This is a genomic window from Aquamicrobium sp. YD-1-mutant5 (assembly GCF_059509755.1).
The window spans coordinates 110,614-155,402 of the sequence record NZ_JCAKKP010000007.1 but is presented as its reverse complement, the minus strand read 5'-3'; the positions used below and the strand labels follow the sequence as shown (position 1 = coordinate 155,402).

At 61.6% G+C, this 44,789-nt stretch carries 42 protein-coding genes and 1 CRISPR repeat array (1 of these 43 running past the window's edge); of the genes, 24 read left to right on the top strand and 18 right to left on the bottom strand.

The genetic code is table 11. The annotated features are described in order from the left end of the window. Positions 1–134 precede the first annotated feature (134 nt). Positions 135–1,019, bottom strand: coding sequence for a formyltetrahydrofolate deformylase (gene purU / locus AC5XE7_RS12670; protein ID WP_495366295.1), 885 nt, complete (start codon positions 1,017–1,019; stop codon positions 135–137). Here purU and AC5XE7_RS12665 point away from each other — a divergent pair. Beyond that, on the top strand, positions 1,018–1,254 hold the full coding sequence (locus tag AC5XE7_RS12665) for a hypothetical protein (RefSeq protein ID WP_495366294.1): 237 nt from the start codon (positions 1,018–1,020) through the stop codon (positions 1,252–1,254). The two genes, purU and AC5XE7_RS12665, sit on opposite strands and share 2 nt — an antisense overlap. An 11-nt stretch (positions 1,255–1,265) precedes the next feature. Then, positions 1,266–6,613: a CRISPR direct-repeat array (repeat unit 32 nt; unit sequence GTTTCGATCCACGCTCCCGCGAAGGGAGCGAC). Between the two features lie 198 nt (positions 6,614–6,811). On the opposite strand, the gene cas2 is transcribed toward AC5XE7_RS12665, so the two are convergent. From cas2 to cas3, 7 genes are all read right to left on the bottom strand, one after another. Beyond that, the gene (cas2, locus tag AC5XE7_RS12660) at positions 6,812–7,102 is read right to left on the bottom strand and encodes a CRISPR-associated endonuclease Cas2 (protein WP_495366293.1); all 291 of its coding nucleotides are present in this window, start codon (positions 7,100–7,102) and stop codon (positions 6,812–6,814) included. A gap of 1 nt (position 7,103) precedes the next feature. Further along, entirely contained in the window at positions 7,104–8,138 is a 1,035-nt protein-coding gene (cas1c, locus tag AC5XE7_RS12655) for a type I-C CRISPR-associated endonuclease Cas1c (protein WP_239798377.1), read from the bottom strand. After that, positions 8,135–8,785, bottom strand: a complete 651-nt coding sequence (gene cas4 / locus AC5XE7_RS12650; protein ID WP_495366292.1) for a CRISPR-associated protein Cas4 — start codon at positions 8,783–8,785, stop codon at positions 8,135–8,137. Before cas4 ends, cas1c begins: the two co-directional genes overlap by 4 nt. Before the next feature lie 2 nt (positions 8,786–8,787). Continuing rightward, positions 8,788–9,741 carry a type I-C CRISPR-associated protein Cas7/Csd2 gene (cas7c, locus tag AC5XE7_RS12645; RefSeq protein WP_495366291.1) on the bottom strand — a complete coding sequence of 318 codons (954 nt, stop codon included), beginning with the start codon at positions 9,739–9,741 and terminating at the stop codon, positions 8,788–8,790. Continuing rightward, positions 9,738–11,501 carry a type I-C CRISPR-associated protein Cas8c/Csd1 gene (gene cas8c, locus AC5XE7_RS12640; protein WP_495366290.1) on the bottom strand — a complete coding sequence of 588 codons (1,764 nt, stop codon included), beginning with the start codon at positions 11,499–11,501 and terminating at the stop codon, positions 9,738–9,740. The genes cas7c and cas8c overlap by 4 nt, the downstream gene beginning before the upstream one ends. Next, positions 11,498–12,199 carry a type I-C CRISPR-associated protein Cas5c gene (cas5c, locus tag AC5XE7_RS12635; RefSeq protein WP_495366289.1) on the bottom strand — a complete coding sequence of 234 codons (702 nt, stop codon included), beginning with the start codon at positions 12,197–12,199 and terminating at the stop codon, positions 11,498–11,500. Before cas5c ends, cas8c begins: the two co-directional genes overlap by 4 nt. A 129-nt stretch (positions 12,200–12,328) precedes the next feature. Further along, positions 12,329–14,557 (bottom strand): CRISPR-associated helicase Cas3', encoded by a 2,229-nt coding sequence (cas3, locus tag AC5XE7_RS12630; RefSeq protein WP_495366288.1) that lies wholly within the window; start codon positions 14,555–14,557, stop codon positions 12,329–12,331. A 203-nt stretch (positions 14,558–14,760) separates the two neighbouring features. On the opposite strand from cas3, the gene dapA reads away from it, so the two are divergent. Together dapA and smpB are read left to right on the top strand one after the other, a co-directional pair. Further along, entirely contained in the window at positions 14,761–15,642 is an 882-nt protein-coding gene (dapA, locus tag AC5XE7_RS12625; RefSeq protein ID WP_239798383.1) for a 4-hydroxy-tetrahydrodipicolinate synthase, read from the top strand. 25 nt (positions 15,643–15,667) lie between these two features. Continuing rightward, positions 15,668–16,147, top strand: coding sequence for an SsrA-binding protein SmpB (smpB, locus tag AC5XE7_RS12620; protein WP_239798384.1), 480 nt, complete (start codon positions 15,668–15,670; stop codon positions 16,145–16,147). A 49-nt stretch (positions 16,148–16,196) separates the two neighbouring features. Here smpB and AC5XE7_RS12615 read toward each other — a convergent pair whose 3' ends face one another. Next, on the bottom strand, positions 16,197–16,847 hold the full coding sequence (locus tag AC5XE7_RS12615) for a uracil-DNA glycosylase (RefSeq protein ID WP_495366287.1): 651 nt from the start codon (positions 16,845–16,847) through the stop codon (positions 16,197–16,199). An 11-nt stretch (positions 16,848–16,858) separates the two neighbouring features. After that, a complete protein-coding gene (locus tag AC5XE7_RS12610; protein ID WP_239798386.1) occupies positions 16,859–17,440 on the bottom strand; it encodes a LabA-like NYN domain-containing protein in 582 nt (193 codons plus the stop codon). 273 nt (positions 17,441–17,713) lie between these two features. Here AC5XE7_RS12610 and rpoZ point away from each other — a divergent pair, with 273 nt between their 5' ends. From rpoZ to AC5XE7_RS12560, 10 genes are all read left to right on the top strand, one after another. Further along, complete coding sequence (gene rpoZ, locus AC5XE7_RS12605) at positions 17,714–18,106, top strand: DNA-directed RNA polymerase subunit omega (RefSeq protein ID WP_239798387.1); 393 nt, start codon at positions 17,714–17,716, stop codon at positions 18,104–18,106. A 109-nt stretch (positions 18,107–18,215) separates the two neighbouring features. After that, positions 18,216–20,441, top strand: coding sequence for a RelA/SpoT family protein (locus AC5XE7_RS12600; RefSeq protein WP_239798388.1), 2,226 nt, complete (start codon positions 18,216–18,218; stop codon positions 20,439–20,441). Between the two features lie 39 nt (positions 20,442–20,480). Then, positions 20,481–21,059 (top strand): orotate phosphoribosyltransferase, encoded by a 579-nt coding sequence (gene pyrE / locus AC5XE7_RS12595; RefSeq protein WP_239798389.1) that lies wholly within the window; start codon positions 20,481–20,483, stop codon positions 21,057–21,059. Between the two features lie 6 nt (positions 21,060–21,065). Beyond that, positions 21,066–21,503, top strand: a complete 438-nt coding sequence (acpS, locus tag AC5XE7_RS12590; RefSeq protein ID WP_495366286.1) for a holo-ACP synthase — start codon at positions 21,066–21,068, stop codon at positions 21,501–21,503. 100 nt (positions 21,504–21,603) lie between these two features. After that, the gene (gene lepB, locus AC5XE7_RS12585) at positions 21,604–22,353 is read left to right on the top strand and encodes a signal peptidase I (protein ID WP_239800982.1); all 750 of its coding nucleotides are present in this window, start codon (positions 21,604–21,606) and stop codon (positions 22,351–22,353) included. Positions 22,354–22,357: 4 nt separating this feature from the next. Next, complete coding sequence (gene rnc, locus AC5XE7_RS12580; RefSeq protein WP_495366285.1) at positions 22,358–23,083, top strand: ribonuclease III; 726 nt, start codon at positions 22,358–22,360, stop codon at positions 23,081–23,083. Beyond that, positions 23,080–23,994, top strand: a complete 915-nt coding sequence (gene era, locus AC5XE7_RS12575; RefSeq protein ID WP_495366284.1) for a GTPase Era — start codon at positions 23,080–23,082, stop codon at positions 23,992–23,994. The genes rnc and era overlap by 4 nt, the downstream gene beginning before the upstream one ends. A 46-nt stretch (positions 23,995–24,040) precedes the next feature. Beyond that, positions 24,041–24,802, top strand: coding sequence for a DNA repair protein RecO (gene recO, locus AC5XE7_RS12570; RefSeq protein ID WP_495366283.1), 762 nt, complete (start codon positions 24,041–24,043; stop codon positions 24,800–24,802). Positions 24,803–24,855: 53 nt separating this feature from the next. Next, positions 24,856–27,555, top strand: a complete 2,700-nt coding sequence (locus tag AC5XE7_RS12565; RefSeq protein WP_495366282.1) for a DUF2339 domain-containing protein — start codon at positions 24,856–24,858, stop codon at positions 27,553–27,555. Positions 27,556–27,559: 4 nt separating this feature from the next. Then, complete coding sequence (locus AC5XE7_RS12560; protein WP_495366281.1) at positions 27,560–28,219, top strand: glutathione S-transferase family protein; 660 nt, start codon at positions 27,560–27,562, stop codon at positions 28,217–28,219. Here the strand turns inward: AC5XE7_RS12560 and AC5XE7_RS12555 are convergent. From AC5XE7_RS12555 to AC5XE7_RS12530, 6 genes are all read right to left on the bottom strand, one after another. Beyond that, on the bottom strand, positions 28,196–28,834 hold the full coding sequence (locus AC5XE7_RS12555; protein WP_495366301.1) for an HD domain-containing protein: 639 nt from the start codon (positions 28,832–28,834) through the stop codon (positions 28,196–28,198). The two genes, AC5XE7_RS12560 and AC5XE7_RS12555, sit on opposite strands and share 24 nt — an antisense overlap. Next, on the bottom strand, positions 28,831–29,700 hold the full coding sequence (gene ygfZ, locus AC5XE7_RS12550) for a CAF17-like 4Fe-4S cluster assembly/insertion protein YgfZ (RefSeq protein ID WP_495366280.1): 870 nt from the start codon (positions 29,698–29,700) through the stop codon (positions 28,831–28,833). The genes AC5XE7_RS12555 and ygfZ overlap by 4 nt, the downstream gene beginning before the upstream one ends. A 121-nt stretch (positions 29,701–29,821) precedes the next feature. Then, positions 29,822–30,613 (bottom strand): hypothetical protein, encoded by a 792-nt coding sequence (locus AC5XE7_RS12545; RefSeq protein WP_495366279.1) that lies wholly within the window; start codon positions 30,611–30,613, stop codon positions 29,822–29,824. 148 nt (positions 30,614–30,761) lie between these two features. Then, complete coding sequence (locus tag AC5XE7_RS12540) at positions 30,762–31,019, bottom strand: hypothetical protein (protein WP_183828878.1); 258 nt, start codon at positions 31,017–31,019, stop codon at positions 30,762–30,764. Between the two features lie 138 nt (positions 31,020–31,157). Next, positions 31,158–31,535, bottom strand: coding sequence for a TIGR02301 family protein (locus AC5XE7_RS12535; protein ID WP_495366278.1), 378 nt, complete (start codon positions 31,533–31,535; stop codon positions 31,158–31,160). Beyond that, on the bottom strand, positions 31,532–31,981 hold the full coding sequence (locus AC5XE7_RS12530; RefSeq protein ID WP_495366277.1) for an NUDIX hydrolase: 450 nt from the start codon (positions 31,979–31,981) through the stop codon (positions 31,532–31,534). Before AC5XE7_RS12530 ends, AC5XE7_RS12535 begins: the two co-directional genes overlap by 4 nt. A 130-nt stretch (positions 31,982–32,111) precedes the next feature. Here AC5XE7_RS12530 and AC5XE7_RS12525 point away from each other — a divergent pair, with 130 nt between their 5' ends. Continuing rightward, positions 32,112–32,906: an SOS response-associated peptidase gene (locus tag AC5XE7_RS12525; protein ID WP_495366276.1), complete on the top strand. Its 795-nt coding sequence runs from the start codon at positions 32,112–32,114 to the stop codon at positions 32,904–32,906. Between the two features lie 90 nt (positions 32,907–32,996). Here AC5XE7_RS12525 and AC5XE7_RS12520 read toward each other — a convergent pair whose 3' ends face one another. Continuing rightward, positions 32,997–33,149: a hypothetical protein gene (locus tag AC5XE7_RS12520; protein WP_239798398.1), complete on the bottom strand. Its 153-nt coding sequence runs from the start codon at positions 33,147–33,149 to the stop codon at positions 32,997–32,999. Between the two features lie 382 nt (positions 33,150–33,531). On the opposite strand from AC5XE7_RS12520, the gene cysS reads away from it, so the two are divergent. The 6 genes from cysS to rarD all read left to right on the top strand — a co-directional run bounded on the left by cysS (position 33,532) and on the right by rarD (position 39,548). Next, positions 33,532–35,007, top strand: a complete 1,476-nt coding sequence (cysS, locus tag AC5XE7_RS12515; RefSeq protein ID WP_495366275.1) for a cysteine--tRNA ligase — start codon at positions 33,532–33,534, stop codon at positions 35,005–35,007. Beyond that, positions 35,004–35,387, top strand: coding sequence for a VOC family protein (locus AC5XE7_RS12510; protein ID WP_183828896.1), 384 nt, complete (start codon positions 35,004–35,006; stop codon positions 35,385–35,387). Before cysS ends, AC5XE7_RS12510 begins: the two co-directional genes overlap by 4 nt. A gap of 6 nt (positions 35,388–35,393) precedes the next feature. Further along, complete coding sequence (locus AC5XE7_RS12505) at positions 35,394–35,888, top strand: GFA family protein (protein ID WP_495366274.1); 495 nt, start codon at positions 35,394–35,396, stop codon at positions 35,886–35,888. Then, positions 35,885–36,844 carry a prolyl aminopeptidase gene (pip, locus tag AC5XE7_RS12500; protein WP_495366273.1) on the top strand — a complete coding sequence of 320 codons (960 nt, stop codon included), beginning with the start codon at positions 35,885–35,887 and terminating at the stop codon, positions 36,842–36,844. Before AC5XE7_RS12505 ends, pip begins: the two co-directional genes overlap by 4 nt. A 63-nt stretch (positions 36,845–36,907) precedes the next feature. Next, a complete protein-coding gene (cimA, locus tag AC5XE7_RS12495; RefSeq protein ID WP_495366272.1) occupies positions 36,908–38,521 on the top strand; it encodes a citramalate synthase in 1,614 nt (537 codons plus the stop codon). Between the two features lie 100 nt (positions 38,522–38,621). After that, the gene (rarD, locus tag AC5XE7_RS12490) at positions 38,622–39,548 is read left to right on the top strand and encodes an EamA family transporter RarD (RefSeq protein ID WP_495366300.1); all 927 of its coding nucleotides are present in this window, start codon (positions 38,622–38,624) and stop codon (positions 39,546–39,548) included. Here the strand turns inward: rarD and AC5XE7_RS12485 are convergent. After that, positions 39,532–40,143 carry an LOG family protein gene (locus AC5XE7_RS12485; protein ID WP_239798404.1) on the bottom strand — a complete coding sequence of 204 codons (612 nt, stop codon included), beginning with the start codon at positions 40,141–40,143 and terminating at the stop codon, positions 39,532–39,534. The two genes, rarD and AC5XE7_RS12485, sit on opposite strands and share 17 nt — an antisense overlap. Before the next feature lie 193 nt (positions 40,144–40,336). Here AC5XE7_RS12485 and AC5XE7_RS12480 point away from each other — a divergent pair, with 193 nt between their 5' ends. The 4 genes from AC5XE7_RS12480 to AC5XE7_RS12465 all read left to right on the top strand — a co-directional run. After that, positions 40,337–41,713, top strand: a complete 1,377-nt coding sequence (locus tag AC5XE7_RS12480) for an Ig-like domain-containing protein (RefSeq protein WP_495366271.1) — start codon at positions 40,337–40,339, stop codon at positions 41,711–41,713. 87 nt (positions 41,714–41,800) lie between these two features. After that, on the top strand, positions 41,801–42,133 hold the full coding sequence (locus AC5XE7_RS12475) for an ArsR/SmtB family transcription factor (RefSeq protein ID WP_495366270.1): 333 nt from the start codon (positions 41,801–41,803) through the stop codon (positions 42,131–42,133). Positions 42,134–42,189: 56 nt separating this feature from the next. After that, on the top strand, positions 42,190–44,076 hold the full coding sequence (locus AC5XE7_RS12470; protein ID WP_495366269.1) for an ABCB family ABC transporter ATP-binding protein/permease: 1,887 nt from the start codon (positions 42,190–42,192) through the stop codon (positions 44,074–44,076). A 100-nt stretch (positions 44,077–44,176) separates the two neighbouring features. Then, positions 44,177–44,789, top strand: the 5' portion of a protein-coding gene (locus tag AC5XE7_RS12465) for a phosphatidylserine decarboxylase (protein ID WP_280200160.1). The gene runs 86 nt beyond the window's last position; 613 of the gene's 699 nt are visible here — the first part of the coding sequence; it begins with the start codon at positions 44,177–44,179; the stop codon falls past the right edge of the window.

The window sequence follows — 44,789 nt, the reverse complement described above, 5'->3', positions numbered from 1 at the left end:
CCCCGTGCCACAACGGGAAGTACGGCGATATGCGCGCCATCTGGCACTCGCTCAGCAGAAACAAATCACCCATCACGGCCTCCTTCAGCAAAGACCGTGAATCACAGATCAAACCAAATTAATAGGTCCTGAGCCTAGCCCATGCGTTCCGAGGCATAGGAGCCCGGTGATGCCGGGAACACGACGGTCTTGCCGTCGTTGAGGAACACCCGTCCGTGGATATGCGCGTGAATGGCGCGCGCAAGCACCGAAGCTTCCACATCGCGCCCCAGCGCAACGTAGTCTTCCGACGACTGTGCGTGGGTGATGCGCACGATGTCCTGTTCAATGATCGGGCCTTCATCGAGATCCGCCGTGACATAGTGCGAGGTGGCACCGATCAGCTTCACCCCGCGCTCATAGGCTTGTTTATAGGGATTGGCTCCCTTGAAGCTGGGCAGGAACGAGTGATGGATGTTGATGATCCGGCCCGACATCTCCCGGCACATATCATCGGATAGAACCTGCATGTAGCGGGCAAGAACGATAAGCTCGGCGCCGGTCTCGCGCACGATGCGCATTTGTGCGGCTTCGGCTTCCGCCTTGTTTTCCCTGGTCACGCGTATGCAATAGAAGGGAATGTCATGGTTCACGACAACCTTCTGATAATCCATGTGGTTGGAAATCACGGCCACTATGTCGATGGGCAGGGCGCCTATGCGCCAGCGATAGAGCAGGTCGTTCAGGCAGTGGCCGAACCGGGACACCATGAGGACGACCTTGCGCTTGATGCTTTCGTCGAAAAATTCGGCTTCCATCCCGAACCTGTCCGCGATCGATGCAAACCCGGAACGCAACTCATCGAGAGTGCGTCCGTCTTCGCTTTGAAAGCTGACGCGCATGAAAAAGCGGCCTGTGTGATTGTCATCGAACTGGGCGCTGTCGGTGATGTTGCAACCTTCTTCGGCCAGAAAAGACGAAATCGCGGCAACGATTCCACGGGCCGAAACACAGGTGACTCGCAGGCAGAATTTGGTCATGAATATTCGTCTTGCCGATGATGCCAACCACCGCGAATTTCCGGGTGACCTGCAGGATGAAATGTCACGGTCGCGGTATCATGCGCCAGCACTGATGACCAGCGGACAAAACACCCTGTCCGAAAAATCAGTCAAGGCAATTTACGTCTTTGAAACCCGGCTCAACCTCTGCATGCCGGCCAACATCGACCGCTCCCGTGGAGAGCGGAGCGATGGCATCAAAGTTTCAATGTAAGACATTTCGAGGGTTCGATTCACACTCCCGCCAAGGGAGCGACGTGAGCCGGCGCTCCGCGATAGTTGATTGGGGCAAGTTTCGATCCACGCTCCCGCGAAGGGAGCGACCACACCGGGGTTGGGTGTACGCCGTCTATCCACAGTTTCGATCCACGCTCCCGCGAAGGGAGCGACACACGGTCAACGAAGTGCTCGCCAATTATCGCAGTTTCGATCCACGCTCCCGTGAAGGGAGCGACCCATTCGGTTCCGAGTGTCTGCATCGCGTGGCGAGTTTCGATCCACGCTCCCGCGAAGGGAGCGACATGTCCATGCCGCAGAACAGGTCGCCGTTTACCCTGTTTCGATCCACGCTCCCGCGAAGGGAGCGACCTCCTTTTTTGGGGTGGTGTAATCTGCGAACACAGGTTTCGATCCACGCTCCCGCGAAGGGAGCGACCAGACCGGCCCAGACGACGCGATTGAGTGTAGAGGTTTCGATCCACGCTCCCGCGAAGGGAGCGACTTGAGTTTTGCTTGTCATTTGGTCCTCCATTCGCTGTTTCGATCCACGCTCCCGCGAAGGGAGCGACGTTGATCTGGTCAATTATCCTGATCAGATCACAACGTTGTTTCGATCCACGCTCCCGCGAAGGGAGCGACAAGCGGTTCGGGCGGGTCGCCTCGTACATGCCCTTGTTTCGATCCACGCTCCCGCGAAGGGAGCGACATGTGTTTTCGCTGGGCCTCGTCCATATCAATAAGTTTCGATCCACGCTCCCGCGAAGGGAGCGACCCATCGAGTGGCGAGATAAATACAAGGGGGACTGCGTTTCGATCCACGCTCCCGCGAAGGGAGCGACATCATCCACGAGACACAAACCCCGTTGTGTCTCACGTTTCGATCCACGCTCCCGCGAAGGGAGCGACTCCTTCATTTCCGGCTTTGAAGACGATGACCTGCAGGTTTCGATCCACGCTCCCGCGAAGGGAGCGACGATCCATACCATGTAAGCCGGCCCGTCAACCGGGTTTCGATCCACGCTCCCGCGAAGGGAGCGACCACGCGTGCAAAGCACAGTAGAGCCGGGCAGCGGTTTCGATCCCCGCTCCCGCGAAGGGAGCGACTAGTCTTGGGTTGACGCTCCTCAACGCGCGTCAGGTTCCGATCCACGCTCCCGCGAAGGGAGCGACTGCGTGCGAACGCTACCGATTTTAAGGTGCTGATGTTTCGATCCACGCTCCCGCGAAGGGAGCGACGTAATCAACCCAGCCTTTCATGATCGCAAGTTTGTTTCGATCCACGCTCCCGCGAAGGGAGCGACGCCAACGCGGGAGGATCGAAATGGTTCGGAAAAGTTTCGATCCACGCTCCCGCGAAGGGAGCGACTCACGATCCTGCGCGCGGCGCTGTAGTCGCTCTTGGTTTCGATCCACGCTCCCGCGAAGGGAGCGACAAAGTAACGCTCTGTATCCCTCCAAGACACCGGGGTTTCGATCCACGCTCCCGCGAAGGGAGCGACTTCCGTCATAGTCAGTCTTTGCCCGTTCCGTGAGCGTTTCGATCCACGCTCCCGCGAAGGGAGCGACGTCCCGCTGAACGCGACGACATGCCCGCCCGGTTTCAGTTTCGATCCACGCTCCCGCGAAGGGAGCGACGATCCGGCCCATGTCTGGTCGCGACAGCGTGAAGGTTTCGATCCACGCTCCCGCGAAGGGAGCGACCATTCCGACGTCTTGCCGATGAGATTTTCCGCATCGTTTCGATCCACGCTCCCGCGAAGGGAGCGACATTCGGCATGATGGCAGTCGAAGCGATCATTATCGTTTCGATCCACGCTCCCGCGAAGGGAGCGACGAGGCCCAGTGTGCTCTTGCCCCCAGCTCGCGCTGTTTCGATCCACGCTCCCGCGAAGGGAGCGACTGGATGGCATGGTCGAGGATTTCTCGGCCAAATGGTTTCGATCCACGCTCCCGCGAAGGGAGCGACGACATGGACATGGATCAACGCGTGGCTATGCGAGTTTCGATCCACGCTCCCGCGAAGGGAGCGACCCGCGCCGTTCCAGTACGTCGAACCCGTGATACAGAGTTTCGATCCACGCTCCCGCGAAGGGAGCGACCCGGGTCCATCGGGGCAGGTAGCGGGGAGCGCTGTTTCGATCCACGCTCCCGCGAAGGGAGCGACCGGCCGCTGTTCCGCCTGTTCTGCTCGGATCGGTGGTTTCGATCCACGCTCCCGCGAAGGGAGCGACGAGTTCGACAGGATCGACCTCGGCGCCCTCCGCAGTTTCGATCCACGCTCCCGCGAAGGGAGCGACGATACGGAGACGGTGGGGAGCGCGTGAGAGGCGGTTTCGATCCACGCTCCCGCGAAGGGAGCGACTTGGCGGCATCTGCATGCTTGTTCAGGACGTAAAGTTTCGATCCACGCTCCCGCGAAGGGAGCGACGGCGGCGTCGAGCGAGGCGGTGTAAGGGGGCAACCGTTTCGATCCACGCTCCCGCGAAGGGAGCGACTCCGTCGCCTTGGTCATATGCGACGTAGTAGACACCGTTTCGATCCACGCTCCCGCGAAGGGAGCGACCCGCGTCATAGATCGCAAATCCGCCGACCACCACAGTTTCGATCCACGCTCCCGCGAAGGGAGCGACGCCGGTCATGTCGCGGCCGACTGACATGTCAGTCGTTTCGATCCACGCTCCCGCGAAGGGAGCGACCGCCTGCCCCATGGTCGCCAGTTCCTCATTGTTTCGATCCACGCTCCCGCGAAGGGAGCGACGACCCGCCCGGCCCGCCTGATCCAAATACCGGCGTTTCGATCCACGCTCCCGCGAAGGGAGCGACCTATCGTCAACCGGTTCGGCTTTCCACAGCGGGGTTTCGATCCACGCTCCCGCGAAGGGAGCGACGCTCTGCAACTGACCGCCGAACACAGCGAACCCCGGTTTCGATCCACGCTCCCGCGAAGGGAGCGACGATTATGGTGGGGAGTCACGGGCAAGTCGGCTGATGTTTCGATCCACGCTCCCGCGAAGGGAGCGACCGGCGTGATCGGTATCGAGCACCCGACAGTTTATGTTTCGATCCACGCTCCCGCGAAGGGAGCGACACGAAGGTTCCACGGGTGCCGCAACCCCCATGTGGTTTCGATCCACGCTCCCGCGAAGGGAGCGACAATCGCCGCGGATATCAGCAGCGTTAGCCATACGTTTCGATCCACGCTCCCGCGAAGGGAGCGACATTCCGACTCGGTCGCCGCTTCTCCAATTCGTCCAGTTTCGATCCACGCTCCCGCGAAGGGAGCGACAACCACGCGAGCTTGAACATTCCACCCTCGCGAGGTTTCGATCCACGCTCCCGCGAAGGGAGCGACGTATGTGTTGCGCGACCCTGATCATTGCTGGATCGTTTCGATCCACGCTCCCGCGAAGGGAGCGACCCGCCATCGAGGGCGAGCCAGACACCGAGGTGGAAACCGTTTCGATCCACGCTCCCGCGAAGGGAGCGACTTCTCAAGGGCTCTTGCCTGCGCTTTACTGAGCCGTTTCGATCCACGCTCCCGCGAAGGGAGCGACCGCCAGTCATAGAGCCGCGCGCCGCGGAACTCGAAGTTTCGATCCACGCTCCCGCGAAGGGAGCGACGCCCATAGGCGCGGCGTCATGACAGTTCCTCGCGGTTTCGATCCACGCTCCCGCGAAGGGAGCGACTAGATCCTCGCCAGATCATCATGCGTCCATCTGGGTTTCGATCCACGCTCCCGCGAAGGGAGCGACCGCGCGCGGCTGATAAATGCCAAGCACAACGTGTGTTTCGATCCACGCTCCCGCGAAGGGAGCGACCCCGTCATCCGAAAGCCATCTGCCTCAGTGATCACGTTTCGATCCACGCTCCCGCGAAGGGAGCGACATGTCCATTGGGCCTTTCGGCAAGCTCACGGTTGAGGTTTCGATCCACGCTCCCGCGAAGGGAGCGACTATACAGGGCGCAAACCGCGACCAAGCTGTTGACGTTTCGATCCACGCTCCCGCGAAGGGAGCGACTGGCGACGGCCAAACCCTTTCGACGCGAGTGCCGTTTCGATCCACGCTCCCGCGAAGGGAGCGACAGGGTAATTCCGGGTGCCGCGATGTCGGTTTCGAGAGGTTTCGATCCACGCTCCCGCGAAGGGAGCGACCGTTGTCAGCCGTCCCCGATCCGCTGTTAACGGCGTGTTTCGATCCACGCTCCCGCGAAGGGAGCGACGTTGTCAGCCGTCCCCGATCCGCTGTTAACGGCGTGTTTCGATCCACGCTCCCGCGAAGGGAGCGACAAGAATAATCCAGGTCGCTCGCCTTGATGTTCGGGTTTCGATCCACGCTCCCGCGAAGGGAGCGACATGGTCAGTAGCCCCCGATGCCGCAACCTCGTAGCGTTTCGATCCACGCTCCCGCGAAGGGAGCGACTCCATTTGCCGCTGGACGGCACCTTGTCGGTGACGTTTCGATCCACGCTCCCGCGAAGGGAGCGACCAACTCGAGTTATGTTCCGACAGGTGCCGCAGAAGTTTCGATCCACGCTCCCGCGAAGGGAGCGACCTGCTGCCGCTTCCCACACGACTATTGGCTGAGTGTTTCGATCCACGCTCCCGCGAAGGGAGCGACACATTCCTTCCGGGGCTTCGCCCATATCGTCAAGGTTTCGATCCACGCTCCCGCGAAGGGAGCGACCGATGCGATCATCGATATGGCCGCGTCAGCACTGGTTTCGATCCACGCTCCCGCGAAGGGAGCGACAACGCCTCAATCGGCCGAAGTCCGGTAAAAAACAGGTTTCGATCCACGCTCCCGCGAAGGGAGCGACTTGACCGACATTATCGGCGTGAACCAATTCCGACTGTTTCGATCCACGCTCCCGCGAAGGGAGCGACACGGACAGAGCCCTATTGCTCGTCTACGACGTTGAGTTTCGATCCACGCTCCCGCGAAGGGAGCGACTTCAGCAACTCGGATCGCGATATCAGCAATAACGTTTCGATCCACGCTCCCGCGAAGGGAGCGACGACAGAGAGTGGTCATTGTCAGGGTCCATAAAAAGGTTTCGATCCACGCTCCCGCGAAGGGAGCGACAAAGGCAGCAAGAATTTTCACAACATAGTCAGGGTGTTTCGATCCACGCTCCCGCGAAGGGAGCGACTTCCGCGAACACGATGCGCCGACGTCCATAGACCCGGGTTTCGATCCACGCTCCCGCGAAGGGAGCGACATGCGCGCCTCCCGTCCTTGAAAGCACCAGAGTGCGTTTCGATCCACGCTCCCGCGAAGGGAGCGACAACCCTCGCATAAAAAGCCTCCTGGCCGCCTATCGTTTCGATCCACGCTCCCGCGAAGGGAGCGACCGTAATCTATGTAATTATTTGTTTTCAAATTGAAAAGCGGTTTGGAAATGCGAGCCTTCCTGTAATGCGGCAGGCAACTGGCAACTCTGGTGAGATGTCGTTCGGATGTTTAACGATTTCAAAGAGCTGGCCCGTTTGCGAACCTTGCGGGCGGAACCGGCACGCTTGGGGTTCGCAAAAGCGTTTTCAGATCACCTGTCAGATGATCAGAGGCCCGTTGAGGTCGGCAGCCGGTTTGGCGCCGACATGCTCTACCTTCCGTGCCCAGTTCGAGCCAAGATAATAGTAGCGCAAGGAATCCAGTTCCGGACGGATAATGAGTTCAAGGCGGGCTTTCAATTTCGTCCACTGCGCAGGATCCACTTCGATCTCGAAGACGGAAAACTGCACCCGTTGCCCGAAATCCTTGCAGGCGCGGGCCACCTGGCGCAGGCGCTTCCTGCCGCCATCTTCCGTCGTGTTCACATCGTAGGTAACCAGAACAAGCATGTCAGGTCCAGAACCATGGCGGGTAGGCGTCAATGTCGCCGCGCAGGTGGCGTGCCAGCATTTGTGCCTGAAGCCATGGCACGAGGCCGAAAGGTGCTTTCTCCTGCAGAAAGGGATGCTGGCGCTCTTCCTTCTTTCGCTCCTGCCACGCGGTCAGAACTGTCCTGCGTCCTTCGTCGGAAAGCAGAACCGCTCCGCCGTCCAGATGACGGAAATCGCCGGCCCGGATCTGGCGCCGGTTCACGAGTGAAAGTGCCAACCTGTCGGCGAGCGGCGCGCGCAGTTCCTCCATCAGGTCGAGCGCGAGGCTCGGCCGGCCGGGACGGTCGCGATGGAGAAAGCCGACCGCTGGATCGAGCCCGGCTGTTTCGCAGGCGGAGCGGCAGTCATGAGTGAGAAGCGTGTATAGAAAGGATAAAAGCGCGTTCATGGCATCGAGCGGCGGCCTGCGCGATCGGCAGGTCCAGCGCAGTTCGGCATCGGGAGAGCGAATAAGATGGTCGAACACCCCGAAATAGAGGTTGGCGGCTTCCCCTTCCGAACCGCGCAGCCGGTCGATGGAATCGTCGGCGAACTGAATCCGGCGAAGAATGGCCGCCATTCTGTCCCCAGCGTGCTCCAGTTCGGTGCGCGCAGGCGCCCCCATTTCGGTGCCATAGTCGCGAAGTGCACGGCGGATGACGGCACGCTGATTGGCGATCTTGCCCATGACAATAGAGCGAACGATGTCCTCCGCCTGATCGGCCGCCTTGTATTGCGCCCTGCGCAGGAGAACATTTCCCGTGACGGGGCCTTCGATGCGGGCCTGAAAGCGGCCGGCGCGGTCCATCAGCGAGATGGTTATGCCCCTTTCGGCACAGGCACCGATAAGCGCTGGTGAGATCAGGATAGGGCCGAAAGTGACGACAGAAGCCAGCATGTGAAGCGGAACGCGTGCGCGTTCGACGCCATCAACGTCGGCGACGAGGTTTTCCCCATCCTTCTTCAGCGCGGAGCCTTCGGTGGTGACATAGACGGTGTTGAGAAGCTTCTTCATTCCACGCCCAGAACGAGATCGAGCATCCGGTCCCGCCATTTGCGAACCGGGCGGGCAAAGGTTTCGGGGCGGCACAGCTCAATCAGCGAGCAGGCGCAGCAGCGCGACTTGTGTGGTGTCGGCGCGGGCGTCTGACGAGTGTCGAATACAAGCGAAAGTTCCGTAACGACCTGTTCTGTAAGAGCGCGCAGATTGTCGTCGAACGGCACAACAACGCGGCGCTTTGTCTGAGCGTAGAATAGCGCGCCCTCCGGCACGTTGGTGCCGGTCATCTCTTCCAGGCAAAGTGCCTGGGCGCAAAGTTGCACCTCGTCGGCGCGGTGAAGCTTGGGCTTGCCGCGTTTGTATTCGACCGGGTACGGGACCTCGCCCTGCGGCGTGGGGTGAAATTCGACCAGATCGGCCACGCCCGTCAGGTTCAGGCGTCGGGAGGCAAGCGGAAGCGAAAGCACCCGGCGCGCACCGCGCGTCTTGCGGCTGCCGCCCTTGTCGGCAACCGCATGCAGCACGTCGCCTTCGGCGGTGAAGCGGTTTTCGGCCCACAGCCTTTCGATATGAATGAGGGCAGCCTGCCTCAGGCAATAGACTGCGTGCTGCAGCGCCGAAAGGGGAATGGGGTTCTCCTCGGCGTGCAGCAGGGTGCTCATGATCAGGGCATTTCGAGGATTTCGATGCCGGGAGGCAGGGCGTCGCGGTCTATGGATATGAGGTAATCCTCGAACTTGCGTGCCGGACCCAGATTGCCGAGGCCGCGATCATCCACCTGACGGAACTCGCCATCGACATTGCGGCCGATTTTCACACGCTCGAACAGGGTGTGGGCGGGGGCATTGCCAAGGGCGTTCTCGTGCCGGAAGACGACCAGCTTGCGCGTCGTCATTTCACCTCGGGCGGCGGAGCGGTCATGTTCGAACATGTTCTGCAGCGCTTCGAACAGTTGCTCCAGATCCACCTCGGAAAAGCCGGTGCGCTCCGCGAATTTCGCGGAAACGAAGCCATGCGCCACGTAAAGTCCATAAGGCACGATGTGCTTGCGGCCCATCGTGCGATTGTCGGTACGCTCGTCGCTTTCGCTGCCTTCGGCGGCTTTCTTCTTCTCCGCCTCGTTGGTGGCGGCCATGCGCGTGATGGTGATCTCGGCCGGAAGGATGGGCTCCACGGAATTAGCGAAGGTGATCTGCACCGGGCCCTTGACCTGACCGCAGTTGATACCGGTGGACATCACGGCGCCAAAGGTGCGCACATCGTAGAAATTGGCACACATCCAGTCACGAAGCTTTTTTGCCTCGTCATCATTCTTCGGATTCAGCTTTGCATCGGTTTCGGCCTTCTTGTCATCCGGCCGCACGGCAACATAAGCCTGCCTGTGCTTTTCATTCAGGATTGCTCCTTCCTGAACATAGATGTGCTGGCCGCTCTGGCCTTCTCTGGCAAGCTCGACATAGTTGCGGATCTTGCGTTTCAGGCTGACGTCCGAAACGAGGCCATGGCTGGTTTCGGGGTCAAGACGCGGCAGATTGCCGGCGTCCGGATCGCCATTCGGGTTTCCGTTCTTGACGTCGAAGATCAGGATGAAGTCATGGCGGCGGGAAAGGGTGGTCATTCATCTGCCTCCGTCGGGTCAGTTTTCTTGTCGTCGCGCTTGCGGAAGAATTCGCTGCGCTGATGGTAGTAACCGATGCCGAACATGGCCTGTTCGGCGGAGTTGAGCGAAACCGGAATTGGGTCTCCCACCGGGTCCATCAGATCGGCAATCGCCATTATAATTTTGTCCAGATTCACCGCCCGGCCCGGATTCTGTTTGCGAAGTTTAGCGAAGTGATCTTTTGAGCCGTCAGCGAGCCGAGGGAAAATCTTCTGGGGCGTGACCGAGGCGGAACCGTAGAACTTGTCCTTGATGGTCGCGTTGATGTTGCCGCCGAGCGCGGCACGCTGGACTTCCTCATAAGCGGCGAACAGCCGCCCAAGCACATAGCCCTTGTTGTCCTTGTAGGCGGGATTAAGCGCCACGGGGGCCTCCATGTTCAGGTTGCGGGTGAGAACGGATTTGAGAATGGCTGCGCGCAGTGCATTGACCTTGCCGTCTGCGCGGATGCGGGTGAGCGCCATGGTCAGAAGCGTGAGCGGGTAGGGCGCTCCGGTCAGGATCGAGCGCATCCAGTCGCCGGCCAGATTTGGCGGCACATTTTCGCGCTTGCCCAGCACCGCCAGATCGTTGAGATAACGCCACAGCGGCGGCCAGCCATCCGGCGCCGGTTCTATGGCCATCTCCTTCAGATATTTCTGGTAGTTGGCGGTCAGTTGACCAAAATCGTCTTCCCAGTAGAAGCGTACGGAAAGTCGCGCTGCATTGGGTGACAAGCCCAGAACATGAAAGCGAACGCCGGGGTCGATCTGCGGCAGCACTTCCGTGAGTTTTCGGCCCTGCCTTATGCTTTCAAGCTGGGTGGCGAGAATTTTTGTCTGGAGCTTGTCTTCGGTTTTCGATGTGTATTCCACTTCGCCCGTATCGAACATGGCGGCAAAGAAGGATTCGGCCAGTTCTGCCGTCTTCTTCTCCGCGTCGGCCCAGAATACTGTCGAGGCATCCCCGATCTGGATGCGGTGCCCGCTGTCCTTTTCCAGAAAGCGATTGAGTGCAGTGGTGTAGGCAAATACCGCAGCTTCGGAGACAGGCGCATTGTCGCCCTGTTCGTGCCCGTAGGAGGTGAAGGCATCGAGGTTGAACGAGACGAGGCTGGCACCTGACGATTGCGCGCCCCACACACCTTTGATCGATGGATGCAGCCGTGCGGTAGCTGTCCGTTCTCCGCTTACAAGGCAGATTTGCGGGGCAGAGGCCCCGGCAGCGCCGATGGCGTTCCATGCTTGGCGGGCGACCGGGCGATCATGCAGGAAGCACTCGCGATACTCCTCAGCCAGAGCGAAGACGATGTTCTGGTCGCGCATCTCTTCCGGCCAGAAGGGCGGCACGAAATGTTCGGGACGCCAGCTTTCCAGAAAGCGCAGAACTGCACGGAGCCCGACATCGTCGGTGTCGGAAAGCCATTCGGCATGTGTTTCCCGGAATTTCGCATGCTCATCCGCAGTGCGCTTGCCTTCGCCCGCCGTTACTCCGAGCACATAGGCGGACTTGTCCCAAAGAAAGTTAGGCGCGATTCCCACGGTGCGCTTCACAGCCTGCGGCACCAGAACCATTCGCGGGCTGCGCTTCCTGTCGTCGCCGCGCAGGTCAATGACCTCGGCCACCGTTCCGTCGCGGTTCAGTACGATGCAGAACCCGATTTTCTCGGAAGAAAACCCAAACGGGGGAGCCTCAGGCAGGCGTTCATAGGAGCGCACCAGAGAGGCGATCATGCTCATCGCAGGATCTCCGGGCTGTCGGGTGCGGGAACGTCCATTACCCCATCGGTGAGCGATGCCCGAAAAAGCAGGGAAGGGCGTCCCGGTGCCTGATGGTCGATATCCCACAACATCATGCCAAGATCGCGCGGGATGCCGCCGAAGCCATGCTGCGCATTCACCATCTCCGGGTCGCGTTCGGGGAGGAGGGCGCCGGGGGCAACAAGCTCGAAATGAGCCGCGAATTCGCGGGTACCGAGACATGGCTGATTGAAGCACTGCCCGCGCACGGCGCGGCGGTTGAAGATGTCGAGATGCTTGCCCTCGGTATCGTCAGAGCCGGCCTTCGCCGTCATCTCGAAATGCGCCTCGATGACGTAGGCCGGTGCAACCAGAACGGTCGAGGCCCGCTGCTGGCGGTCTTCGTCGACCAGAAGCTGCAAGCCTGCGAGATCGCCGCGGTTCATCGCCTGCTTGATTTTTCCGGCGGGAGCCTTGTGGCCGACTTCGTTTCGGCGGATGGTCTGAAATCGTATTGGCTTCAGCACATGGATGCGGTCGATCACCCAGCGGATGGCCGGCTTCCAGTGTATCGCTTCAAGAATACCGCGCGCCGCCGAAGGCGTCATTACATCGAAACTGTAACGCTCAACCTTCAGTTCCGGACGCGTAAACAGTGCATGCTGCCCCCAGACATGCAACCGAATGCCATATGACATGATTCCCCCAAGTACCTGAATGCAACTTATCCGATAAAAATCTTCTGGCAACGGATTTTGAAGGTGCGTTGTTTCCGTGGGCAGTTGAGGATGAGACCGGTTCGGGATTTTCCCGAACTTGCTTTTCAATCATATAATGCCGCCCTCAATGCCCAGATAAGGTGCGTTTTCCCACATCAGCCCGACGTCCTCCCGGTAAAGCCGTTCATTGTCGAGTACGCAGAACTGATCGCCGCGCTGCGCCTTCGCATGGAAGCTGGCGTGGCCGTTGGCAATCAGCAGCGTCCGGTCCTTCTCCGGTATCTGAACCGTGTAGCCTTGCAGAGCGCGGGCGAGTGTGCCCGAGGAAATTTCGGGTACAGATAGCCGTCTGATCTCGTGCTGCGCATTTTCTTCAACTGCGACGATAACCGGAACCATGGCAGTTTCGATCATACGGAACTCATCTGCGATCCTGCGGAACGGAAAATCCGTTCCGCCGAGCGTAAACAGGAAGTCCGTGACCATCTTTTTTCCAAGGCGCTCGTCTGATTGCTTGAAGTAGACCTCTTCAAACCAGTCGCGAATAGCCTCGGGCGAAAGCAGGTCGTCGTAGTTTTTCGCGGTGCTGCGCATGGCTTCGGCGAGTGTTTCAATTTCGCGCTGTGGCTTGTGCTCGGGTGCTGAAAACAGGGTCAGTGTGCTTTTGTGTACTGGCCGCTTGTTCTCCCGGTTGACACGGCCCGCCGCCTGCACGCAGGAATCGAGCCCCGCCTCGGCCCGCCAGCCAACAGGGAAATCGACATCTACACCCGCCTCGATCAGGCTGGTGGCGATCAGCCGGCAGGCTTCTCCTGATTCCAGCCGCCGCCTTACTTCATCAAGAATGCGCCGCCGGTGGGTCGGATATTGGCGTGTGGTCAGGTGAACAATGCCCTCAAGCTCTTCTGCGCGCGCGGCCTGATAGAGTGCCAGCGCATGCTTGCGGCTGTTGACGATCACCAGCCCTTGCGATTCCCCGCGCATCGCGTCGATGAGTGCTGCATCGTCCATCTCGCCACCACGCCTGATATTGGCGCGGCGAAGTTCGCGGGCCAGTCCGGCAGGATCGGGCGCAAGCTCCCGATCAGCCAGCGACAGCCCCCATTCCCTGAGTTGCTTGCTGTCGAATGCCGGTTGCGTGGCCGTGCAGAAGACGATGGTGCAGCCATAGTGCGTGGCCAGCGTGTCGAGCATGCGCAGCGCCGGCAAAAGCAGCTTGCGTGGGAGGCATTGCGCCTCATCCAGAATAATGATGGAGCCGGTGATGTTGTGCAGCTTGCGGCAGCGTGAGGGGCGGGCGGCAAACAGGCTTTCGAAAAGCTGAACATTGGTGGTCACGACAATGGGTGCCGCCCAGTCTTCCATGGCCAGTCGCAGCCGGTCGCGCTGCTCCGAGCCGTATTTTTCCTCCTCGATCGAGGCGTGGTGCTCCAGAACGACATCATCGAATATCCTGCGGAAGATGCCTGCCGTCTGCTCGATGATCGAAGTGTAGGGAATTGCGTAGATGATGCGCCTGTGTCCGTGCCGTGCGGCGTGATCCAGCGCAAACCCCATCGATGCCAGCGTCTTGCCGCCTCCGGTGGGTACGGTCAGGGTGAACAGGCCGGGGGCAAGCGCGGCCTCTGCCCGAACGTGGGAAAGAATCTCTCTGCGCAGACGGTTCAGTCTGCATTCGCCGGAGAAGCTGGCTATATGTGCATCGAAAGCGGCGGTCAGATCGGGCAGAATGTCAGCGAAAGCCGGCCACGCCCGATCATGCTGGCGATTCTCGATTTTGTCATAAAAGCCTTCCGTATCGCGGAAATCGGCATCCACGAGGCATGAGAAGATCATGCGGATGGCGACGGAGAAGTCGAAGCCTGCATGCGCCGGCCTCATGCGTGCCATGATTTCCCGTGCCGCGGGCTCGAAGTCTGGCCTCTGAGCCTCAATAATGTCCTTTGAGATCCGATCCCTGTCGTTTTTGATGCGATGTTCAAAACTTGCGGCGGAGGCGTTGTGACGATCCGGCAGTCCTGCGTGATGGCCAAGAATGGTATAGGCCAGCGCCTCGGCGACAAGACGCATCTGTTTTGGAACACGGTCGAGCAGCAGGCGCGCACCCGCAGTGGAGTGGGTGACTTCAACTTTCTCGCCTCGCAACACGCGGTCGAAGTCCGGCGTGTATTTGCCGAAATCGTGAAACCGGGCGGCCAGCTCTGCCGCCGCGCCAAGGCCAAGAGGTGTGGCGCGTTCTTTGGCAAGGCGGGCGCAGGCCTCATGGTGGTCTTCCAGCAACTGCCAGTCGCTGCGATCGGCCTTTGTGCCCGAATGGGCGTAGTATTTTACTGTCATCGTCCCTCTGCGATGATGGCGAGCAATCGCGCGCATCAATCCGAGGTTGCGCCATTTGGGTGGGCGATGACAAGTGGAGCGCCTGCACGTACGACAATAGTTTTCTGGCCACCAAATTCCTGAACTTGTCCTATGGTGCGCTGCGCGGCTTTGCGCTAGAAGCCGGCATTTCGCCTATACAAGGTTCCGTGGAGTTGGACATAATGCTGAGAGGCTCGCTTACCGCGCTCGTTACGCCGTTCGATCAGGACGGGCGTTTCGACGAGAAAGCCTTTCGCAACCTTGTTGAATGGCAGATAGCGGAAGGAACGACAGGCCTCGTGCCGGTCGGCACCACTGGCGAGTCGCCCACGCTCTCGCATGAAGAACATCGCCGGGTGATCGAGGTCTGCGTCGAGGTGGCGAAGGGGCGGGTGCCTGTCGTTGCCGGAGCCGGGTCGAACAACACGAAGGAAGCCATCGGACTGGCCAGCCACGCCGAAAGCGTCGGTGCGGATGCCGTTCTGGTGGTCACGCCCTATTACAACAAGCCCACGCAGCGCGGGCTCTACGAGCATTTCGCGGCTGTGGCGCGGGCGACCAGCCTGCCGATCATCATCTACAACATTCCGCCGCGCTCGGTCATCGACATGACACCGGAAACCATGGGCCGTCTGGCGCATGATTTCCCGAACATCGCCGGGGTGAAGGACGCGACCGGCAAGGTCGAGCGCGTCTCGGAGCAGCGCGCCACCTGCGGCAAGGATTTCATCCAGCTTTCAGGCGAGGATGCCTCGGCGCTCGGCTTCAACGCGCATGGCGGTGTCGGCTGCATATCCGTCACCTCCAATGTCGCGCCGCGCCTGTGCGCCGAGTTTCAGCAGGCCACGCTTTCCGGCGACAGCGCCCGCGCGCTGGAATTGCAGGACCGGCTTTTGCCGCTGCACAAGGCGATCTTCGTCGACACCGGCGTGGCCGGAGCGAAATATGCGCTGTCGCGGCTTGGCCGGATCGCCAACGTCGTCCGCTCCCCGCTGGTGACGGCCGAGCCGGAAACCGAAGCGAAGATCGAGGCGGCAATGAAAAGCGCCGGCTTGATAAACTGAGGCCGATGCGCCATCTGTGCGCATTATGAGCCAGAACCGGAAAGCAGATCCCAACAACAAGGTCGCCGCGGAAAACCGCAAGGCGCGCTTCTCCTATGAGGTGCTCGATACGCTCGAAACCGGACTGGTTCTGAGCGGCACCGAGGTGAAGTCGCTGCGCGGTGGCCAGGCGAACATCCAGGAATCCTACGCCTCGGTGGAGGGTGGGGAGCTGTGGCTTATCAATTCCTATCTGCCGGAATATCTGCAGGCCAATCGCTTCAACCATGAGCCGCGCCGCCGCCGCAAGCTGCTGGTGTCAAAGCGGGAACTGGCACGGCTGGCGCAGAGCGTCGAGCGCGAGGGCATGACGCTGGTGCCGCTGAAAATCTATTTCAACGATCGCGGCCGCGCCAAGCTGCTGCTGGCCGTGGCGCGCGGCAAGAAGCTGCACGACAAGCGCGAGACCGAAAAGCAGCGCGACTGGAACCGCGAGAAGAGCCGCCTGCTCAAGGAGCGGAGCTGAGGCCGCAGGGCAGCCAAAGCTCTGCCGGCCAGTCTCTTCGGCTTTGAATCTATTTGCCCAGAAACGCGGCTATGTCTCTGAATACGCTGACGAACATGTCTTCCGTCAGCACACCGGTATTGGTGTTGTAGCGCGAGCAGTGATAGCTTGAGAACAGGGTAAAGCCACTGATCTCGTGGCGCCCGCCATGCTTGAACGGATACGCCGCCACCCGGCCGCCCAGCGTGCGCACCATCGACTGATGGGCGATGGAGCCCAGTGCCAGAACGGCGCTGAGGTTCGGAAAGCTTTCGATGGTGGGAATGAGAAAGCTGCGGCAGGTTGAGATTTCGGGGCCTGTCGGCTTGTTCTGGGGCGGTACGCAGCGCACGGCATTGACGATCGCCGTATCGATCAGTTGCAGGCTGTCATCGGGCCTTGCTTCGAAGCGGCCGCGGGCCATGCCGAATCGGATCAGCGTGGAATAGAGAAGATCGCCGGCATAGTCGCCGGTGAAGGGGCGCCCCGTGCGGTTGGCACCGCGCAGGCCGGGCGCAAGCCCGACAATGAGAAAGCGCACCGCTTCCCGCCCCTGCGGGGGCAGGAACGGCGGTACGGGAGCGTTGAACCAGTCTGGTTCCCGCGCGCGCCATTCTGCGATGAAATCATGAAGACGGGGGCACAGCGGACAGTTGCGGTCCGGATCGGTCACAGCCAGCATTGTCGCCACGCTCAGTCGTCGTCTTCCTCATCCTCGTCGGCATGAGCAAGTTCAGCGCGGCGAACCGCCTGTTCTCTGCCGACCTCGCTCTTCAGCGTCATAAGGTCGATGAAATGATCGGCCTGCCGGCGCAGTTCGTCGGAGATCATCGAGGGCTGGGATGCCATGGTGGAGACGACGGAAACCTTGCGTCCGCGCCGCTGCAACGCTTCAACGAGCGTGCGGAAATCGCCGTCACCGGAGAAGATCACATAGTGATCGACCACATCGGCAAGCTCGAGGGCATCGACGGTCAGCTCGATGTCCATGTTGCCCTTGATCTTGCGGCGTCCCGCCGCATCGGTGAATTCCTTGGCCGGTTTGGTGACGACCTTGTAGCCATTGTAATCCAGCCAGTCGATCAGCGGACGGATCGACGAATATTCCTGATCTTCCACCAGTGCGGTGTAATAGTAGGCACGAAGAAGATATCCGCGTTTCTGGAAGCTCGACAGTAATTTGCGATAATCTATATCGAAGCCGAGTGAACGCGATGTTGCGTAAAGATTTGCTCCGTCGATGAAGAGAGCAATCTTCTCCCGAGGATCGAACATGGAAAATATCCTTGTGGCAAATATAAAAAAGAAGATGAAACAAGCATCGACTGCATCTTTCAACGATGCGCCCGAGCCCCTGCCCATCCAAAAGAGCTATTCCTCCAAATAGCGTCAGCTTCGTGGCAGTCCAATGCTGTTTCCGTATAAATTGCTCACAAGTTTGTGGCACCTGCGTTGCAGCGTTCAAGGGCATGGCTTGTGTTTTTCCGGCATCCGGGTTAATGAGCGCGCCTGTTTTCCGTCAAATCCTTCGCATGAAAGGGGCATCCAATGGCCCGCGTCACCGTTGAAGATTGCATCGACAAGGTCGATAACCGCTTTGAGCTGGTCCTGTTGGCCGGTCATCGTGCCCGCCTGATCAGCCAGGGTGCGCAGATCACCGTTCCGCGCGACAACGACAAGAATCCCGTCGTTGCGCTGCGCGAAATCGCCGAGGAAACCCTTTCCCCGGGTGACCTCAAGGAAGATCTGATCCACTCGCTTCAGAAGCATGTCGAGGTCGATGAGCCGGAGGCCGAGGCCGTCGCAGTTCAGACGGGCGAGCTTCTTGCAGAGGCTACCGACGAGCCGGAAGAGAACATCACGTTCGACCGCATGTCGGAAGAGGATCTGCTGGCCGGCATCGAAGGCCTTGTCGCACCGGAAAAAAGCGACGATTTCTGACCCTTAGAGGCGAGACCGGCTCTTTCGCCGGCGCTTATTCGCAGCTATCTATGACATGCGTCGCGGTGTTCGCGGCGCATGTTTTATTTTTTGTTGCGAGAGTGCGCCCATGATGCGTCAGTATGAGCTTGTCGAGCGCGTCCAGCGCTACAAGCCGGACGTCAATGAGGCTCTGCTCAACAAGGCCTATGTCTACGCCATGCAGAAGCATGGCCACCAGAAGCGCGCTTCGGGCGATCCTTACTTTTCGCATCCTCTCGAAGTTGCGGCGATTCTCACCGACATGCGGCTTGACGAGGCGACCATTGCCGTCGCTCTCCTGCATGACACGATCGAGGATACGACCGCCACCCGCGCCGAGATCGACGAACTGTTCGGTCCCGAAATGGGTAAGCTCGTCGAGGGGCTGACCAAGCTCAAGAAACTCGATCTGGTTTCCAAGAAGGCTGAGCAGGCGGAAAATCTGCGCAAGCTTCTGCTGGCTATTTCGGAGGACGTGCGCGTTCTTCTGGTCAAGCTGGCTGACCGGCTCCACAACATGCGCACCCTTGGCCATATGCGCGAGGACAAGCGCCTGCGCATCGCCGAGGAAACGATGGAGATCTATGCGCCGCTGGCCGGACGCATGGGCATGCAGGAAATGCGCGAAGAGCTGGAAGAACTGGCCTTCCGCTACATCAATCCTGAAGCGCACCGCATGGTCACCCAGCGGCTGGCCGAGATTTCGGAGCGGGCCAAAGGCGTTCTGTCCGACATCGAAAAGGCGCTGTCGGAACTGTTCGGGAAATATGACATCAAAGCTGACGTCACCAGCCGTCAGAAGAAGCCGTGGTCCGTCTTCCGCAAGATGGAAACCAAGGCGCTGTCCTTCGAGCAGCTCTCCGACATATTCGGCTTCCGCGTCGTGGTGGACAAGATCGAGGATTGCTATCTGGCGCTGGGTGCCATCCACACCACATGGTCGATGGTGCCCGGCCGCTTCAAGGATTACATCTCGACGCCCAAGCAGAACGGCTACCAGTCGATCCACACCACGATCGTGGGGCCGTCGCGCCAGCGTGTCGAATTGCAGATCCGCACACTCTCCATGAACGAAGTGGCGGAGTACGGCGTGGCCGCGCACTCCATCTACAAGGATGGAACCTCGAAGAACGGGGCAGGGAGGGACGTTTCCAGCGAAACCAGCGCCTATGCCTGGCTGCGGCGTACTATCGAGCAGCTTTCGGAAGGCGACAATCCCGAAGATTTCCTTGAGAACACCAAGCTGGAGCTGTTTCAGGATCAGGTGTTCTGCTTCACGCCAAAGGGCATGGTCATCGCTCTGCCGCGCGGGGCGACGCCTATCGACTTCGCCTATGCGGTGCATACCGATGTCGGCGACAGCTGCGTCGGCGCCAAGGTCAATGGCCGCATCATGCCGCTGATGACCGAGCTGAAGAACGGAGACGAGGTCGAGATCATCCGCTCCAAGGCGCAGGTTCCGCCGGCGGCGTGGGAATCGATCGTCGTGACTGGCAAGGCGCGTTCCGCCATTCGCCGCGCGACCAAGAACGCCATTCGCAAACAGTATTCCGGCCTTGGCATGCGCATTCTCGAGCGCGCCTTCGAGCGCACCGGCAAGCCTTTTACCAAAGAAAGCCTGAAGCCGGTGCTGCCGCGGCTGGCGCGCAAGGATATCGAAGACGTGCTCTCGTCTGTGGGGCGGGGCGAGCTGTCCTCGGCCGATGTCATCAAGGCGGTGTTCCCCGACTACAAGGACGAGCGTGTCACCACGCCGGTTCCGAAGCAGCGCGAGGAAGGCTGGTCCCGCATCCGCAACGCCGCCGGCATGATTTTCCAGATGCCGGGGCGTTCTTCCCGCAAGGGCAAGAGCCAGCCAAAGGATGATGCCTTGCCGATCCGGGGCGTGCGCGGCGATCTGCCGGTGACCTTTGCGCCGGAAGGCGCGGTGCCCGGCGATCGCATCGTCGGCATCATCCAGCCCGGAGCGGGCATCACCATCTACCCGATCCAGTCGCCGTCGCTGACCGCCTTTGACGATCAGCCCGAACGCTGGATCGACGTGCGCTGGGATATCGACGAGAACAACCGCGAGCGTTTCCCCGCCCGCATCTCGGTCACGGCCATCAATGCGCCGGGTTCGCTTGCCGATATCGCGCAGGTGGTTGCATCGAACGACGCCAACATTCATACGCTGTCGATGGTTCGCACCGCACCCGATTTCACAGAGATGCTGATCGACATCGAAGTGTGGGACGTGAAGCATCTGAACCGGCTGCTATCGCAGCTCAAGGAGAATGGCAGTGTCAGCACTGCGCGCCGGGTGAATGGCTGACCGCTGCAGCAACCTGTCTGAAACGGAATTCGAGACCAGATGAATACTGCCGAAGTGCTTGATGTTTTCCGCTCCGCCGGCGCCGTGCTGGAGGGTCATTTCATTCTCACCTCCGGCCTGAGAAGCCCCGTCTTCCTGCAGAAGGCACGCGTGTTCATGCATGCCGACAAGACCGAGAAGCTGTGCAGGGCGCTGGCGGATCGTATCCGCGCCGAGGTTGATGGCAGGATCGACTATGTGGTCGGGCCTGCGATCGGCGGGCTGATCCCGGCTTACGAGACCTCGCGCCATCTGGGCGTGCCGGCCATCTGGGTGGAGCGCGAGCAGGGCGTGTTCAGGCTGCGCCGCTTCGAGATGGAGAAGGGTGCGCGCGTCGTCATCGTGGAGGACATCGTCACCACCGGCCTGTCGATCCGCGAGACCATCACCTGTCTGCGCGATCTGGGTGCCGAGGTTGTGGCCGCCGCATGCATCATCGATCGTTCGGCCGGCAAGACCGATGTCGGCGTGCCGCTGATCGCACTGGCCGAATATGAGGTGCCGGCCTATCCGGCGGACGCGCTGCCGCCCGAGCTTGCCGCCATTCCCGCGGTGAAGCCGGGCAGCCGCAACATCTGATACGCCATGATTATCGGCATCGGCAGCGACCTGATCGATATCCGCCGGGTGGAGAAGTCGCTCGAACGTTTCGGCGAGCGCTTCATTCAGCGTGTGTACACCGATATCGAGCAGGCCCGCTCCGAGGCACGGCGCGGCCGCGCGGCCTCCTACGCCAAGCGGTTCGCCGCCAAGGAGGCCTGCGCCAAGGCGCTGGGCACGGGCATTTCCCATGGCGTGTTCTGGCGTGACATGGGCGTAGTCAATCTGCCCGGTGGCAAACCCACCATGGCGCTGACCGGCGGTGCGGCCGTGCAATTGGCGAAGATGCTGCCGCCCGGACACGAGGCAGCCATTCATCTGACCATCACTGACGATTATCCGCTTGCTCAGGCTTTCGTGATCATCGAGGCATTGCCGGCTCGGCAGGGACTGCAAGGCCGGGCGGACGGTTCGCCGCCATAACGCCACATTGATCGTGCCTCACGCGCTGGTGTGCGTTTTACCCGGGCGTTGCTCCCGGCGCGTTCAACCCTTATAGAACCAACGCATGAACGAGGACGACATGAGCGTGGCGGATAAATCCCAGAAGAAATCGGGCGGACTTGGCGAAACCTTCAGCGTCATCGTCCAGGCGCTTCTTCTGGCGCTTGTCATCCGTACGCTGCTGTTCCAGCCGTTCTCCATTCCGTCCGGTTCCATGCGCCCGACGCTGCTGGAGGGTGACTATCTTTTCGTCACCAAGTGGTCCTACGGCTATTCGCGCTATTCGCTGCCGTTCTCGCCCAACCTGTTCTCGGGCCGCATCTGGGGTGGGGAGCCGGAGCGTGGCGATGTGCTGGTCTTCAAGTTCCCGCCGAACCCTTCCATCGACTACATCAAGCGCGTCGTCGGTCTGCCGGGCGACAAGGTTCAGATGCGTGGCGGCCAGCTGTTTATCAACGATGTCGCGGTGCCGCGCGAGAAGGTCGGCCAGATCGACAATCCCGACATCACCGAAGTTTCCCGCCCGGTCGACGTCTATCGCGAGACGCTGCCAAATGGCGTAAGCTACGACACGCTGGATCTGACGCCGAACGGTATCGGCGACGATACGCGCGAGTTCATCGTGCCCGACGGCCATTATTTCATGCTGGGCGACAACCGCGACAATTCCGCGGACAGCCGTTTCAGCGTCGGCTTCGTGCCCTACGACCATCTGGTCGGCCGCGCCAACATCATCTTCTTCTCGATTGCCGGGGGCGCCAGCCCGCTGGAAATCTGGAAGTGGCCGAGCGAGGTGCGTTTCGGCCGCCTGTTCGACTTCATCCGCTAGTTCCATGGTCGCCCCGAAGAGGTTGAGCGCCGAACAGCTTGCCGAAGCGGTTCGGGAGCGAACCGGCCACACATTCCGCGACCCGCAGCGCCTGCAACGGGCGCTGACCCATGCCAGCGCGCGCAGCGCCCATGCCGGTCTCGATTACGAGCGCTTTGAATTTCTTGGCGACCGGGTGCTGGGGCTGGTGGTGGCCGATATGCTGCTTGCCGCCTATCCTGACGCCGTGGAAGGCGAGCTTTCCCTGCGTCTGAATGCGCTGGTCAATGCCGAGGCGCTTTCCGAAATCGCCGAGGAAATCGGGCTCACCGAGCTGATCCGGGCGGGCGCTGATGTGCGCAATCTGGCCGAGCGCAAGCGCGTCAATCTGCGCGCGGATGCGCTGGAATCGCTGATCGCCGTTCTTTATCTCGATGGCGGGCTGGAGGCCGCGCGCGCCTTCATTCATCGCTATTGGAAGCCGCGGTCTCAGGCCATGGCCAGAGCGAAGCGCGACCCCAAGACGGAATTGCAGGAATGGGCCCATCAGGCCGCATCGGCCACGCCATCCTACAAGGTGGAAGGTCGCGAGGGGCCGGATCACGATCCGGTGTTCACCGTCAGCGTCGCGGTCGGAAAATTTGCCCCGGCGCAGGGACGGGGCCGGTCGAAGCGCGAAGCCGAGCAGGCGGCTGCAACCGCCTTGCTGGTGCGTGAAGGAGTGTGGGCTGATGAAGGACATGCAGCATGAGCGAAACTGAGAATGTGCCCGCCACCCGTTCCGGTTTCGTGGCGCTGATCGGCGCGCCGAATGCCGGCAAGTCCACGCTTGTCAATCAGCTGGTCGGCACCAAGGTATCCATCGTCACGCATAAGGTGCAGACGACGCGCGCTCTGGTGCGCGGCATCGCCACCTATCATGCCGCGCAGATCGTGTTCATCGACACGCCCGGCATCTTCAAGCCGCGCCGCCGGCTGGATACGGCCATGGTCACCACCGCATGGGGCGGGGCGAAGGATGCCGATGTCGTGCTGGTGCTGATTGATGCCGAACGCGGCATCAAGGGCGACGCCGATGCGCTGCTCGATCGTCTGGCCGATGTGCGCCAGCCGAAAATTCTGGTGCTCAACAAGGTCGATCGCGTCAAGCGGGAGAACCTGCTGGCGCTGGCCTCCGCTGCCAACGAGCGTGTCGCTTTCGAGCGCACCTTCATGGTTTCCGCGCTCACTGGCTCCGGTTGCGAGGACCTGCTCGATTATCTGGCCGAAAAGCTGCCGGCCGGGCCGTGGTATTATCCGGAAGACCAGATTTCGGATCTGCCGATGCGCCAGCTTGCCGCCGAGATCACGCGCGAAAAGCTCTATCTGCGCCTGCATCAGGAGCTTCCCTATTCCTCTCACGTCGAGACGGAGCGATGGGAGGAGAAGAAGGATGGCTCTGTGCGCATCGAGCAGGTGATCTATGTCGAACGCGACAGCCAGAAGAAGATCGTTCTCGGTCACAAGGGCGAAACCATCCGCGCGATCGGCGAAAGTTCGCGCAAGGAGATCGGCGAAATCCTCGATCAGAAGGTGCATCTGTTCCTGTTCGTGAAGGTCCGCGAGAACTGGGGCGACGACCCGGAGCGCTACCGTGAAATGGGTCTGGATTTCCCGCATTGACGGGCTGCGCTTGATTTCGCCTGCGAAGCGGTGAAAAGCTCCCGCCATGGAATGGAGAGACGAGGGAATCATTCTCGGAACCCGCAGGCATGGCGAAACCAGCGTCATCCTCGAAGTGATGACGCGCACGCACGGCCGGCACATGGGCATGGTGCGCGGCGGGCGTTCGCGTCGGTTGCAGCCGGTTCTCCAGCCCGGCAACCGCGTCGACCTGATCTGGCGGGCGCGGCTTGACGAGCATCTGGGCACATTTCAGGCAGAGGCGCTGGAAATGAATGCGGCGCGGCTGATGGACAGCGCCGTGGCCGTCTACGGGATCCAGCTTGTCGCCGCGCATCTGCGCCTGCTGCCGGAGCGGGATTCCCATGGCACGCTCTACGAGGCGCTCATGGTCATGGTCGAGCATCTTGCCGACCCCGAGGCCGCGGGCGAACTTCTCGCACGCTTCGAGCTTTTTGTGCTGGAGGAACTGGGCTTTGGCCTTGATCTCAGCGAATGCGCCGCCACCGGCGCGCGCGCAGAACTCGTCTATGTCTCTCCGAAATCCGGCCGCGCGGTGTCGCGCGAGGCGGGCCTGCCCTGGCACGACAGAATGCTGGCGTTGCCTGCCTTTCTTGAACAGGGCCCGGGCCGCCGTGCCGACGAGGCGGCTCTCGAAGACGCGTTTCGTCTCTCCTCCTATTTCCTCAACCGCCATGTCTATGAACCGCGCGGCATCGAGCCCCCAGATGCGCGTGCCGGTTTCCTGACGGCGCTGCGCCGGCATTTCGCTGCCGCAAGGGCGCTGAACGGAGGCACAGCCGCATGAGATCCGCACGGCATATCGTCCGTGGCGGCTTCTCACCGAACTAAGGGGCGCTCATGTACGAGCTTGCAATCATTGCCGTCATCGTTCTCTTCGTAATCGCCGCGAGACAGCAAAAGCGGCTGAACCGCTTCGAGGCGGACCTCGTTGCACTGCGTAAGTCTTATGAGCAAGGTGCCCGGCCGGTCGTTGCCGCCGTGGAGGCAGCCAGTACGCCTTCCGTTTCGGGGCCTGCCGAACCGCTTTCGGTGGAAGAGCCGGTTGAAGCAGGGGAGGCAGTTCCTCCCGAAACGGACGATACCATCGAAGACGCCGATGGACCGTGGGTAAAGACAGCCGTAGCGGCGAATGCAGAGGCTGAGGACGTCGCTGCGTCGCCAGTTCCAGAAAAGGCCAGACGCGACATAGAAACTGCGCTCGGCACGCGCTGGGCCGTCTGGGTCGGCGGTGTCGCACTGGCGCTCGGCGGGCTGTTCCTGGTGCGCTACACCATCGAGGCCGGCATATTCGGTCCCCGCGTGCGCCTCACCATGGCAGCCCTGTTCGGCATGCTTCTCGTCGCGGCGGGCGAATTCGTGCGCCGCCGGGGCTGGAAGGTGCCGGTGGCCGGCGCTGCCGCTGCCTACATACCGGCGATACTGACTGCCGCCGGCGCATTCACCCTGTTCGGCGCGCTCTTTGCCGCCCATGCCGTCTATGGCTTCCTCGGGGCGGCAAGCGCCTTCTTCCTGCTGGGAATTATCGCGGTCGCAACCATAGTCGCGGCGCTCGTCCACGGACAGGCGCTCGCCGGCATCGGCCTGTTCGGCGCGCTGGCGACGCCTGCTCTGGTGTCCAGCCAGTCACCCAACGCCTGGGCGCTGTTCGGCTATCTGGCAATCGTTCTGGTTGCGGCCGCCATCATCGCGCGCATGCGCCGCTGGCGCTTTCTCATCTCGGCGGTTTGCGTCGGCACAGGCATCTGGACGCTGCTCTACCTTGGAACCGTCCCGGTTCAGGCCCCCATGGTCGTCACCGTGTTCAGCGCCGTGGTCCTTGCCGTTCTGGTCTTCATCTGGCTTTCCGGGCCGGCGGACGAAGACGACAGGGCGGACCTGGTGTCCATCATCCCGGCCTTCTTTGCCGGCGTGACCTCTCTTTTCATGTTTGTTCTTGCCAGTGCCAGCCCATGGCAACCGGCATTCATCGTGGCGATGATGGTCGTGGCCGCGTTCTGGCGTCCTGCATCCGTCGCGACCCTTCATGCCGCCGGTATCGTCACCGTGCTTGCTTCCATTCAGATGATGCCGGTCTTCGACCTCTATGCCGGATGGTCCGCAGGCCCGGTCATGATCGACGGGGTGGCGCGCATGGTGCGGGGCGGCTTTACCCTGCCGGTCAGCCTGTTCCTCGGACTGCTGTTCCTCGCGGCTGGTTTTGTTGCCGCGCGCCGCCATCTGCTGCGATCGCCATGGTTGTCCGCCACATGGGTTTTCTGGGCCGTGACTGTGCCGCTGATGCTTCTTGTGTCGTCGTGGGTGACATTCGGCAACATCGATCAGGATTACCTGCGTGCTGGCGTGGCCTTGCTTCTGTGCCTTGGCTTCGTGGCTGCCGGAGAATGGCTGGCGCGCGCCGAACGGCCGCCGCTGACCGGCGGCGCGGCGGTCTCCTGTGCGCTTGCGGGAGCAACGGCGGCTGCGCTGCTGTTCCTCCACATGGGCTTCGGTTCCGGCATGACCACGGTGCTGGCCGGTGCTTTTGCCGTGATCCCGGCTCTGGCCACACGTCACCGTTCTTATCCGGTGCTGGGCTGGCTTTCCGCAGCGGCCCTCGTCACCGCGCTCGCCCGCGTGGCGTTCGATCCGACCATCGTGGGAACTGAGTTCCTGTCGCGCACGCCGGTGTTCAACTGGCTGCTGCCCGGCTATGGCGTGCCTGCTCTGGCATTCGGCTTTGCTGCCTGGCAGCTTGCCCGCACCACCGCCGGGCGTCCACGCCTGATCATGGAGGCCGGCTCCGCGCTGTTCGCGCTGCTGACTGTGGCCATGCTGGTGCGCCACGCCATGCATGATGGGGTGATCTCCTCCGGCGCGCCGACACTTGCTGAACAGGCGATCTACACGCTGATCGCGCTTGGCGCCGGCGGCATTCTCATCTCGCTCGACATGCGTTCGCCGAGTTCCGTCCTGCGTGTCGGATCGCTGGCGGCCGGCGTGGTGTCGGCGCTGTTCATCTGCGGCCAGCATTTCATTGCCCTCAACCCGCTGGTCACCGACGAGTCGACCGGGCGCATTCCGGTGTTCAACCTCCTGTTTCTCGCCTATCTCCTGCCGGCCGTTGCGGCCTTCGCGCTGGCCTGGTATGCGCGCGGCAAGCGCCCCAAATGGTACTCGGCGATGCTGGCGCTGCTCGGCGCGCTGCTTGCCTTCGCCTATGCCACCCTGTCGGTGCGTCGCCTGTTCAAGGGCGAGTACATTGCCTGGTGGAGCGGCATGGAGCAGGTGGAAACCTATTCCTATTCGGCACTGTGGCTGGCAATGGGCGTGGTTCTGCTGGTCGCCGGCGTGCGCTTCGGCTCGCAGGTGCTGCGCATCGCATCGGCCGCGCTGATTTCGATTGCGGTGCTCAAGGTATTCCTGTTCGATATGTCCGAACTGGAAGGTGTGCTGCGGGCCCTGTCCTTCATCGGACTTGGCGGGGTGCTGATCGGCATCGGCCTGTTCTATCAGCGTCTGCTGACGCGCTCGGCGGCAGCGGGGCGCAGCGAGGTCTGAAGCAATGGCTCTCGAACTCTATGCCCATCCGTTTTCCTCCTTCTGTCAGAAGGCGCTCATTGCACTCTACGAAAATGGAACTGCGTTCGACTATGTGATGCTGTCGCCGGAAAACCCTTCGGCGATGGAAAGACTGCAATCGCTGTGGCCGGTGGCGAAGTTTCCGATGCTCATGGATGAAGGCAAGCCCATACATGAGGCCACCATCATCATCGAGCATCTGCAGGCTTTTCACTCCGGCCCGGTGCGGCTCATACCGGAGGATCCGAAGCTTGCCGTAGAGGTTCGCTTCATGGACCGCTTCTTCGACAACTACATTTCCACGCCGCAGCAGAAGCTGGTCCTCGACGTGCTGCGCGCGCCCGGCGAGCGCGACCCGAAGGGCGTGGAAGATGCAAAGCGTATGCTGGAAAAGGCCTATGGCTGGCTGGACGGCCACATGGCCGGCCGGCAGTGGGCCGCCGGTGACGGCTTCAGCCTTGCCGACTGTGCGGCCGCACCTGCGCTGTTCTACGCGGACTGGTCGCATCCGATCCCGGATCAGTTCGCGAATGTACGCGCCTATCGCCAGCGGCTGAACAAACGTCCGTCCTTTGCCCGCGCCATAGACGAGGCGCGCCCCTACCGCGCCTTCTTCCCGCTAGGCGCGCCTGACCGCGACTGAGCCGTTTCCGCGCAGCTTTTCCAGCGTGCTGAAGCGTTTCAGGAATGCTTCCTGCGCGAAGGTGACGGATCGTGGCGTCACGTCGAACCTGTCGGCGCTGATCCCGCGTGGCCGCCCGAAGAACTGGGCTGCCTCCGCCGTCGAAAAGCCGGCAAGCAGCGTCGCCTCGAAATAGGCGGCCACCTGATCGGCGCGCTTGATATCCCTGACAAGGCCGGCTGACAGAACGGCCGGCAGCGAAAAGCGCAGGTGGATCGCGCGTTGAAGCCGGTGCTCGCATTCCTTGTAGCCGCCGCCGACCACAGACTTGAAGGGCGAAATCATATCACCGATCACATATTCGGGCGCATCATGCAGCAGGGCCGCAAGCCGGGCCTCGGGCGAAGGTGTCCTGGCCTGAGCGCAGAAGATCGCCTCGACCAGCAATGAGTGCTGGGCCACCGAAAAGGCGTGAGAACCGATGGTCTGGCCGTTCCAGCGTGCCACCCGCGCCAGTCCGTGCGCTATGTCCGAAATCTCGATATCGAGCGGAGAAGGGTCGAGCAGGTCGAGCCGGCGGCCGGACAGCATGCGCTGCCAGGCACGCGCTGGTGCTCCGGCGCGGTCGGCCATCAGCCGTTCTCCGCAGCAGTCGCGCCTTCCGGGAAGGTGAATTTCGCCCAGCCGGGTATGGCAAGCGTGACCGGGATGCCATCGGCGAGGATTTCCCTGCCGTTGTCGATGGCGCTCTTCACCCGGTCGATCCGGGCAATTGCCAGACCCTGCTTGCCGGATACGGAACCCAGCGCGCCGACAGGCTTGCCTTCCACGGTAAGCTCCGTGCCGGGTGCGGGCAGGGGGGCATCGGCCGAAACGAGCAGGACGCGCCGCCGCGCCGTGCCGCGATGCTGCATGCGCGACACCACTTCCTGCCCCACATAGCAGCCCTTGCCAAAGCCGACACCGCTCATCTGATCGAGCAGCACGTCATGCGGGAAGGCGTCACCGAGCTGGAAGTCTGCGCCGCTTTCCGCCACTCCGCCGGCGATGCGCAACGCATGCCATGCGGCAAGATCGCCGCCGTCCCCGGAGCCTTGCTCCGCGCCATAAATGCGCACGACATCGCCTTGCGGAAAACGTGCATCGCGCAGTGATGTTGAATCAGTCTCTGAAGATGCTGAATCATTTTGCCATGCGACAGTTACAACCGCTTGTTCCGGTTTGGAAATTTCAGCCTTGGTGCGCAGCTTGTACATCAGCAGCCGGCGATGGAGGTCGGCGGCAACATCTGCCCGGCATTCGAGCCGGAACGCATCCGGCCCTGCGCGCGAGATCAGGAAATCGAACAAGATCTTGCCCTGTGGCGTCAGCAGCGCGCCGGGTTTGACCTCGCCATCCGCAAGGGACTCGACATCGACGGTGAGGATGTTCTGCAGGAAATGCTCTGCTTCGGGGCCGGCGACGGTGATGACGGCGCGATCTTCAAGACGGGCGATGGGCATGGACGGAAACGAGCCTTGAGTCTGCAAAGGATCGCCTCTAGGTAGTCCTCCCGTCGCGCGCCCGCAAGTCGGGGCACAGCCGCTACTGCCATTCCGGAGCCGCCGGGAGTTTCCTCCCGCTTCAGTCGCCGGCCACGAAGAACGCCCAGCGTCCCTCCGGCGTGATGCCGAGGCGATAGAAGATGTAGGCCCCGAACTGCTGCATGTCCTCGTAGTCGCCGGCGGTGACGATCTTGAACAGCTCGACCCGCTGGCGCGGATCCAGCTTTTCGAGCGGCACGGCGAAGAAATAGGGCCAGACATAGAGTTCCTGCGGCGTGCCGGCTTCCGTGTGCACGAAGCCGGCGCTCAGCACCTCTTCCATGATCGCCAGAATTTCCTGGCCCTCGCTGTCTCCCGACAGCCCCTTCAGGAATTCGATCGGATCGCCTTCGACTTCGGTGAGGGAAAGCTGTGTGCCACTGTCCCCGGTGCCGACCAGCGGCCTCAGCCTGTTGATGTCGCCGGTCTTGCAGGCTTCGAGAATGAGGCCGTGCATGCGCCGGACAGGTTCAGGCAGGCGCTGAAGATCGTAGATGATCTCCGGCAGGGGGGTGTCTCCGGTATTTTCGGCCTGCCCTTCGTCATCTTCGCCATCCTGTGAGGGCGATTGCGCGTCACCCGGCTTCTCCGCGTCGCCGGACGGCGGCTGGGAGGTGTGGATGGGATCGGGGATCGGGACCGTCGCGGGCGATGAGTCGTCCGAACCGGCTGGTGCGGAAAGAGGCGGAGGCAGTTCTTCGCGCTTGATCTCGCTGAGTGCAGAGGCCGATGGGATCGTTGCTACAAGTGCCGTGGTGGTCAGCACTGAAAGGCCCAGAGCGCATACGGCAAGCCTGAGCACAGAGGTCTTGCCGGAAAGTCGAAGTTTCAAGGTCCGCATCTCCATGTCCAGCCGGATGATGCCCCACCGCGCCAGTTGCGTCAAAGTCCGTATCGGCTTCGGGATAAGACTTGCAGATAAAGAAGCTGTGGGGAAGCGTATGGAGCGGGCTCTGGCCCGATACGATTCGGAAGCGGTATCAGTGACGCATGCGATGCGGCTCGAAAGCGCCGCCGATCACCTTTTCGCGCATCCGGTCCAGCATGCTCAGCGCCGCCTTCTCGCCATTGGCGCGCAGCATCTCGCAAAATGCAGTCTCCAGCGCGGCCTCGGCGATGATCTCAGGCTCGATACCGGCCGAAAGGCCTTCGGCCCAGGCTTCGTTATGGCTTTCGACGGCGGTCAGGCGTTTTTCTTCCCTGACGATGGCGTCGATGTCACTGATACTGTGTTCCATACGCAACACTCACCCTGTTCAAGCAACGATCCTTCAAATTAGGATCAAAGTTGAAACGTCCCTTTAATGTCCCATTAAGACTTCTAGCATGCCTTCCCGGATTTGTGCGGGCGCTTTGCCGGAAAAGTTAATGGTTTCCTAATTGCCGTAGCGCGAGGCGATGTCCCGGGTCAACGCCTCACCTTCCTTCATGTACCGATTGATGGCCGCCGTGGCCGAAGGCGTGCAGCTTTTGTAGGTTTCGCCGAAGCTGCGATAGCCCCGGTTGAAGGATGCGATGAAGCGCGCGCGCCGCTCCGGATCGGGATTTTCCGATTCGAGCAGCTTTTCCATGCTGTTGCGCCACTCCGAACCGTCCTCACCGCACAGATTGCGCAGGAAATGCAGCGAGCCGAATATTTCGGCAAGGCGCATGAGACCGGGCTCGAAAGGGGCTTCCGCAGCGGGGGCAGGCGTGGCCGCCAGCATGCACGACATGGAAAGGCAGACGGCAACGGAATGGACAAGGCGTTTCATGATGCTGCCTCGCCGGACAATATGTCGCGCACCGGCCTGATTCCGGCGAGCAGTTCCTCGGCCACTTCCATCACCGAAGCGGCCAGCGGCAGGGCGCGCATGTCGTCCAGCGAATAGAAGGCGGCACTTGCGGCATCGTCGCCCGCCACCGCTTCGCCACCCGCATAGGCGGCCGCGAACACGGTCAGACGATAGTCGACCGGATGGTTGTCGGAAGCGCCGTCGATGAAGATGGTGCGCACCGGCCTGTAGCCGGTTCCCTCCAGCGCTGTTTCTTCCACCAGCTCGCGGCGCGCAGCTTCTTCCGGCGTCTCGCCCGGCTCCTGCTTGCCGCCCGGAAAGGCATAAAGACCCTGAGAGGGCGCCCGGCCGCGCTTCACCAGCAGCACAGTGTCGCCGCGCATGAGCGCGACGGATACGGCTGGGATTTCCGGCAATGTCGTCATCTTGCCAATGTCATCATGTTGCAGCTGCGCCGAACTGTTCTTGTGGAAGGAGCGCCTGTGGCTGCTTTAGCGGTTGCACGCGCCCTGATCCATGCCCACCTTGGCAATACAGCAGAAAAAGGGTGCATTCATGTGCGGGCGCTTTGCGCTGACGGCAACCGCCGACCAGACCGCCGCTTTTCTCGGTGTCGGCGAGTTGCACGATTTTCCGGCGCGCTACAACATCGCGCCGACACAGCCGATCCTGATGGCGCTGGCGGCTCCCACGCGTCCGCCCGGCTCCAACCTGCCTGATCGCGAGGCTTTGCTGGTGCGTTGGGGGCTGATCCCTTCCTGGGTGAAGGATACGCGGAGCTTTCCCCTGCTCATCAATGCCCGCTCGGAGGAGGCGGCCACAAAACCCTCGTTCCGCACCGCGATGCGCCATCGGCGCGCTCTGGTGCCGGCCTCCGGTTTCTATGAGTGGAAACAATCCGGGACGGGGAAGGGGCAGGCTTACTGGCTGCGCCCGCGCGATGGCGGGCTCGTCGCTTTCGCGGCGCTGATGGAGCCTTACTCGGAGCCGGGCGGATCGGAGATCGATACGGGAGCCTTGCTCACCACTTCCGCCAATTCGGCAATTGCGCATATTCACCATCGCATGCCGGTCGTGATCGGGGAAAAGGACTTTGCGCGCTGGCTGGATTGCCGCACGCAGGAACCGAGGGATGTGGCCGATCTGATGAAGCCGGCCGATCCGGATTTCTTCGAAGCTGTCCCGGTCTCCAGTCTTGTCAACAAGGTGAGCAATACGGGGCCGGAAATACAGGAAGAAGTCAAAGAGCAGAAAGCTGTTCCCGAACAGGGGGAGCCTTCCAAAGACAAGTCCGGCCCGGAGAGCTCCGGCAACAAGAAACCGGGTGACGCGCAGATGTCATTATTTTGACCAGATAGTAAAAATCCGGCCATCATGCAGCTGCGCAAGCCTTCGCCATGATGAACGCCGTCAGGACCGCTGCGTGGCGGGCCTGAATAATCACGCCGGGCGCGGCGAGATAAACTTCTGGACCGGCTTCTTCTTCTTGGTCATGTGCATGAGCGCGGCTGCAACGGCTGCCGGGCCGATGGCGCGGTACTGATTTGCCAGAACCGGTCGTTCAGGTTGCTTTTGCTGCGGCTTTTTCGACATTTTTCTTCCCCGATGCCGAGATTAACTTGTACTTCCAGTAAATGATACCTGATTCCGTCGAAATAGTGGCGTGACGGTGCGTTCTTTTGGGCTTCTTTCAGGCTCTGATTACATGTTTAATAAAATCTTTCATTGTTGCCGCTGATGGGTGCCTGCCCTGCATTTTCGTCGGGCGTTGCGGCTTGACGGCAACAGAATCGAAGGCGATAAAGCCCGGATGAAGATGTCCTTCGCCATTTGTGGCATTTCAATTATTGGCTAGCCGCGCGCTGGCCCGGACGTTTTCGCCCCATCTTCCTTTCAGATCGGACAAACGACCCGGCCAGCAGGCTGAAGGGCAACCGCGTGTCTGATTGAACCGGCGATGCCGGGAAGGAGAAGAATGTCTGCAACAGCCAGTGGCCTGCGCCTGACCAACACGCTCACCCGCACGAAGGAGGATTTTTCTCCGATCGATGCCTCGAACGTGCGCATGTATGTGTGCGGCCCGACCGTCTATGACTTCGCCCATATCGGCAATGCGCGCCCGGTCATCGTCTTCGATGTGCTCTACCGGCTGCTGCGTCACGTCTACGGCGCGGATCACGTCACCTATGTGCGCAACATCACCGACGTGGACGACAAGATCAACGCGCGCGCCCTGCGCGATTTCGGCGACGATATCGCCGCCGGCCGCCTCACCCTCAACGAGGCCATCCGCAAGGTGACGGAAAAGACCGCCGACCAGTTCCACAAGGACGTGAAGGCGCTCGGCTGCCTGCCGCCCAATTTCGAGCCGCGCGCGACCGAATTCGTCCAGCCCCGCGAGGACGGGCGTACCGACATGATCGGCCTGATTCAATCTCTCATCGAACGGGGCCATGCCTATGAAGCGGCAGGGGAAGTCCTGTTCGACACGGCCTCCATGCCGGATTACGGCGAACTCTCGAAGCGCCCTCTGGACGAGCAGCAGGCGGGTGCGCGCATCGCCGTCGACACGCACAAGAAGAACCCGCAGGACTTCGTGCTGTGGAAGCTTTCCTCGCCCGAGGAACCCGGTTGGGAGAGCCCGTGGGGCCAGGAGGCGTGGACAGCCGCAGGCTGGACGGGGAAACCGAAGGGCCGGCCGGGCTGGCACATCGAGTGCTCGGCCATGTCCTCGGCCTATCTCGGCGAGATCTTCGATATTCACGGTGGCGGGCTCGATCTGATCTTTCCGCACCATGAGAACGAGATTGCCCAGTCACGCTGCGCGCACGGCACGTCCGTCATGGCCAATTACTGGATGCACAACGGCTTCCTGCAGGTCGAAGGGCAGAAGATGTCGAAGAGCCTCGGCAACTTCTTCACCATCCGCGAACTGCTGGAAACCGATAGCTTCGGTGGCCGCGAATGGCCGGGCGAGGTGCTGCGGCTGGCCATGCTGATGACGCATTACCGCGAGCCGATCGATTTCGCCGTGCGCAAGCTGGAGGAAGCGGAAAACACGCTGCGCAAATGGAAACGCGCCGCCGATCTGGCTTCCGCTTCCGCCGTAGAAATTCCGGCCGAAGTGGTTGCCGCGCTGTCGGACGACCTCGCGACCTATTCTGCCTTCCAGTTTCTGACGCAGCTGGCGGGAGACGCAATCGATGGCAATGAAAGCGCCGCCGCTTCGCTGCGTGCCGCACTTGAGTTTCTCGGCTTCGATGTCAGTGCCGAAGTGGACAAGGCGGCCGTGGATGAGGCGATTGCCGCCCGCCTTGCCTTCATTGCACAGAAGAACTGGGCCGAGGCCGACCGCATCCGCGACGAATTGCTGGGGCAGGGCGTGCAGCTGAAGGATGGCAAGGACCCTGCCACCGGCGAACGCATCACGACATGGGAGGTGAAGCGATGATCGACCATACCGGAATAGCAGTGACCGATTTCGAGGCCTCGCGAAAGTTTTACGATGCGGCGCTGGAGCCGCTTGGCGCTTCGCTGGTGATGACTGTGCCCGAGGAGTTCACCGGTGGACTGAAGGTTGCCGGCTATGGCTATGACCGGCCCCAGTTCTGGCTGCACGAGGCGAAGGAGGCAGGCCCCGGCCGCCATTATGCCTTCACCGCCGACAAGCGCGCGGAAGTCGATGCGTTCTACGAGGCCGCGATGGCTGCTGGCGGAACCGACAACGGCGCGCCGGGCGTGCGCGAGCACTATCATCCGAATTACTACGGCGCCTTCGTTCTTGACCCTGACGGCAACAATATCGAGGCCGTCTGTCATCATCCGGAGTAAGCGTCGATGAGCCTCGACAACAAACCGGTCTGGGCCGGCGGCTGTCAGTGCGGCACGGTGCGGTTTCGCGTCGAGGGTGCGCTGGGCGATGCGTCCGTCTGCCATTGCCGCATGTGCCAGAAGGCGTTCGGCGCGTTCTATGCGCCGCTGGTCTCGGTGGATGAAGCAGGCCTTCGCTGGACGCGCGGCGAGCGCAAACTGTTCCGCTCCTCCAATCTGGTCGGGCGCGGCTTCTGCGGCGATTGCGGCACGCCGCTGACTTACGAAGCGCCGGATGGAATTGCGCTGGCCATCGGTGCTTTTGACGATCCGTCCGGCATCGCCCCCGTCATTCAGTTCGGCATCGAGGCAAAGCTGCCCTATGTGGACACGGTTTGCACCCTGCCGGGCAGGGACACCATGGAGGACGAGCAGGCTGTGGAATTTCTCGCCCGCATCGTCTCCTTCCAGCATCCCGATCATGACACCGAAATCTGGCCTGCAAAGGACACGACCATATGAGCACGGAACTGCGCGGCCTTTATCCGGAGATCGAACCGTTCGAGACCGGAATGCTCGATGTCGGCGACGGCCACACCATCTATTGGGAGCGCGTGGGCACGAAAGGCGGCAAGCCGGCCGTGTTTCTGCACGGCGGGCCGGGCGGCACCATCTCGCCAAAACATCGGCGACTTTTCGATCCGGCGCTCTATGATGTGATCCTGTTCGACCAGCGCGGCTGTGGAAAATCGCTGCCCAACGCCTCGCTGGAGGCCAATACCACATGGCATCTGGTGGCCGACATCGAGCGGCTGCGGGAAATGTGCGGGTTCGACAAGTGGCTGGTGTTCGGCGGATCATGGGGCTCCACCCTGGCGCTTGCCTATGCTGAGACGCATCCCGAGCGGGTGAGCGAGCTGGTGGTGCGCGGCATTTACATGCTCACGCGCGCCGAACTCGAATGGTATTACCAGTTCGGCGTCTCGCAGATGTTCCCGGACAAATGGGAGCGCTTTATCGCTCCGATCCCGGAAGAGGAGCGTGGCGATATGATCTCGGCCTACCGCAAGAGGCTGGTGGGCAGCGACCGCGCCGCGCAGGTGGAAGCGGCGAAGGCATGGAGCATCTGGGAAGGCGAGACCATCACGCTCCTTCCCGAACCCGAGACCAGCGATCCGTTCGCCGTGGATGACTATGCGGTCGCCTTCGCGCGCATCGAGAACCATTATTTCGTCCATGCCGGATGGCTGGAGGAAGGGCAGTTGCTGCGCGATGCCGGCGAGCTGAAGGACATTCCCGGCACCATCGTTCATGGCCGCTACGACATGCCGTGCCCGGCGCATTATGCCTGGGCGCTGCACAAGGCATGGCCGAAGGCCGAATTCCATCTGATCGAGGGGGCAGGGCACGCTTATTCGGAGCCCGGCATTCTCGACCGGCTGATCCGCGCCACCGACGCATATGCAGGCAAGGCCTGAGCGCAGGAATTTCTACCAACTTCCGGCCAGAATCCGGTTCGGGGGCAGGCAAAGAGCAGGGCAATGAAAGAGCGACTTTACCTCTACGATACGACTTTGCGTGACGGCCAGCAGACGCCGGGCATTGATTTCTCGGTCGAGGACAAGATTGCCATTGCCCGCATGCTGGATGAATTCGGCCTCGACTATGTGGAAGGCGGCTATCCGGGGGCCAACCCGACGGACACCGCATTCTTCACGGAGAAGCGCACCCGGCGTGCGCGCTTCTCCGCCTTCGGTATGACCAAGCGCGTCGGCGTCTCCGCCTCGAACGATCCGGGGCTGGCGCTGCTTCTGCAATCGCGTTCGGACGTGGTCTGCTATGTTGCCAAAAGCTCGCAATACCAGGTGCGCGTGGCGCTGGGCTGCACGGACGAGGAAAACCTCGACGCCATCCGCGCTTCCGTGGAGGCGGCGATCGCCGCCGGCAAGGAAGCGATCATCGATTGCGAACACTTCTTCGACGGCTTCAAAGCCAATGCGGATTACACGCTGGCTTGCGCCCGCACAGCCTGTGAGGCGGGTGCGCGCTGGGTGGTGCTGTGCGACACCAACGGCGGCACCCAGCCGGCGGAAGTGCGTGAGATCGTCGGCAAGGTCATCGCGGCCGGCATTCCCGGAAGCCATCTCGGCATCCATGCCCATGACGATACCGGGCAGGCGGTGGCCAATTCGCTGGCCGCGGTCGAGGCCGGTGCGCGGCAGATTCAGGGAACCCTGAACGGCATCGGCGAACGCTGCGGCAACGCAAACCTCGTCACCCTGATCCCGACGCTTGCCCTGAAGCCAAACTATGCGGATCGCTTCGAGACCGGGATCACGCCGGAGCGGCTGGCGACAATTGCGCATCTGTCGCGTTCGTTCGACGAGCTTCTGAACCGCGCGCCCAATGCGCAGGCGCCCTATGTCGGCGCATCCGCATTCGCCACCAAGGCCGGCATCCACGCCTCGGCGCTGGCCAAGGAGCCGAGCACCTACGAACATGTCGAGCCCGAAAGCATCGGCAATCGCCGCAAGGTGATGGTGTCGGATCAGGGCGGCAAGGCCAATTTCATCGCCGAGCTCAAGCGGCGCGGCATCGAGGTTTCGCGTGACGATTCGCGGTTGGATACGCTGATCGCCATGGTCAAGGAGCGTGAGGCGGAAGGTTATGCCTATGAGGGGGCGGACGCCAGCTTCGAGCTGCTGGCCCGCCGCACGCTTGGCACGGTGCCGGATTTCTTCAGTGTCGAAAGCTTCCGCTGCATGGTGGAGCGCCGTTTCGACGTAAACGGCCAGATCAAGACCGTTTCCGAAGCCATCGTGAAGGTGGTGGTGGAGGGGGAGGTGCGCATGTCCGTGGCTGAAGGGCATGGCCCGGTCAACGCGCTCGACATCGCGTTGCGCAAGGATCTCGGCCGCTATCAGAGCGAGATCGAGGATCTGGAGCTTGTCGATTACAAGGTGCGCATCCTCAACGGCGGCACCGAGGCCATCACCCGCGTGCTGATCGAATCGCAGGATGCAAGCGGCGCGCGCTGGTGGACGGTGGGCGTATCCGACAATGTCATAGACGCATCGTTTCAGGCGCTGATGGATTCCATCGTCTTCAAGCTGATGAAGAACCGCGAACTTGCCGGGCTGGTTGCCGCCGAGTAAGGAAGGCTCGCGTCGCCTGCGTTGATCCATCAACGAAAGACGATTGAACCATGAGAAGTTTGAAATGGTTCTGTCCGTCGGGCGGGTCCATATGGTCGGCATGAGCATTGAAGGGATTGAAAAGCCGGGCGAGACCGACGTAACTGCCAGACGCGGCTTCGCGCTGGGGCTGGGAGCCTATTTCCTGTGGGGGCTGCTGCCGATCTACATGAAATGGGTGGCGCATCTTCCGCTGATGGAGGTCGTCGCCAACCGCGTGGTCTGGTCGCTGCCGATTGCGGCGGCCGCGTTGGTCTGGCTCAGGCGCACGGCAGACTTCAAGGTGGCGATCCGCTCGCCGCGCCTGATGGCGATGGCAGCCCTCACAGCCACCATCATCACCTTCAACTGGAGCCTTTATGTATGGGCGATCGCCACTGACCGCGCGATCGAAACAGCGCTTGGCTATTACATCAATCCGCTGGTGAATGTGCTGATAGGCGCGGTGATGCTTGGAGAGCGCCTGAACAGAGTGCAGACGCTTGCGGTTGGGCTCGCCGCTGTCGCTGTCGCTATCCTCACTTATGAGACCGGCACCTTGCCGTGGGTGTCTCTGGCGCTGGCATTGTCGTTTGCCGCCTACGGCTATTTCCGCAAAACGCTGCCGCTGGGGCCCAGTCAGGGGTTTCTGCTGGAGGTCCTTATCCTTTCTGTTCCGGCCTCCATATATCTTGTGTGGCTGAATGCGAGCGGTGCCGGACACATGGTTTCGAGCAGTTGGCCGGATACGCTGCTGTTGCTTGGCTGCGGCCCGATCACCGCGATTCCGCTTCTGATGTTTGCCTTCGGCGCCAAGGCGCTGCGCCTGTCGACGCTGGGGCTGATGCAATATATCGCCCCGACCATGGTGTTTCTGATTGCCGTGTTCGTGTTCCACGAGCCGTTCGGCAAGGCCCAGCTTGCAGCGTTTGCGCTGATCTGGTTTGCGCTCGCGATCTACACCTGGTCGACCCTGCGGGAAAACAGAGCCGCTACATCTTCTCGATAATGGACGGTACGCCCTCGGCCGGCGTGCCTGTCGCCGATGCGGCCGACAGGATGGTTGGCACGATGGCTTCGACGTCTTCGACGACGAGCGGGCGCACGTGATGCGCGGTATGGATGAAGCCTTCATCGCGCATATGGTCGAGCAGCGCGATCATCGGGCTCCAGAAGCCGCCGATGCTGGCGAAGACCATGGGCTTGCGGTGATGGCCAAGCTGGGCCCAGGTCATCATCTCCACGATTTCCTCGACAGTGCCGATGCCGCCCGGCAGCGCGACAAAAGCATCTGACTCCTCGAACATGCGCTGCTTGCGCTGGTGCATGTTGTCGGTGATGACGACCTCGTCCAGCCGGTCCAGTCCGGTTTCGGTTGCTTCCTTGTTCATGAGGAAGCGCGGAATGATGCCAAGCACCTTGCCGCCCGCGCGCATGGAACCCTCGGCCACCGCACCCATGATGCCCTTCGTGCCGCCGCCATAGACGAGACGCAGGTTGGACTGGGCCAGAGCGCGACCGAGCGCGCGCCCGGCTTCGATATAGGCTTTGTCGTTGCCGGGAGAAGAGCCACAGTAAACGCAGACGGATCGAATCGTGTTCATATCGGATTGGTGCTAGGGCTTTGTGTATGGGTCAACCCTGTTCCTGTGTTTTTCTTGTCGGTACATGCAAAACAGGCTAGATCGCAGCGGAACAGGATCTTCCGGACTGTACCGGTAAAGGTCTTGCGCCGACGAAGATCGGGTGTGATCGGATGTCATCACGCGACCGGGGACAGAGGGGCCGGACAGGACAATGAAAAACAATGGGCTGAAGGCACTTCTGTTTGCCGCTGCCGCCGCTCTTGTGGCGGTCTTTATCGGCTATCTTTCCGGCGCGCTGGACAGCTTTCTGGGACGCACTCCCACCGAGGTAGCGCAACCGCAGGCAACAGGTCCGGCAGCCGAAACGGACGGCCCGGCTCAGGAAGCGGAGAACAAGGTCGCGGCCCCTGCCAGCGGCGAGACCGCACAGGCGGGTGCGGAGGTGCAGGCGCCTGTCGATGCAGTTGTCGGTGAGCAGGCTTCCTCGCCTCAGACTGAAACCTCAGAAACAACCGTTCCAACCTTTGACATTTTGCGCGTCGAAGGGAACGGTTCCGCCGTTGTCGCCGGAAAGGCCGTGCCGGGGTCGACCGTCGAGCTGTTCGACGGTTCCTCCGTGCTCGGCAAAGCCGTGGCCGGTTCCGATGGCGCCTTCGCGATCGTTCTGGATGATCCGCTGAAGTCGGGCGACCACCAGATCGTATTGCGGGCGACGGAAGGCGATAAAACCGTCTCGACCTCGGTTCAGACCGCCGTTGTTTCCGTTCCCGACAAGCCCGATGGTCAGGTTCTCGCCATGGTCGAGGAGCCCGGCATGCCCGCTCAGTTCCTGACCGTGCCGCAGGCAGCTCCCGCGCCGGGTCGGCAGGCGTCTTCGGACGCAACCGCTGAGGCACAGCCTGCCGGTGAAGCCGGCGAACAGGCGTCCGCTCAGGAAAGTGCAGCCGGGACAAGCGGTGACGATCAGCCCAATGCACAGGAAGAGGCCGTGCAGCCCACTGGCGTGCCGAGGATCGTCGTCGAAGCCGTCGAGATCGATGGAGCGAAAGTTTTCGTAGCCGGCCGCGCCGATGCCGGCCGCAAGGTTCGCATCTACGCCAACGAAATCCTGCTGGGCGAAGCCCTGACTTCGCCGGACGGTCATTTCCTTGTCGAGGCCAGCAGGGACCTGCCGGTCGGTGAATACACGATCCGCGTCGACGGGCTCGATTCGGCGGACAGCGACAAGGTCGTCGTCCGGGCCTCGGTGCCGTTCCAGCGTGAGCCCGGCGAAACGATCTCCGCCGTTGCCCCTTCCGAAACCGGGCAGGGCGGTGCGCAGACCGACCCGTCGTCCGCACCGAAGCTTGAACATGCCGATGGTTCGGTCATCATTCGCCGTGGCGATACCCTGTGGCAGATTTCCCGGCGCATCTACGGCCACGGCACGCGCTACTCGACCATCTATCTCGCCAATCAGCAGCAGATCAGCGATCCCAACCGCATCTGGCCGGGGCAGGTGTTCAAGCTGCCGCAGGAGACGGACAGCGGCGAGAAAGCCGATTTCGATGCGCTTGGCGACCGCGTGACCGTTCCAACCGGGAACTGAGCCTGCCTGCCGGGCAGGCGTTCAGGCCGCGCTTTCTTTCGGAGGCGCATTGCATAGATGATTTTCATCGTATATCGTCGATATACGATGAAAGAATCCTCCCAATGTGACGCCAGCTATCAGAAGCTGGGTGACGTAGAACTGGCCGCCCGGCTCGGTGCGCTTTCGCATCCGGCGCGGATCGAGATTCTCCGCTGTCTGGCGAGGGCCAATTCCTGCTGCTGCGGAGAGGTGGTGGGCCGTCTCGACCTCGCGCAATCGACCGTCTCCCAGCACCTCAAGGTTCTGGTGGCCGCCGGTCTGGTGCGCTTCGAGGCCGATGGTCAGCGCTCGCGCTATGCCATCGACCGCCCGGCATTGCAGGCGGTCGCCGAAATGCTGGCCTGCTTCGCGTCCTCCTGCTGTTCCGATGATTGTTAGCTGCCGAAAAAACCTTCGGCGCGCGACAAATCTATTTCATGTAAGGCATTCAATTCGTGAGTGAAAAAACAGTTTCCGCCGATTCCGGATCAACCCTGAAAACGCTGGTCAATCTGTGGCCTTACATGTGGCCGTCGGACCGCGCCGACCTCAAGGCCCGGGTGATATGGGCGACCGTGCTGCTGGTCGCGGCGAAGCTGACGCTGATTGCGGTTCCCTACTTCTTCAAATGGGCGACCGACGCGCTTGCCGGCGATGCCAGCGCCCCGCCGCTGCTGCCGGCCGTGCTGGCAGGGCCGGTGATGCTGGTTGTGGCCTACAATGTCATCCGCATCATTCAGGTCGCTTTCAACCAGTTGCGCGATGCGCTGTTCGCGCGGGTCGGCCAGCATGCGGTGCGCCAGCTTGCTTATCGCACCTTCGTTCACATGCACCGCCTGTCGCTGCGTTTCCATCTGGAGCGACGCACGGGTGGCCTTTCGCGCATCATCGAGCGCGGCACCAAGGGCATCGAGACCATCGTGCGCTTCACGGTGCTGAACAGCGTGCCGACTGTGCTGGAATTCGCGCTGACCGCCATCATCTTCGCCGTCGCCTATGGCTGGAAATATGTGGCCGTGGTGGCGCTGACGGTGCTGCTCTACACCTGGTTCACGGTCAAGGCGAGCGACTGGCGCATCGATATCCGCCGCGACATGAACGACAGCGACACCGACGCCAACACTAAGGCGATCGATTCCCTGCTCAACTTCGAGACGGTGAAGTATTTCGGCAACGAGGCCATGGAAGCCGAGCGGTTCGACCGCTCCATGGCCCGCTATGAAGTCGCCGCCACCCGCATCTGGACATCGCTCGGCTGGCTGAACTTCGGTCAGGGCGTGATCTTCGGCATCGGCATGGCGGTGATCATGGCCATGTCGGCAATGGAGGTGCAGGCCGGCACCCACACCGTTGGCGACTTCGTGTTCGTCAACGCCATGCTGATGCAGCTTTCCGTGCCGCTCAACTTCATCGGCTTCATCTATCGCGAGATCCGGCAGGGGCTCACCGACATCGAGCAGATGTTCGACCTTCTCGATGTCGAGGAGGAAGTCACCGACAGCCCGGCTGCCGTTCCCCTCGCAGTGGCGGCTGGCAAGGTCGAGTTCCGCGACGTGCAGTTCGCCTATGAGCCGAACCGCCAGATACTCAAAGGCATCAGCTTCGAGGTTCCGGCCGGAAAGACGGTGGCCATCGTAGGCCCGTCGGGGGCGGGCAAGTCGACGATTTCGCGGCTTCTCTTCCGCTTCTACGATGTGCAGTCCGGCTCCATCCTCATCGACGGGCAGGACGTGCGCGAAGTCACGCAGGAAAGCCTGCGCGCCGCGATCGGCATGGTGCCGCAGGACACGGTGCTGTTCAACGATACCATCGCCTACAACATCCGCTATGGCCGCGTCGGCGCTTCCGAGGAGGAGGTGCGCCGGGCCGCAGAGCTGGCCCAGATCGGCGGTTTCATCGAAGCTCTGCCCGAAGGCTACGACACCATGGTGGGCGAGCGGGGACTGAAACTTTCCGGCGGCGAGAAGCAGCGCGTGGCCATCGCCCGCACCATTCTCAAGGCGCCGCCGATCCTCATCCTCGACGAGGCGACCTCGGCGCTCGACAGCCACACCGAGCAGGAGATCCAGTCGGCGCTCGATCTGGTTAGCCGAGACCGCACCACCATCGTCATCGCCCACCGCTTGTCCACGGTCATCACCGCCGACGAAATCATTGTCCTCAAGGCCGGCCGCATCGAGGAACGCGGCACGCATGCGGCGCTGCTGCGCAAGGGCGGCCTTTATGCCTCGATGTGGGATCGCCAGCGCGAAGCTACCGAGGCGGAGGAGCGCCTGCGCATTGCCCGCGAGACCGACGAGATGGGCGTCATCGTCAGGCAGCGCACGCCGGAGGTGATCTGAAAGTGCAGGGGAAGGGCTCTGCGCTGACATATTGTTTCATTGCGACACGGAGGCGTTTCAGCTAGAGAGGCCGCATTGAAACGGAGCCGGTGTAGCAACGATGCAACTCCTCGACACGATAAAGAAGACATTCGTGCCGATCCATCGCGAGGGCTATCCCTTCATAGCCATCTTCGCCGTGGTGACACTGGCGATGGGCTATTTTTCCGGGTTCCTGCTGTGGGTCGGAGCTATACTCACGGCATGGTGTATCTATTTCTTCCGTGACCCTGAACGCGTCACGCCGGTTGATGATAGTCTGGTGATCAGTCCCGCCGATGGCGTCGTCACAGCGGTCGGCCCTGCGGTGCCGCCGCAGGAGCTTGGTCTGGGCGGCGCTGAAATGACCCGCATCTCGGTGTTCATGGACGTGTTTTCCTGTCATGTGAACCGCGCGCCGGTGCGCGGCCGCATTACCCGTATCGAGCATCGTCCGGGCCGCTTCATGAATGCCGAGCTGGACAAGGCGAGCAGCGAGAACGAGCGCAACGGCCTCGTCATCGAAAGCCCGAACGGCACGGTGGCGGCGGTGCAGATCGCCGGCCTGGTGGCGCGCCGCATCCTGTGCTGGGCCGAGACCGGTTCCGACACCTTGGCCGGCGAACGCTTCGGCCTGATCCGCTTCGGTTCGCGCGTCGATGTGTATCTGCCCGAAGGGGCGGTGCCGCGTGTCG

Coding starts and splice junctions, on each gene's coding strand:
- dapA (WP_239798383.1), top strand. CDS start 14,761: ATGCTGAGAGGCTCGCTTACCGCGCTCGTTACGCCGTTCGATCAGGAC.
- AC5XE7_RS12540 (WP_183828878.1), bottom strand. CDS start 31,019: ATGGAACACAGTATCAGTGACATCGACGCCATCGTCAGGGAAGAAAAA.
- cas3 (WP_495366288.1), bottom strand. CDS start 14,557: ATGACAGTAAAATACTACGCCCATTCGGGCACAAAGGCCGATCGCAGC.
- rnc (WP_495366285.1), top strand. CDS start 22,358: ATGGTCGCCCCGAAGAGGTTGAGCGCCGAACAGCTTGCCGAAGCGGTT.
- pip (WP_495366273.1), top strand. CDS start 35,885: ATGAGCACGGAACTGCGCGGCCTTTATCCGGAGATCGAACCGTTCGAG.
- ygfZ (WP_495366280.1), bottom strand. CDS start 29,700: ATGCCCATCGCCCGTCTTGAAGATCGCGCCGTCATCACCGTCGCCGGC.
- AC5XE7_RS12525 (WP_495366276.1), top strand. CDS start 32,112: ATGTGCGGGCGCTTTGCGCTGACGGCAACCGCCGACCAGACCGCCGCT.
- AC5XE7_RS12485 (WP_239798404.1), bottom strand. CDS start 40,143: ATGAACACGATTCGATCCGTCTGCGTTTACTGTGGCTCTTCTCCCGGC.
- cas4 (WP_495366292.1), bottom strand. CDS start 8,785: ATGAGCACCCTGCTGCACGCCGAGGAGAACCCCATTCCCCTTTCGGCG.
- cas1c (WP_239798377.1), bottom strand. CDS start 8,138: ATGAAGAAGCTTCTCAACACCGTCTATGTCACCACCGAAGGCTCCGCG.
- rarD (WP_495366300.1), top strand. CDS start 38,622: ATGAGCATTGAAGGGATTGAAAAGCCGGGCGAGACCGACGTAACTGCC.
- AC5XE7_RS12535 (WP_495366278.1), bottom strand. CDS start 31,535: ATGAAACGCCTTGTCCATTCCGTTGCCGTCTGCCTTTCCATGTCGTGC.
- AC5XE7_RS12520 (WP_239798398.1), bottom strand. CDS start 33,149: ATGTCGAAAAAGCCGCAGCAAAAGCAACCTGAACGACCGGTTCTGGCA.
- AC5XE7_RS12565 (WP_495366282.1), top strand. CDS start 24,856: ATGTACGAGCTTGCAATCATTGCCGTCATCGTTCTCTTCGTAATCGCC.
- cysS (WP_495366275.1), top strand. CDS start 33,532: ATGTCTGCAACAGCCAGTGGCCTGCGCCTGACCAACACGCTCACCCGC.
- era (WP_495366284.1), top strand. CDS start 23,080: ATGAGCGAAACTGAGAATGTGCCCGCCACCCGTTCCGGTTTCGTGGCG.
- cas7c (WP_495366291.1), bottom strand. CDS start 9,741: ATGACCACCCTTTCCCGCCGCCATGACTTCATCCTGATCTTCGACGTC.
- cimA (WP_495366272.1), top strand. CDS start 36,908: ATGAAAGAGCGACTTTACCTCTACGATACGACTTTGCGTGACGGCCAG.
- cas8c (WP_495366290.1), bottom strand. CDS start 11,501: ATGAGCATGATCGCCTCTCTGGTGCGCTCCTATGAACGCCTGCCTGAG.
- AC5XE7_RS12600 (WP_239798388.1), top strand. CDS start 18,216: ATGATGCGTCAGTATGAGCTTGTCGAGCGCGTCCAGCGCTACAAGCCG.
- pyrE (WP_239798389.1), top strand. CDS start 20,481: ATGAATACTGCCGAAGTGCTTGATGTTTTCCGCTCCGCCGGCGCCGTG.
- AC5XE7_RS12560 (WP_495366281.1), top strand. CDS start 27,560: ATGGCTCTCGAACTCTATGCCCATCCGTTTTCCTCCTTCTGTCAGAAG.
- AC5XE7_RS12665 (WP_495366294.1), top strand. CDS start 1,018: ATGAATATTCGTCTTGCCGATGATGCCAACCACCGCGAATTTCCGGGT.
- smpB (WP_239798384.1), top strand. CDS start 15,668: ATGAGCCAGAACCGGAAAGCAGATCCCAACAACAAGGTCGCCGCGGAA.
- lepB (WP_239800982.1), top strand. CDS start 21,604: ATGAGCGTGGCGGATAAATCCCAGAAGAAATCGGGCGGACTTGGCGAA.
- AC5XE7_RS12610 (WP_239798386.1), bottom strand. CDS start 17,440: ATGTTCGATCCTCGGGAGAAGATTGCTCTCTTCATCGACGGAGCAAAT.
- AC5XE7_RS12530 (WP_495366277.1), bottom strand. CDS start 31,981: ATGACGACATTGCCGGAAATCCCAGCCGTATCCGTCGCGCTCATGCGC.
- acpS (WP_495366286.1), top strand. CDS start 21,066: ATGATTATCGGCATCGGCAGCGACCTGATCGATATCCGCCGGGTGGAG.
- cas2 (WP_495366293.1), bottom strand. CDS start 7,102: ATGCTTGTTCTGGTTACCTACGATGTGAACACGACGGAAGATGGCGGC.
- cas5c (WP_495366289.1), bottom strand. CDS start 12,199: ATGTCATATGGCATTCGGTTGCATGTCTGGGGGCAGCATGCACTGTTT.
- AC5XE7_RS12505 (WP_495366274.1), top strand. CDS start 35,394: ATGAGCCTCGACAACAAACCGGTCTGGGCCGGCGGCTGTCAGTGCGGC.
- recO (WP_495366283.1), top strand. CDS start 24,041: ATGGAATGGAGAGACGAGGGAATCATTCTCGGAACCCGCAGGCATGGC.
- purU (WP_495366295.1), bottom strand. CDS start 1,019: ATGACCAAATTCTGCCTGCGAGTCACCTGTGTTTCGGCCCGTGGAATC.
- rpoZ (WP_239798387.1), top strand. CDS start 17,714: ATGGCCCGCGTCACCGTTGAAGATTGCATCGACAAGGTCGATAACCGC.
- AC5XE7_RS12480 (WP_495366271.1), top strand. CDS start 40,337: ATGAAAAACAATGGGCTGAAGGCACTTCTGTTTGCCGCTGCCGCCGCT.
- AC5XE7_RS12510 (WP_183828896.1), top strand. CDS start 35,004: ATGATCGACCATACCGGAATAGCAGTGACCGATTTCGAGGCCTCGCGA.
- AC5XE7_RS12475 (WP_495366270.1), top strand. CDS start 41,801: ATGAAAGAATCCTCCCAATGTGACGCCAGCTATCAGAAGCTGGGTGAC.
- AC5XE7_RS12615 (WP_495366287.1), bottom strand. CDS start 16,847: ATGCTGGCTGTGACCGATCCGGACCGCAACTGTCCGCTGTGCCCCCGT.